Source organism: Streptomyces sp. TP-A0356, assembly GCF_001417775.1.
Lineage (GTDB): Bacteria > Actinomycetota > Actinomycetes > Streptomycetales > Streptomycetaceae > Streptomyces.
Genome location: NZ_BBZJ01000024.1, coordinates 1 through 56,339 on the forward strand (window position 1 = coordinate 1; position 56,339 = coordinate 56,339).

The following is a 56,339-nucleotide window of genomic DNA, read 5'->3' on the forward strand; positions in this document are numbered from 1 at the left end:
CCCCCTGGGGTGCCGGGCCCTTCGCGTGACGGGGACTACAGGTAGCCCTTGGCGTGACGGAACCTACAGGTAGCCCTTGGCGTGACGGGGACTACAGGTAGCCCTTGGCGTGACGGGGACTACAGGTAGCCCTTGGCATGGCGGGGACTACAGGTACCGGTGACCGGGTTACAGGTACGGGCCGCCCGAGCGGCCGCCCGGATGGCGGTCCTCCTCGCCGTCGGGGGAGCCGACGCCCGGCGGGAGCGCGCGGCGCATCTGCTCCAGCTGGGCCCGCGCCGCCATCTGCTGGGCGAACAGGGTGGTCTGGATCCCGTGGAAGAGGCCCTCCAGCCAGCCCACCAACTGGGCCTGCGCGATGCGCAGTTCCGCGTCGCTCGGGATCGCCTCGTCCGTGAAGGGCAGGGAGAGCCGCTCCAGCTCCTCGACGAGTTCGGGGGCGAGACCGTCCTCCAGCTCCTTGACCGAGCTGGCGTGGATCTCCTTCAGGCGCTGCCGACTCGCCTCGTCCAAGGGAGCGGCGCGCACCTCCTCCAGCAACTGCTTGATCATGCTACCGATGCGCATGACCTTCGCCGGCTGCTCCACCTGTTCCGTCACCGGGATCTCGCGGGAGTCATCGTCTCCGGTGCCGCCGAGAGCCATTCCGTCCTGGCCCACGACCAGGATCTTCTGGGCATTCTCCGACGACCTGTCGTTCCTCGGCATCTCCATGCCGCCATTCTCTCGCACCTGCACGCCTCATCTCCCACGTGCCCCCGATGGAGTGTGATCCACCCTGCCGCGTCCGTCACAGCGGCGCGGTGGGCGGTTCCGTGGTAGCAGGGGGTTCCGTCCCCCTCGGCGGATCCGTGGCGACCGGAGGTTCCGTGGCCACCGCCGCGGCGAGGCGCTGGAGTCTGGCCTCGCAGTGGTCGAGCCAGAGGAGTTCGGCCTCGGTGTGCAGCACCAGCTGTTCCAGACCGAGCAGACGGGTGACCTCGTCCCGGTGGGAGGGCGGCTCGCCAAGGGCCTCGCAACGCTGCCGGGTGTACTCCCGCAGCGCCTCCCTCAGGTGTCGGCGCTGCGCCTCGACGACGGCCCGTACGTCGACGCCGGGCGCGCCGACCGCCATGGCCAGCTTGAGCGACAGCTCGTCGTGCGACGGACTCGTGCGCTCGACCGGGCGGGTGTACCAGTCGTGCAGTTCGGCGCGGCCCGTGGCGGTGAGCGCGTACAGCGGGCGCCCCCTCGTGTCCCGGCCCTCCTGCGCGACCAGCCCGTCCCGCTCCAGCCGCGCCAGGGTCGTGTGCACCTGCCCGGCATTCAGCACCCAAACGGCCCCGGTCCGCGCCTCCAGCTCCGCGCGCAGCCGGGCGCCGTACCGGGGGCCACGCTCCAGCAGCGCCAGCAGGCCGTGGCGTATCGACATGGCCGTATCTGTAACTCGCGGGGTGGGGGAGTGCCACCCGGGGATGCCTCCTCCACTTGGGCGCACGCGCCCCGCGGTCGAGATGCCGCGCGCCGGGGTCCGTGTGACGCTGATGCTGTTGATCTTGCCGCCCGAGCCCGGGAGGGGGTCACGCGTGTGACTCCATGTCTGCGTACGCCGTCCAGATTCCGCACGCTCCGTGCGGCCGTCCTACCGCCGGTCCTCACGACGACGGCCGTCCTCGGGTACGGCATATCGCCCGCGTACGGCATCACCCCCGGGCAGGTGGTCCGGCCCGCCCACGGCATCCGCGCCGCCTCGTATGCCGGTCGCTCCATATCGGGACCTCGGCCCGCAGACGTCGTCGGCCTCCCACAGCCGGCCGCCCGGCAGACTTACGTCACCCGGCTCGCGTATCCGGCCCGTCTCTCCATAGCGTCGCCCTCGGCCCCATCGGCTCCTTCGGCCCCATCGGCTCCTTCGGCCCCATCGGTTCCATCGGCTCCTTCGGCCCCCTCGAGGACCCCCGGGCAGCAGACGTCCGCTCCGCCCGCCCCTGCGTCCGCCACCGAACCCGGCGCATCCGCCATACCCACGGGCACCACCGCGACCCGGAACCCGGCGTCCGCCATACCGACGGGCAGCTCCGCCACCGGGCACGCAACCTCCGCCCCCCACACCTCGGCCGCCGCGCACACCGCGTCCGCCACGCCCACGGCCTCCGCCACACCCACGACGAGCGCCCGGCCCACCTCCGCATCCGCCCCCGGGCACACCTCGTCCGCGCTTCCCCCGCACGCACCCGGCTCCGGGCCCGACGCGGAGGGCCCGCCCCTCCACCCGACCGCTCCCGGGCACACCGCGTCCCGTGGCCCCGCGCATCCACCCGTCCACCGGCGCCCCGAGGCCCCCCACTCCACCGCCCGGCCCTCCCCCGACTCCTCCCTTGCCGGCAGTCGGTCCGGCGAAGGCCGAATGCGGCCCGGGCGACCGGAGAACGACGACGAGGACGAGGCGGACGAGCCGACGTACACGGACCGCGACCCCTCGGCATCCTCGTCCTCCTCGGCCTCCTCGACACCGTCGTACCGGAAGCCGAGACCGGCTGACAGCGACACCGAGGACGCGGAGAACGAGGCGTCCGCCCGGGCGACCGACCCCGCGGAGGCCTTCTCCAGCCCGTCGCAGGGCACCGCCTCCCCCACCGCGTCCCGGGGCGCCACTCTGCCCGCCCGGCAGGCCGCCGCCTCGGAGCCCATGGTGGAGATCCTTCCCCTCGGCAGCGGCCTGGTCCTCGTCGGTCTCGGCCTGGCGCTCGCGCTCTTCGCGGTGCGCCTGCGGCGGCAGTGACCGACCCGCCCGCTCACTCCACCACCAGCAGCACCTTTCCGATGTGCCCGCTCTCCTCGACCACCCGGTGGGCCGTGGCCGCCTCGCTCATCGGGATCTCGCGGTCGATGATCGGGCGGACATGACCGGAGGCGACCAGCGGCCAGACGTGCTCGCGCACCGCCGCCACGATCGCCGCCTTCTCACTCAGCGGCCGTGACCGCAGCGAGGTGGCGGTGATGGCCGCCTGCTTCCGCAGCAGCGTGTTGAGGTTGAGCTCGCCCTTCGTTCCGCCCTGCAGACCGATGATCGCGAGGCGCCCGTTCACCGCGAGGGCCTCGACGTTGCGGTCCAGGTACTTCGCGCCCATGTTGTCGAGGATGACGTCCGCGCCGGACCCGGCCGTGTTCTCCCGGATCTCCTCCACGAAGTCCTGCTCGCGGTAGTTGATCAGCACGTCCGCACCCAGTTCGGCGCAGCGTTCCAGCTTCTGCTTGGTGCCCGCCGTCACCGCCACCTTCGCGCCCGCCGCCTTGGCCAGCTGGATCGCCATCGTGCCGATGCCGCTGGAGCCGCCGTGCACGAGCAGCGTCTCGCCCGGACGCAGATGGGCGATCATGAACACGTTGGACCAGACCGTGCAGGTCACCTCGGGCAGCGCGGCCGCGTGGCGCAGGTCGAGCCCCTCGGGCACGGGCAGCAGCTGACCGGCCGGGACGGCGACCTTCTCGGCGTATCCGCCGCCCGCGAGCAGCGCGCACACCTCGTCGCCCACGGCCCAGCCCGAGACACCGGGGCCGAGCGCGGAGATCCGCCCGGAGCACTCGAGCCCGGGATATGGGGGCGCGCCCGGCGGCGGGTTGTAGAAGCCCTGCCGCTGGAGGATGTCGGCGCGGTTGACGGCGCTGGCCACCACGTCGACCAGCACTTCGCCCTCGGCGGGTACGGGATCGGGGACCTCGGTCCACACCAGCGCCTCGGGCCCACCGGGTTCGGGAATCGTGATCGCGTACATGAGGGGGACGCTACTCCTCACCGGGTGCCCCTCAGGACCGGTACCCTCATCGGGACTCTCACCCGATGGGTGAGGAGATGTTCGTCCGGTTGGCGCGCCATCGCGTCCCGGCCCGGAAGTTTCACGTGAAACACTCCCCGTTCCGACTCGTCCTGCCGAGCTCACCCCGCCAACGGCCAGGGGAGATCGAGGAGTTCCAGTTCCTCACCGAGGCGGGCACCACCGGGCGGTACGACCGCGAGGGCATCCGCGGCGGCGATACCGCGCAGCATGGCGGGGCCGTTGTAGTGCAGCGGCACGGCCCGGTCGGCACGTACGGCGACGGGGATGAGCCGGGTGTCGTACGGGTGACCGTGGACGGATTCCCTCAGGGGCAGCCTGTACGGCTCCGGGGCCACACGGCCCGCGAGGGTGCGCAGCAGCGGCTCGGCGAGCGTGAGCAGGCCGGAGACGGCCGCGAGAGGGTTGCCGGGCAGGCCGACGAGGTGCTGGTCCTCCCGGATACGGGCAAGCAGCATGGGATGGCCCGGGCGCACCTTCACCCCGTTGACGAGGAGGTCTGCGCCGACGCGGCGCAGTGTGGGGTGGACATGGTCGACCGGGCCCGCGGCCGTGCCGCCGGTGGTGACGATCAGGTCGGCCGTCGAGGTCGTGACCGCCTGGTGCAGGGCCTCGGCATCGTCGCCGACCCGCCGGACGGCCACCACGTCCGCGCCGAGTGCGCGCAGCCAGGGCGGCAGCATCGGACCGAGCGCGTCCCGGATCAGGCCGTCCCTGGGCAGGCCCTCGGTGAGCAATTCGTCGCCCAGGACCAGGACTTCGGCGCGCGGTCGGGGCAGCGCGGAGAGGGTGTCGTACCCCGCGGCCGCGGCGAGCCCGAGCACGGCCGGGGTGATCACGGTGCCCGAGGGGAGCAACTGGTCGCCGGTGTGGCACTCCTGGCCGCGGGGCCGGATGTCCTGACCGTGCGCGACGATGGGGGTCCCCGCCGCTCCGGCGGATCCCGGACCTTGGGGGAGGGCGGCGTGCAGCCGCCCCTTGTCGTCCACGCGCCCGTGTTCACTGCGCAGGACCGCGGTGGTGTCCGCAGGGATGCGCGCGCCGGTGGCGATCCGCACGGCCTCGCCGTCCTGGAGACGCTCCGGCTCCGCGTGCCCGGCGAGGACCCCGTCCTCCCGTACGTCCCAGGGGCCGGGCCCCGCGACCGCCCAGCCGTCCATGGCCGAGGTGTTGAAGGAGGGCAGGTCGGTGAGGGCCCTGAGGGGCACGGCGAGAACCAGGCCGAGAGCGGCGTCCAGCGGGACGGCGACGGGCGGCGGCCGGCGCACGGAACGGGCGGCGCGCTCGGCGGCGGCACGGGCCTCGGGCCAGGGCGTGGCCCTGTGGTGGGCGTGGTGCGTGGACATCGCCGCCGAGGACGGGCCGGCGCCCGCCGGGTCGTCCTGGACCACGTCCTGGCTGCCGGAGTGGTGCGTGGTGCGGGGCTCGGGTCCGGGCGTACGGGTGCCGGACCGCGCGGGTCGGGGTCCGGGGTCCCGCACGAGGGCGAGAGCCTCTTCGAGCTCCAGGTCGTGCTGTTCCTGGCGCTCCTCGGACGGACGGGCGGAGCGGGTCTCCCGGGAACGGCCGCTTCCGCCGCTGTCGTCGACCACGGCCAGGGCCTCCTCCACGTAGCGCTCTTCGCCGTCCAGGCGTCCCTGGTTGCCCCGCCCGGTCATCCGGCGTCCGGCTTGGCCTCGGCGGCGGCTTCGTCCGCCCAGCGCAGGGCCAGCGCTGCAGCCTTGCGGGCGGCCTCGGCGACCGCCTCGGGGCCGCCGTTCGCCTGCGCGGCCGCGTAGCCGACGAGGAACGTCGTCAAGGGGGCCGCGGGGCGTGCGACGCCGTGCGCGGCGTCCCGGGCGAGGTCGAGGAGGACGGCGGTGTCGACGTCCAGGTCGATGCCCAGTTCGTCCTTGACTGCGGAAATCCATTCATCCAACACGTGCCCATGCTCCCTGATCCGTGAACGGGCGGCGGCGATGTCGTCCCAGGTGTCGCAGTCGAAGGCCGCGACGGGGTCGAAGATACGGGTGAGACCGAGCCGGGCGACCAGGCGCCGCAGGGGAAGGCCCCTGAGGCCACGGCCCGGCGAGCGCCCGGCGCCTGCTTCGTCACGGGTGTGGGTGGTGTGCTCGGCCTGACCGGACAGACCGTTGTGCTCGGCGGCCAGGTGCCGGAGCTCGCGGCGCAGGGGGGCGCTGCGGTAGGCGGCGACGAGGGGCTGATCACGGCCCTCGGGGTCGGTGAGCACCGCCCCTTCGGCACCGCTCTCCCGCAGGGCGCCCAGCAGCCGTCGTACCGTGCCCTCCTCCAGGAACGGCAGATCGGCCGAGAGCACGACGACATACCCGGCCGAGGTCCCCCTCAGCCCCGCGTCCAGCGCGGCGACGGGTCCGGCGCCGGGCGGCTCCTCGCGGGCCCACACCACGGGGCGGGAGGTGGGTCTGGGCTCGGCGACGACCACCGTGGTGGCCGCGCCGGCGCAGGCCGCCAGCACGCGGTCGAGCAGCGCCCGCCCGCCGACCCGCACACCGGGCTTGTCGATCCCGCCGAGCCGTCGGGCCGCACCGCCCGCGAGCACGACGGCGTCGTACACATCGGCGCCGGGGTCGGCCGGGAGCTGGTACGCGGTCATGCCCCCGAGTATGGGCGTCCCACCGATCAATGCCACCCCCGCGCACTGCGGCTGTGCCCGGAGGCCCCGTCACCGGCTGTGCCCGGAGACCCTGTCACCGGCTGTGCCCGGAGGCCCCGTCACCGGCGACGAGCCTCCGGCCGCGGCCGTCGGCTCAGAGCGTGCGCAGCAGCACTGCCGGCTGTTCCACGCAGTCCGCCACATACCGCAGGAAGCCGCCCGCCGTGCCTCCGTCGCACACGCGGTGGTCGAAGGTGAGCGAGAGCTGCACGACCTGCCGCACCGCCAGCTCGCCCTGGTGCACCCAGGGCTTGGGGACGATACGGCCGACGCCGAGCATGGCCGCCTCGGGGTGGTTGATGATCGGCGTGGAGCCGTCGACGCCGAACACTCCGTAGTTGTTCAACGTGAAGGTCCCGCCCGTGAGTTCCGCGGGCGTGAGGGTTCCGGCGCGTGCTGCCTTGGTCAGCCGCCCGAACTCCGCCGTCAGCGACTCGGCGTCCCGTGTGTGCGCGTCCCGTACGACGGGGACGACGAGCCCCCGCTCGGTCTGCGCGGCGAACCCGAGATGCACCCGGTCCAACCGGACAATCTCCCGGGCCTCCATGTCGATGGTGGAGTTGAGCTCGGGGTAACGGGCGAGCGCGGCGGTGCAGATGCGGGCCAGCAGCGCGAGGAGGGAGATCTTGGGTCCTCCGGCCGCGTTCATGGCGGCGCGGGCGCTCATGAGCTCCGTGGCGTCGGCGTCCACCCAGCAGGTCGCGTCGGGAATCTCCCGCCGGCTCCGGGAGAGCTTGTCGGCGACGGCGCCCCGGACGCCCTTGAGGGGCACGCGGGCTCCGGCGGCGGTGTCTTCACGCGCGCTGGTGGACACGCCCGAGGCGGGCGGGACCGCTCCGGCGGCCGACGCGGCCGTCATGGGGGCGGCCTCGCGCGCTCCTGCGGGAGCCACGGCACCCGCGGGAGCCCTCATGACCTCCGTGGTCCCCGTCACCACGGCCCTCAGCGCCTCTTCGACATCCGCCCGCAGGATGAGCCCGTCGGGTCCGGAGCCCGCCAGCTGCCGCAGGTCCACGCCGTTCGCACGGGCGAGCCTGCGGACCAGCGGAGAGATCACCGGGACCGGACCGTCGGCACGCTCCGGTGCGGCGGCGCGGTGCGTCCCGTCCAGGGCCGTGGATTCCGGGACTTCGGCGGTCGCCAGTGGTGTCCGGGAGACGGTCGCGGGACCGGAGTCCGCCCGGGCCGGGGCCTGCGTGGTGTCACGTTCGGCCGTGTGGGCCACTCCGTCCGTGCGCCCTGTGCCGGGCTGGGGCGGCCGCACCCTGCGGCGGCGGGCGGGAGCCGCCGAGGTGCCGTACCCGACCAGCACGTTCCCGGAGGACTCCGCGGCCGGGTCCGCGGCGGCACCCACGGCCACCGTCAACAGCGGCGCCCCCACCGGCAGTTCCGCGCCCTCCTCGCCGAAGCGGGCCGTGACCACGCCCCCGTAGGGGCACGGCACCTCGACCATCGCCTTCGCCGTCTCCACCTCGACGACCGGCTGGTCGACCGCGACGACGTCCCCCACCTGCACCAGCCAGCGGACGATCTCCGCCTCGGTCAGCCCCTCTCCGAGGTCGGGCAGCCTGAACTCCAGCACCTGGGCCATCAGCTCTCCGCCTCCCACTGCAAGCGCCCCACAGCGTCAAGGATCCGGTCGACGCCCGGCAGATGGTGCCGCTCCAGCATCGGTGGCGGATACGGGATGTCGAACCCGGCCACCCGCAGCACCGGTGCCTCCAGATGGTGGAAGCAGCGCTCGGTCACGCGCGCGGCGATCTCCCCGCCCGGCCCGCCGAAGCCGGTCGACTCGTGGACGACCACGGCCCGGCCCGTGCGGCGCACGGACGCGGTGACCGTCTCGTCGTCGAACGGCACCAGAGAGCGCAGGTCGACGACTTCGAGGTCCCAGCCCTCGGCGCGCGCCGCCTCGGCGGCCTCCAGGCAGACGGGCACCGACGGGCCGTACGTGATGAGCGTGGCGCTGCGGCCCGAGCGCCGCACCACCGCACGCCCTATCGGTTCAACGGCCTCGGGCTCCTCGGGGTTCCAGGAGTCCTTCGACCAGTAGAGCCTCTTGGGCTCCAGGAAGACGACCGGGTCGTCGCAGGCGATGGCGGCGCGCAGCAGTCCGTACGCGTCGGCGACCGTCGCGGGCGTGACGACATACAGGCCCGGAGTCGCCATGTAGTAGGCCTCGGAGGAGTCACTGTGGTGCTCGACGCCGCCGATGCCGCCCCCGTAGGGGACACGGATGGTGAGCGGCAGCGGCATCGCGCCGCGCGTGCGGTTGCGCATGCGCGAGACGTGGCTGACCAGTTGCTCGAAGGCGGGGTAGGCGAACGCGTCGAACTGCATCTCCACGACCGGCCTGAGGCCGTACATCGCCATGCCGACGGCCGTGCCGAGGATGCCCGCCTCGGCGAGCGGGGTGTCCGTGCAGCGGTCGTCGCCGAACTCCTTCGCGAGCCCGTCCGTGACCCGGAAGACACCACCGAGGGTGCCCACGTCCTCGCCCATGACGTGCACGGACGGGTCGGCCGCCATGGCGTCGCGCAACGCGCGCGTGAGGGCCTGCGCCATGGTGGCCGGCTTGACGGCGACGGTCGTCATCGCCCGGCTCCTTCCGGTCCTGCGGTCTCCGCGTCCAGCTCCGCCCGCAGCTGGGCCTGCTGCTCCAGGAGTTGGGGAGTGGGCTGGGCGTACACGTGGGCGAAGAGGTCCATCGGGTCGAGCGCCGGGTCCTGGTTCATCCGCGTCCGCAGGTCCGCCGCCAGCGCCTCGGCGTCCTCGCGCGCGGCCCGTACCCCCTCCTCGTCGAGCAGCCCGCGCTCCGTCAACTCCCGCTCCAGCAGCAGGATCGGGTCGTGGTCGCGCCAGGCCTCGATCTCGGCTTCGCCGCGGTAGCGGGTCGCGTCGTCGGCGTTCGTATGGGCGTCGATGCGGTACGTCACCGCCTCGACGAGCGTGGGACCGCCGCCCGCGCGCGCGTGCCGCACGGCGTCGGTGAGGACCTCGTGCACGGCGGCCGCGTCGTTGCCGTCGACCAGACGGCCCGGCATGCCGTAACCGACGGCCTTGTGGGCCAGGGAGGGCGCCGCGGTCTGCTTGGCGAGCGGGACGGAGATCGCGAAGCCGTTGTTCTGGACGAGGAAGACGACCGGTGCCTGCCAGACGGCGGCGAAGTTCAGGGCCTCGTGGAAGTCGCCCTCGCTGGTGCCGCCGTCGCCGACCATGGCGAGCGCGACCACGTCGTCGCCCTTCAGGCGTGCGGCGTGCGCGAGGCCCACGGCGTGCGGGAGCTGGGTGGCGAGCGGGGTGCACAGGGGCGCCACACGGTGCGTGTACGGGTCGTAGCCGGTGTGCCGGTCGCCGCGCAGCAGGGTCAGGGCCTCGACGGGGTCGACGCCGCGGGCGACGGCGGCGAGCGTGTCCCGGTAGCTGGGGAAGAGCCAGTCGCGCTCCTGCAGGACGAGCGCGGCGGCGACCTGGCAGGCCTCCTGACCGGTGCTGGAGGGGTAGACGGCCAGGCGGCCCTGCTTGGTGAGCGCCGTCGCCTGCGCGTTGTACCTGCGGCCGCGCACCAGCTGGGCGTACAGCAGGCGCAGCAGCTCCGGGTCGGCCTTGGCGGCCGTCTCGGTGCCGAGGACGCGGTACGGGAGCGCGTCGGGCAGCAGCGGAGCGGGGTCGGTGCGGGGCTGCCAGGCGGGCGGCGGGGTCGGCCGGTAGGCACCTCGCTGCTCCATGACCGTCATGACGGCACCTCCTCGTGGGAGCGGCTTCGGGCGCGCCACGGGAGTGATGCGCCTCACCTACCGATTGTTCGGTCGTCGGCACAATTTGGCTACAGGCGCCTCCAGGCTGTGGACAAACGGTTCTCCACAACCTGAGATGGATGCAGTACGTCCATGGTAGAGAGGCGGGGGCGCGTGGCATCTGAACAAATGGCCGAGCCCGAGAAGCACGGCCTCACGTTGCCGCCCCCGCGCCCCCTCGACGCCATCGACCGGGACATCCTGCAGATGCTCCAGGCGGACGGCCGTGCCTCCATACGGTCGGTCGCCGAGCGCGTCCACGTCTCGCGCGCCAACGCCTACGCACGGATCAACCGGCTGGTCGAGGACGGCGTGATCCGCGGATTCGGTGCCCGGGTGGATCACGAACGCGCGGGTCAGGGCACCTCGGCGTACATCACGCTGAAGATCGTGCAGAACTCCTGGCGCACGGTCCGCGAGCAGCTGCGCGTGCTCCCCGGCGCCTCCCACATCGCCCTGGTGGGCGGCGACTTCGACGTGCTGCTGCTGGTGCACACACCGGACAACAGGGCGCTGCGCGAGCTGGTCCTCACCCGGCTGCAGGCGATCCCCGAAGTGCTCAGCACACGCACGCTCCTGGTGTTCGAGGAAGAGGACCTGGAGCCGGAGAGCTGACCACGACAGGCGCCCACGCCGCCCCGCCTCAGTGGTTCTCGCGCAGCCCCGAGAAGGCCACCTGCACGACCGCGTCCGCCACTTCCCGCTCGCCCATGCCGCGCCCGTCGGGCCGGTACCACTCCACGATCGAGTTGATCATCCCGAAGACGAGCCGTGTGGCGAGCCGCACCTCCACGTCGCCGCGCACGTCCCCGTCGGCGGCCGCCGCCTTGAGCAGTTCGGCGACCCGGTGGTCGAACTCGCGGCGCCGCTCCAGCGCCCACCGTTCCGTGCCGGTGTTGCCGCGCACCCGCAGCAGCAGCGTCACGTAGGGCAGTTCGGCTATGAGCACCTCGACCATGCGCCGTACGACGTACTCCAGCCGCTCCACGGCACGCCCTTCGCGCGCGTGCTCCTCGTCGAGGATCCCGAAGAGACCCTCCAGCGCTCGGCTGACGGCGCGGCGCAGCAGCTCCTCCTTGCCCGCGACATGGTGGTAGATCGACGACTTGGAGATGCCGGCCGCCCTGGAGAGGTGCTCCATGGAGGTGCCGTCGTAGCCGCGCTCGTTGAAGACCTGCACGGCCACCGACAGCAGGCTCTCGGGGGTGTACGTGTCGCGCTTGGCGGTCGTCATGAGGTGCCCTCCCGCTTCTCGGAGGCGTACGCGTGCCGGTAGAGCGCGAGGGACGGGGCGTACCGGCCGGACGGGTCGCGCATGTGCAGATCGTCCAGGAGGTCATAGGCCCAGCCGCGGCCGAGCCCGCGGCCCCACTCGAAGGGGCCGAGCGGGTAGGTGACACCGAGGCGCATGGCCGTGTCGATGTCCTCCTCCGTGGCCACGCCCTTGGCGACCGCATCGTGCGCGAGGTCGACGATCCGGGCCACCGTACGGGCGACGATCATGCCGGGCACGTCCCCGATGACGCTGACGTCCTTGCCGAGTGCCTGGAAGAGCCCGGTGGCCTCGGCGAGGGTCTGCGGGTTGGTGTCCTGGGAGGCGGACAGGGCGATGCGGGTCGCCCTGCGGTAGTCGAGTGCGAGGTCGAAGTAGACGACGTCACGGAACTCCACGGACGTCTGCCCGTCGGTGAGGACCAGCTGGCCGCCGCTGGGCAGCACCAGACGGGTCCCGTGGTCCTCCTCGTCCTCACGTACGGAGATGCCCGCCTCGCGGATCAGCGCGAGCAGTTCGCAGGCGGGTCCCAGGTCGCCCTCGGCGACGACGTACGCCGGCGCCTGCGCCTTCTCCGCGGTGTGCGGCTCGGGCCGCTCGGCACCGTCCCCGTAGTCGTACCAGCCGTGTCCGCTCTTGCGGCCGAGCCTGCCCGACTCGACCAGCCGCCGCTGGGCGAGCGAGGGGGTGAAGCGCACGTCCCGGAAGAAGGACTCCCACACGGAGCGGGTGACGGATTCGTTGACGTCCTGCCCGATGAGGTCGGTCAGTTCGAAGGCGCCCATCCGGAAGCCGCCCGATTCACGCAGGACCGCGTCGATGGTGGCGGGGTCGGCGGCCTGTGCCTCGTACACCGCGAACGCCTCCGCGTAGAAGGGCCGCGCGATGCGGTTGACGATGAAGCCGGGGGTGTCGGCGCAGGCGACCGGCGTCTTGCCCCAGGCACGCGCCGTCTCGTACGCGCGCGTGGCCGACGTGACGTCGGTGGCGAACCCGGAGACGACCTCCACGAGCGGCATCAGCGGCGCGGGGTTGAAGAAGTGCAGGCCGACGAGGCGACCCGGGCTGCGCAGGGCGCCGCCGATGGCCGTCACGGACAGGGACGAGGTGTTGGTGGCGAGCAAACAGTCGTCGCCGACGATGTCCTCCAGCTCCCGCAGCAGCTGCTGTTTCGCCTCCAGGCGCTCCAGGACCGCCTCGACGACGAGTGAGCAGTCCGCGAGCTCGGCCAGGTGCCCGGCGGGCAGCAGACGGGCGCGGGCGGCGTCCCGCTCGGCCCCGGTGAGCCGATCCTTGTCGACGAGCCGGTCCAGGCGGGCGCCGATCGCGGCGGCCGCCTCCTGGGCGCGGCCGGGGACGGCGTCGTACAGCCGCACGGGGTGGCCCGCGACCAGCGCGACCTGGGCGATGCCCTGACCCATGGTGCCGGTGCCGACGACGGCCACGGGGCTGCTGAGGTCGAGTGCTGTCATGTGCGCGATCCTCCCGCACGACGTTTTCCACAGATGCGGCGGACCCCCTTGTCCCGACCGATCGTTCGGTTACTCTAACTCTGTCCGGCTGTTCCTGCCCAGGTCACGAGCTCGAGGAAGAGCTCACAAGACGAGGAGGTTGGTCCCGCATGGCCGCCGAACTCACCGCGCACCAGCTGATCGCCCAGCACCGGCCCACCCTCGACCAGGCGCTGGAAGCGATCCGCACGCGCGCGTACTGGTCCCCGCACCCCGAGCACCCCAAGGCGTACGGCGAGAACGGGGGCCTGGACGCGGCGGCGGGCAAGGCCGCCTTCGACGCCCTCCTCGGCACCCGTCTCGACCTCGGCCAGCCCGGCACGGACGACTGGACGGGCGAGGAGGTCTCGCCGTACGGAATCGAGCTGGGGATCACCTACCCCCACGTGGACATCGACGTGCTGCTGCCCGCCATGCGCGCGGGCCGGACGGCGTGGCGCGACGCGGGCGCGGAGATGCGCGCGGTGGTGTGCCTGGAGATCCTCAAGCGCATCAACGAGCGGACGCACGAGTTCGCGCACGCGGTCATGCACACCAGCGGCCAGGCCTTCATGATGGCGTTCCAGGCAGGCGGCCCGCACGCCCAGGACCGAGGCCTTGAGGCGGTGGCGTACGCGTACGTGGAGCAGGTCCGCACGCCCGACACCGCGGAGTGGACCAAGCCCCAGGGCAAGCGAGACCCGCTCGCGCTGACCAAGACCTTCAAGGCCGTCCCGCTCGGCATCGCACTGGTCATCGGCTGCAACACCTTCCCGACGTGGAACGGCTACCCGGGCCTGTTCGCGTCCCTGGCCACCGGCAACGCTGTCCTGGTGAAGCCCCACCCGCGCGCGGTGCTGCCGCTCGCGCTCACCGTGCAGGTGGCCCGCGAGGTGCTCACCGAGGCGGGCTTCGACCCGAACCTGGTGGCGCTGGCCGCCGAGCGTCCCGGTGAGGGCATCGCCAGGACACTGGCCGTGCGCCCGGAGATCCGGATCATCGACTACACGGGGTCCACGGCGTTCGGCGACTGGCTGGAGGCCAACGCCCGCCAGGCGCAGGTCCACACGGAGAAGGCCGGCGTCAACACGGTGATCGTGGAGTCGACGGACGACTACAAGGGGATGCTGTCGAACCTGGCGTTCTCCCTGTCGCTGTACAGCGGCCAGATGTGCACCACCCCGCAGAACCTGCTGATCCCGCGGGACGGCATCACCACCGACGAGGGCCCGAAGTCGTACGACGAGGTGGTCGCCGATCTCGCGCGCTCGGTCGCCGGCCTGCTCGGCGACGACGCCCGCGCGAACGCACTGCTCGGAGCGATCGTGAACCCGGACGTCAAGGCCCGTCTGGAGGCAGCGGCCGGCCTCGGCGAAGTCGCCCTGCCCTCCCGGGAGATCACCAACCCGGAGTTCCCTCAGGCGGTCGTGCGCACACCGCTGATCGTGAAGCTCGACGGCGCCAAGCCGGACGCGGAGGCCGCCTATATGAGCGAGTGCTTCGGCCCCGTCTCCTTCGCCGTCGCGGTCGACTCGGCAGCGGACGCGGTGGAGCTGCTGCGGCGCACGATCCGGGACAAGGGTGCGATGACCGTCGGCGCGTACACCACCTCCGCCGAGGTCGAGCAGGCCGTCGAGGATGTCTGTCTGGAGGAGTGCGCCCAGCTGTCGCTCAACCTGACCGGCGGGGTGTACGTCAACCAGACGGCCGCCTTCTCCGACTTCCACGGCTCGGGCGGCAACCCGGCGGCCAACGCGGCCCTGTGCGACGGGGCGTTCGTGGCGAACCGCTTCCGTGTGGTGGAGGTCCGCCGGGAGGCGTAGCTCCGGCTCAGGCGGGTGCGCCCCCGGTGGCGCTCCAGTGGTACAGCGTCATGGCCACGCTGGTCGCGAGGTTGTAGCTGGAGACCTGGGGGCGCATCGGCAGCGACACCAGATGGTCGGTGCGGGCGCGGAGTTCGGCGGACAGGCCGGTGCGCTCCGAGCCGAACGCGAGCACCGCATCGTCCGGAAGCTTCATCGCCCGGATGTCCTCGCCCTCCGGGTCCAGCGCGAAGACCGGGCCCGGAGGCAGCTCGGGCACGGACAGCCGCTCCACGGCGGTCGCGAAGTGGAGCCCGGCCCCGCCGCGGACGACCGTGGGGTGCCAGGGATCGAGGGTGCCCGTCGTGACCACTCCGGTGGCGCCGAACCCGGCCGCGAGCCGGATCACCGCCCCCGCGTTGCCCAGGTTGCGCGGGTTGTCGAGGACGACGACGGGCGCGCTGCGGGGCGTGCGCCGGAGGACCTCCAGATTGGCTTCGCGCGCGGGGCGCACGGCGAGAGCGGCGACCCCGGTGGGGTGCGGACGCGGTACAAGGCCCTGGTAGAGGGCCTCGGGAACCTCCGTCAGGAGGGCGTCCAAGGTCTCTCGCACGTCGGGGGCCAACTCGTCGGCCAGGGCGAGTGCCGCCCGCCGGTCGGTGGTGACGGCGACCGGCACGCGCGCGTGGAAGCGCACCGCGTGCTTGAGCGCATGGAAGCCGTCGAGCAGGACACAGGTGTCGGCGACCCTGCGCCAGATGCTCAGCGGGTCGGTGGTGGAGCGGGCCGGGTCCGTCATGCCGTGCAGCCTACGTGCGACCCGGACTCCTGGCCTGCGACCGCCTCGGGCCGCCGCAGGGGCCCGGGCAGGGCTCAGCCCGTGAGCTCGCGCGCGCTCACGTGTGGCATCCGGAGTGGCTCGGGCGGGCAGCCCGAGGCGCGGCTCACGCCGTCGAGGTCACCTGCGAGTGCTCGGCGGCCTCGGTGGGCGTCCGCTCCCCGCGCGGACCGGGCAGCGTGCGGCGGACGCCACTCGCAGACAGCCGGCCACGCCCGCGTGCCACCCATCCGCCCAGCCGCCGCAGGAAGGACGTCGGCAGGAACACGGCGTCGGCCGCGATCATCGCCAGCGAGAAGAACGGCAGCCCGAGGACCACGGCGATCACCGCGTGCTCGGTCATCATCAGCGCCAGCAGAACGTTCTTCACCCGCCGGTTGACCAGGGTGAACGGGAACGCGACCTGCACGGCGACGGTCCCGTACGTCACCAGCAGCACCATCGTGCCGTGCGAGGACAGCAGGTCGGACAGGGCGGGCCAGGGCGAGAAGTAGTCGAGATGGAGGGGGTAGTAGACCGCGGTGCCGTCCTGCCAGCGCGAGCCCTGGATCTTGTACCAGCCGGCGGTCGCATAGATCAGACACGCCTCGGTCATGATCACGAACAGAGCGGCGTTGTGGACGACGTTGGCGACGACGTCCAGCAGGACCCGGGGCTCCCCGAGACGGACGCGCCGGCCGACGTACCACCACAGGCCCTGCACGGCCCACAACCCCCAGAACACGATCAGCCAGCCGCCGCTGATCCGGCCCGCGCCCGTCGCCAGGGCGAGCGCGAAACCCATGACACCCCACAGGGCGGGGCCGACCCGGTCGGGCCCGGGCAGCCGTCCACGCGCGCGTGCCGCGCAGGCGCGCCGGACGCGGCGCTCGTCCAGCGACCACACCTGCCCGCAGCGCGTGAACACCAGATAGATCGCCATCAGATGGATGACGTTGTCGCCGCCGTCGCCCATGAAGACGCTGCGGTTCTGCAGCGACAGCACGCCCACCATGAACAGCACGGACATCGTGCGGGTGCGCCAGCCGACCAGCAGGAGTGCGCTGGACAGCACGGCGAAGGCGTACACGGCCTCGAACCACACCTGGCTGCCCGACCACATCAGGATCGTGAAGGCGTGGTTGCCGGCGATGAGCTGCCGGGCCAGGTTCCAGCTCCAGGGCCCATCGGGCCCGTACATCTCCTGCCGGTGCGGGAACTCGCGCAGCAGGAACAGCAGCCAGGTGGCGGCGAAGCCGATGCGGATGACAGCGGTCTGATACGGGCCGAGGGCGGCTTCGGTGACGCGGGCGATGCCGCGCGCGACGGACGGCGCGAACCGGTTCATCAGGCGCTCGCCCCCGTCCGCTCGCCGTCGGGCAGTGACCACCAGGGCAGCTGGTGGTAGACGGGCGCGCCGGGAACCTGCTCGCCGCTCCACCTGGGAGGCGGCACGTTGGTGGTGCGGGAGCGGACCTGGACCCGGTCGACGGTTTCGCCGTGGCCGGCCGCGTGCTCGCGGGCCAGGCGCAGGACGACCACCCGGCGCAGATAGCTCTCGGACAGGACTCCGCGCAGGCCCCCGGGGCGGTTCTCGCCGTCGTGCGAGGCGACGTAGAAGTCCCAGGCGCGGCGCAGTTCGTTCTGCTGGGTGTGGCTCGGCAGCACATTGCCGTCGATGGCTGCTCCGTCGAGCGCGGACAGGTCGTACCAGCCGGTCGTCCGCTCGCCGCCGTCACCGGTGCGCACCTCGGCGCGGACCTGGACGTCGATGTTCTGCTGCAGCGGGTTGGGCGCGAACAGCTTCCAGTTCTGCTCGAACTCTGGGTAGACCCAGTCGTCGATCGCCTTGCCGTGCTGCTTGGTGAGGATGTTCATGGGCGCGACGTGCAGGAACACCATTCCGAGGTGCACACAGGCGGCGACGGTGACGACCGCGAGGGCCAGCGCGGCGGTGATCTGGTAGCGGAGGGACAGGGCGGCTATGCCGGTGCGGAGGGGGGCGGGCTCGGGGGCACCTCGGGCACCTGCGGGGGCGGGGGCCGACGCTTCCCGGACGACACCGGGGGCGGGGGCCGACGCTTCCCGGACGACACCGGGGGCGGGGGCCGGCGCTTCCGGGACGGCACCGGGGGCGGGAGCCGGCGCTTCCGGGACGGCACCCGGGTCGCTCGCCTCGCGGGGGCCCGCCGCCGCTACCGGGGCCGGATCCTCGGGTACATCCCCCGTGGCGCCTCCGGGCAGCGGGGACACCGGGTCACCGGAGTCACCCGGCTGCTCCCGCCGGGCGTCCAGTTCCTCGTCGTACGCGTCCATCCCGCCCCGTCTCCCGAGCTCTCCGTACCCCGGTGCCGTCCCGGACGCCGGGCCCGCTCCATCGCATGCCGCCTCGGCCCCCGGCCGCGGGGGCCGCATCACCCGTCCGCAGCACACCGTGGCGTTCGCACCGGAACGCTACTCAGGCCCACCCGCCCCGCACAGCCCAATGGACACAGCGGCCGGGTGGCGGCTCGGAGGTTGTCCACAGCGGTTGACACCCTACGGCGCCTCGCCCCACCATTGAATCGACCGGACCGAACGATCGGTCGGTAGGTGAGTGGTCAAGGGGGACCGCATGGCGACAGCAGCAGCGCACCACACGGCCCGCGCGGACGGCCTGACAGAGGCGGACGCGGCGGCGTACGAGGCCGTCTTCGACGCGGCCGTCGCCGCCGACGAGCGCATCGAGCCGCGCGACTGGATGCCCGACGCCTACCGCGCCACCCTGGTCCGCCAGATCGCCCAGCACGCCCACTCCGAGATCATCGGCATGCAGCCGGAGGCCAACTGGATCACGCGCGCTCCCTCACTGCGCCGCAAGGCGATCCTGATCGCCAAGGTCCAGGACGAGGCGGGCCACGGGCTGTACCTGTACAGCGCGGCCGAAACGCTCGGCACCGGCCGCGAGGAGCTGCTCGACAAGCTCCACACGGGCCGCCAGAAGTACTCGTCGATCTTCAACTACCCGACGCTGACCTGGGCGGACGTCGGCGCCATCGGCTGGCTGGTGGACGGCGCCGCGATCACCAACCAGGTCCCCCTGTGCCGCTGCTCGTACGGGCCATATGCGCGCGCGATGGTCCGCATCTGCAAGGAGGAGTCCTTCCACCAGCGCCAGGGATACGAGCTGCTGCTGACCCTCAGCCGGGGCACGCCGCAACAGCACGCGATGGCGCAGGACGCGGTGGACCGCTGGTGGTGGCCGTCCCTGATGATGTTCGGCCCGCCCGACGACGAGTCGGCGCACTCCGCGCAGTCGATGGCGTGGAAGATCAAGCGCCACTCCAACGACGAGCTGCGCCAGCGCTTCGTGGACATCTGCGTCCCCCAGGCCGAGTCACTGGGCCTGACACTCCCCGACCCGCAACTGCGGTGGAACGAGGAGCGGGGGCACCACGACTTCGGCCCCATCGACTGGACGGAGTTCTGGGAGGTCCTCAAGGGCAACGGCCCTTGCAACGAAGAGCGGATCACCCAACGCAGGCAGGCGCACGACGAGGGCGCATGGGTACGCGAGGCGGCCGCGGCGTACGCGGCCAAGCACAAGGGCGCCGGGCGCGCGGCCGAGGGACACGCGCGCGGGGTCGGCGGACCGTCGGCGGACCAGACCGACGAGAGCGGAGAGGCCTGAGCATGACGACCCAAGAGTGGCCCCTGTGGGAGGTCTTCGTGCGCTCACGGCGCGGGCTCTCGCACACCCACGCCGGCAGCCTGCATGCCCCGGACGCCGAACTGGCCCTGCGCAACGCACGGGATCTGTACACCCGCCGCGGCGAGGGCGTCTCGATCTGGGTCGTCCCATCCGCAGCGATCACCGCCTCGTCACCGGACGAGAAGGACCCGTTCTTCGAACCGGCAGCCGACAAGCCGTACCGGCACCCGACGTTCTACGACATCCCGGAAGGGGTGAAGCACCTGTGACCGTCACCGTGCACACCGCGGCCGCCCTGGCCCTCGGCGACGACGCCCTGGTGCTCTCGCACCGTTTGGGGGAGTGGGCCGGTCACGCGCCGGTGCTCGAGGAGGAGGTCGCCCTCGCCAACATCGCCCTGGATCTGCTGGGCCAGGCCCGGATCCTGCTGTCCATGGTGGGCGACGAGGACCAGCTGGCCTACCTGCGCGAGGAACGCGCCTTCCACAACCTGCAACTGGTGGAACAGCCGAACGCCGACTTCGCGCACACCATCGCCCGCCAGCTGTACTTCTCCACCTACCAGCGGCTGCTGTACAGCGAACTCGCCGGGGGAGACAGCGAGTTCGCGGGCCTCGCGGCCAAGGCGGTCAAGGAGGTCGCCTACCACCAGGACCACGCCGAGCAGTGGACACTGCGGCTCGGTGACGGCACGGAGGTCAGCCACGACCGGATGCGGCGTGCGTGCGAGGCGCTGTGGCGCTTCACCGGGGAGATGTTCCAGCCGGTCGAGGGCCTGGAAGTCGACCGAGCGGGAATGAGGGAGGCCTGGCTGGAGTCGGTGGCCGACGTCCTGCGCCGGGCCACCCTCGACATCCCGGAGGGCCCGCAGTCCGGGGCGTGGACCGCGGGCGCCGGACGACAGGGCCTGCACACCGAACCCTTCGGGCGGATGCTCGCCGAGATGCAGCACCTGCACCGCAGCCACCCGGGGGCGTCATGGTGAGCACCACGACCCTCGAAGAGGAACTGCGCCGGCTCGCCGGCTCCGTCCCCGACCCCGAGCTGCCCGTACTCACCCTGGAGGAGCTGGGTGTCCTGCGAGCCGTCCATGTGCGCGGCACGGACACGGTGGAGATCGAGCTGACCCCCACGTACACGGGATGCCCCGCGATCGAGGCGATGTCCCTGGACATAGAGCGGGTACTGCACGAGCACGGCGTACGGGAGGTCGTCGTGCGCACGGTGCTCAGCCCGGCCTGGTCGACGGACGACATCTCCGACGAAGGCCGGCGCAAACTGCGGGAGTTCGGCATAGCGCCGCCCCGCGTACGGCACCGGCAGGCATCCGCTCCGGTGACACTGCAGCTGGGCCCGACGCGTACGGTCACCGGCTCCGGCGGACCCGAGGCGCCATACCCCCCCGCCGGCTCCCCCGAGCCGGACACCCCGGTGCGCTGCCCGTTCTGCGGATCCGCCGAGACCGAGCTGCTGAGCCGGTTCTCATCCACCGCCTGCAAGGCGCTGCGCCGCTGTCTGGTCTGCCTGGAGCCCTTCGACCACTTCAAGGAGCTGTGATGGCCCGGTTCCACCCGCTCCCGGTGGCCGCGGTCGAGTGGCTCACCGACGACTCCGCGGTCCTGACCTTCGCCGTGCCGCCCGCACTGCGCGAGGAGTACCGCCACGCGCCCGGCCAGCACCTGGCCCTGCGTCGCACCGTCGACGGCACGGAGGTCCGCCGCACATACTCGATCTGCTCCCCCGCACCGGCACCGGACGACGAGGGCCCGAGCACGCTGCGGGTGGGCGTGCGGCTGGTCGAGGGCGGAGCCTTCTCCACGTACGCCCTCAAGGAGATCACCGTCGGCGACGAGCTGGAGGTGATGACACCGGCTGGACGGTTCACGCTGGAGCCCGCACCCGGGCTGTACGCGGGCGTCGTGGGCGGCAGCGGGATCACCCCCGTGCTGTCGATCGTGACGACGCTGCTGGCGCGCGAGCCCCGGGCGGCGTTCTGCCTCATACGCAGCGACCGGACGACCGCCTCGACGATGTTCCTGGAGGAGGTCGCCGACCTCAAGGACCGCTATCCCGACCGGTTCCAACTGGTCACGGTGCTCTCCCGGGAGGAACAGCAGGCGGGGCTGCCGTCCGGGCGGCTCGACCGGGAGCGGCTGTCCGGGCTGCTGCCGACACTGCTGCCGGTGGATCGGGTCGCGGGCTGGTTCCTGTGCGGACCGTTCGGCCTGGTGCAGTCGGCCGAACAGGCGCTGCGCGGGCTGGGAGTGCCGCGGACGCGGATCCACGAGGAGATCTTCCATGTGGACAACGGCGCGGCGGTCACATCGTCCCGGCCGGCCCCCGCGCACAGCACGGTGACCGCGCGGCTGGACGGACGCGGCGGGACCTGGCCGGTCCACGACGGCGAATCCCTGCTGGATGCGGTGCTGCGCAACCGGCCCGACGCGCCCTACGCCTGCAAGGGCGGGGTGTGCGGGACCTGCCGGGCCTTCCTGGTCTCGGGCGAGGTCCGGATGGACCGCAACTTCGCACTGGAGCCGGAGGAGACGGACGCGGGCTATGTCCTGGCGTGCCAGTCGCATCCGGTCACGGAGAAGGTGGAGCTGGACTTCGACCGATGAGCGGAGCCGTCGACCGGCGAATGTCGGCTTGCGGCTGAGATGGCCTACGGCCGAGCGGCTCACGGCTGAGATGGCCTACGGCTGAGCGGCTTACGGGCGACGGTGTCCCCTTCCGGTGGGTCCCCCGGTGGGTCCCGACCGGCCATTCCCTTCTCATAGAACCTGTTCTATCTTGACGCTCCGTCAGATCAGCGGACCCGCCAGGAGGACAGGTCGTGGACTTCACCTTCAGCGAGGAGCAGCAGGCGGCGGTCGAAGCGGCGAAAGCCGTGTTCGCGAGGGTCGCGCCGGACGGCGTGCCCAGCCCCGCACTGACCACCGGCGCCGTCGCCGACGACTTCGACCGAACACTGTGGGCGCGACTCGCGGACGCGGACCTGCTGAGTCTGCTGCTGGACGCGGAGTACTGCGGGGCAGGCCTCGACGCGATCGCTCTCTGCCTCGTGCTGCGGGAGTCGGCGAAGGTACTGGCACGCGTGCCCTTGCTGGAGAACACGGCCGCGGCCACCGCCGTACAGGCCCACGGCAGTCGGGAGTTGAAGGAGGAGCTGCTCCCACGGGCGGGCCGCGGGGAACTGGTACTCACGGTCGCCGCACACGGCCGGACGGGCCACGACCCGGCCGAACTCGCGGTGGTCGCACGACAGGAGGGCGACGACACCTGGGTGCTGGACGGCATCCAGACGGCGGTGCCCTGGGCGTACAACGCCGACACCGTCCTCGTACCGGCGCACACCCACGACTCGGGCCGCGCCATCCTCACGCTGGTGCCGCCCGGGCACCAGGGCGTCACCCTGGCCGAACAGTTCTCCACCACCGGGGAACGGCTCGCGGAGCTGCGACTGGAGTCGGCACGGATCGCCGGGCGGTACGTACTCGACACCGAGGACGCATGGGAGCGGCTACGCCTGTTGCTCGCCACCGGGACGTGCGCCCTCGCGCTCGGCCTCGGCGAGGCCGTACTGCGGATGACGAGCGAGTACACGAGCAAGCGCGAGCAGTTCGGCCACCCGCTCGCCACGTTCCAAGCCGTTGCCGTACAGGCCGCCGACCGCTACATGGACCTGCGCGCCATGGAAGCCACCCTCTGGCAGGCCGCGTGGCGGATCAGCTCCGGGGCAGCGGGTGCGCTGCCGGCGGCCGGAGATGTGGCGGTGGCGAAGATCTGGGCGTCGGAAGGCGTACGGCGGGTGGTGCAGACCGGGCAGCATCTGCACGGAGGGTTCGGCGCCGACACCGACTACCCCCTGCACCGGTACCACGCCTGGGCCAAGCACCTGGAACTGTCGCTCGGCCCGGCGGCGGCACACGAAGAGACCCTGGGCGAGCTGCTGGCGGCACATCCCCTGGCTTGAGCGGCGCGCCCCTGCGGAGCAGGCCCCCCGAGACCCGGCTACAGCACGAAGCCGGGCTCGCCCTTGGCATCCACGACGGGGCGGCCCGCGGCGGCCCAGACCTGCATGCCGCCATCGACGTTCACCGCGTCGACGCCCTGCTGGACCAGGTACATCGCCACCTGGGCCGAACGGCCACCGGAGCGACAGATCACATGGACCCGGCCGTCCTGCGGCGCCGCCTCGGTGAACTCGCCGTACCGCGCGACGAACTCACTGAGGGGGATGTGCAGCGCCCCCTCGGCGTGACCCGCCTGCCACTCGTCGTCCTCGCGGACGTCCAGCAGGAAGTCTCCGTCCTTGAGATTCGCGACCTCGACCGTGGGCACACCAGCTCCGAAATGCATACTCCGACGCTACCGGACGAGAGCACGGACGCGCCCCGACCGGGGTGGATCGCAGTCACGATCACGGGAAGCCGTAGTCACGGCGGCGCACAGAGGTCACGCCCACCACGTAAGTCCCACGAGTCACGGAACCCTCACGAAGGTGGGACGCCAGTCACGGCAATCACAATGGGCACGGCAACAACCATCGTCACGGGCGCCCCCGCAGTCACCATCCCGACGCCCAACACCCTCGGCCGCCTCAGCCGCGCAGTGCCTCCAGCTCCGCTTGCTTCTCGGCGACCTGGGCCAGCAGCTGCTCCGCGATCTCCTCCAGGAGGCCATCGGGGTCGTCGGGGGACAGCCGGAGCATCGAGCCGATCGCGCTCTCCTCCAGCTCGCGTGCCATCAGCGTGAGCAGTTCCTTGCGCTGCGCAAGCCATTCGAGACGGGCGTAGAGCTCCTCACTACGGCTCGGCCTGCGCTCCTCCGGGACAGGGCCCGCGACCCACTCCTCGGAGAGTTCCCGCAGCAGAGCCTCGTCACCGCGGGCATAGGCGGCATTGACCCGGGCGATGAACTCGTCACGCCGCTTGCGCTCTTCTTCGTCCTGGGCGAGGTCGGGGTGGGCCTTGCGGGCGAGCTCGCGGTAGAGCCTGCGGGCCTCCTCGCTGGGGCGGACGCGCTGCGGCGGCCGGACGGGCTGGTCCGTCAGCATGGCCTGGGCCTCCGGGAACAGTCCGTCGGAGTCCATCCAGCCGTGGAACAGCTCCTCGACGCCCGGCATCGGCATGACCCGGGCGCGTGCCTCGTGAGCGCGGCGTATGTCCTCCGGGTCGCCGGTGCGGGCGGCCCGCGCCTCGGCGATCTCCGCCTCCAGCTCGTCGAGGCGCGTGTACATCGGGCCCAGCTTCTGGTGGTGCAGCCGGGAGAAGTTCTCGACCTCGACGCGGAAGGTCTCCACGGCGATCTCGTACTCGATCAACGCCTGCTCGGCGGCCCGCACGGCCCGTTCCAGCCGCTCCTCGGGCCGCGCCCCGGCCGCGGCGCCGTCCACGCCGGCGCCCATGGCTTCACCGGCACCGGCGCCCTCGGCGACCGGCTCCTCGACAGCGGACACGGGCTCGCTCTGCTCGGCTTCGGGCGTCGTCACCGGACCAGACTAAGACACGGCCGCGGGCTCGCACGCCGGTCCACCGAGCGCAAGGGTGCCGGACGGGCCATGGGGGGGCACCACGGGAAGGTCGCTGTACTGCGCAGCGTGGGGGGCTCCCCCTCCCCCCACCCTCCCCTCCCCCTCGGCCCCCACCCCCCTCAGACCCCCAACTCCCCCGCAACCCGTCCACTGCTCACCGCAGCCACCAGCTCCGCGTGATCCGCCTCCGTACGGTCCGCGTAAGCCACGGCGAACATGCCTATCGCCTCGTCCAGTTCCTCGTTCTTGCCGCAGTAGCCCGAGATCAGGCGCGGGTCGGCGCTGTGGCTGTGGGCACGTGCCAGCAGCGCTCCGGTCATGCGGGCGTAGTCGTCGAGCTGGTCGATGGCCAGGGCCGCGGGGTCCACGCTGCCCTTGCGGTTACGGAACTGCCGTACCTGGTACGGGCGCCCGTCGACCGATGTCCAGCCCAGCAGGATGTCGCTGACGACCTGCATGCGCTTCTGGCCGAGGACGACCCGCCGGCCCTCGTGCTCCACCTCCGGCAGCGGGCGGCCGGCCGTCGCAAGATGGGGGAGCAGCGCGGACGGACGGGCCTCCTTGACCTGGAGGATCAGCGGTTCACCTCGGTGGTCGAGGAGCAGTACCACGTACGAGCGCGTGCCCACGCTGCCCGTGCCGACCACGCGGAACGCCACGTCGTGCACCGCGTACCGGGCCAGGAGCGGGAGGCGGTCCTCGGACAGCGTCGTCAGATACTCCTCCAGCGACGCCGCGACCGCCGCGGCCTCGGCATCCGGTATGCGGCGCAGCACCGGCGGTGCGTCCACGAATCGGCGGCCGCCGTCCTCGACCGGTTCCGTCGACTTCGCCGCGAACCGTCCGCTCGTGTTGGCCCGCGCCTTCTGCGAGACCCGCTCCAGGGTGCCGAGCAGATCGTGGGCGTCCGTGTGGGAGACCAGTTCCTCGTCCGCGATCGCATTCCACGCGTCCAGGACCGGGAGCTTGGCGAGCAGGCGCATCGTGCGTCGGTAGGCGCCCACCGCGTCGTGCGCCGCGTCGCGGCACTTGTCCTCGCCGGCCCCCGCCTCGCGGCCGGCGAGCACCAGGGAGGTGGCGAGCCGCTTGAGGTCCCACTCCCAGGGGCCGTGCACCGTCTCGTCGAAGTCGTTGAGGTCGATGACCAGGCCGCCGCGTGCGTCCCCGTAGAGCCCGAAGTTCGCCGCGTGCGCGTCGCCGCAGATCTGGGCGTCTATGCCCGTCATCGGGGTGCGGGCGAGGTCGTATGCCATGAGGCCCGCCGAGCCACGCAGGAACGCGAAGGGCGAGGCCGCCATCCTGCCGACGCGTATGGGTGTGAGCTCGGGGATCCGGCCGCGGTTGGACTCCTCGACCGCGGTGACCGCGTCCGGGCGGTCGACGTCCACCACCAGCTCGGCGTGCGAGCTGCGGCGCACCCGTGCGCGCAGGGCCTTGCCCTCTTCCTTGGGTGAGCCCTGGGCGGGCCACCGTGCGAAGCCCGGCACCGGCGAGATCCTGGCCGCCTGCCGCGGCACCGCCGCCCCGATCTGTGTACCGACCTCGGTCACATCGACCGCCTCCCCCGCTGGCCATGCGGCCGTATGAACATCAACTGCCGATGACCGTACAGCCGGCTGCCGAGACGCGTCAGACCCTGTGGACAACTCCAAGGCTGTGGATAAACCTGGTCGCCTGCCCTGTGGGCTTCACCACGTTCGATCGTTTCCCGTGGAGATGCAGATCATTTCTCACCCCCCAGGCGCAGGGATGTGACTGAGCACGTCGGATGGCGGGTTTGCGTCAAGCACCGCGCCCAGGACGTGGCGCCGTGGAGTCGGCGGCGTCGCCTGCCTGATCGCCTCCCTCGTCGAGCCGCTCGACGAGGAGCATCGCCGCGTCGTCCGCCAGGTAGCCGCCGGTGTGGCGGACCAATCCCTGGTGCAGACATTCCAGGAACTCCGACGGAGTACATGGGTGTACCGCTTCCATGGCCTCGGGCAGGGCGAAGAAATCGTCGTCAGGGCCCCGAGCTTCGATGACACCGTCGGTGCGCAGCAGCAGACGGTCACCGGGCGCGAACGGATAGCTCTCCGCCTCGCCAGGAAGAACGGTGATGAAGTCTTCCATGCCGAGGGGCGGCAGAGGTGAGGTGGGCGTCAAGGCCTCAACCTTGCCCTGGCGCAGCACCAGCGGGGGCGGATGGCCGCGATTGACCACATGGACCGCGAAACCGTCGGACACCTGAACAACGAGCGCGGTGACGAAGTCCTCGGTGGGCTCTCCCTCAGCGTCCTGGTGGACCACACTCGGCACGGCGCACTCCCGGTGCAGCGCAGCCGCGCAGTGGTTCACCACCTCCACCAGATCATCTTCATAGTGGACGGCCTCCCGGAACGCACCCAGCACGGCTGCGGCCAAGCGCACGGCAGCCAGCCCTTTCCCACGGACGTCACCCACGATCATCCGAACCCCGTATCGGGTTTCCGCCGCCTCATACAGGTCGCCGCCGATCTGCGCTCCCCTCTCTGCCGCGAGATACATGCTGGCCATCCGCACCGGCCCCAGCCGGGCCGGCACACGGCGCAGGAGGACTCGTTGGGCTGCCTCGGCGACGCGGCGAACCTGGTCGAGCTCGATCTGCCTGCGCGTACGCATGGCATTGCTCACGGCGACGCTCGCTACTGACACCATGAGCAGAGACAGAAGGTTGCTGTAGACCTGGCCACCCCAACTCTGGTGGAGGGTGGCCGTGATCATGGTGACGGCGAAGGCTCCAGCCGCTGCCGAGAGAATGCCTCTCGGGCCCATCGTCAGCGAAGCCAAGGCCGGTGTCGCGGCGAGGATGGGACCGGTCACCACGGCATGTGCGGGCGAGAGCTCGATCCCCAGCGCCAACAGGACGATCACGAACGGCACACACTGCCCGAGCCTGAAGAGGACCCGGCCATGACCGCCCGCTCCTGATGGTCCAGCTGCACGGAAGAGCGACCGCATGGCTACAGCCTGACTCACTTGAAGTCGACTGTTCCACTCAACGCCCTTATGCCCTTCCAGAACATCCAGCACTCTGCGGCACGGACCCGACCCCATCCCACCCGCAACGGTGCCCGAGGATCGCGCCGTGGGTCCGGCTCCAGAGCTGCCGAATCATGCCGAAGGAAACCGGACACGAACGGCTACCAGCGGATGACGTGCCCCGCCGAAGCAGGCAGGCCCGGTGCCCCGTCAAGCCGGAACCGTGGGCCGCGCGATGCCCGTTTCGTAGGTACCTCCTCGTGGGAATCGACGAAATGCGCTGGTCAGGTGCGGGCCGTATCGGCCGTACGACGAACTCGGTCCCACCCGGGTCGACCGGGATCCGCCCAAGCACTGCCACGCCACCGCGCGACGCACCCGCCGCTCGCGCACCCGCTCCGCGGCCCGGATGGGGCTGGCCTGCTCGATCTGGCACGCCGGCGCATCGCACTGGGGATCCCGGCGAGCGTGGAAAACCGGCTTCGCCCGTCGATCTCCATGTCGCTGCTGAACGGCGGTGTCATTCCCGTACGGCTGCCGACGGAGCAGTCGGTGGGACCTCGGGCGAGAACTGGATTGTCGGGGAAGAGGGCTGGCAGAGACAGTGAGTGCAGCGCGTGTGGAAAGCCCTCTCCGTAGCCCGCGCCGGCGAAAGGATGCAGCCAATGCGGGCTTTCGCGTCGCCTGGCCGCTGAGAACGGGCGGGGATGATTGCCCGTGCACCAAGCATCAGCGAGAGGAAGGCGGTTGACGTTGCGGAGCTTCATGGCGACCACCGCCCGATGGGCGGCACCTACCGTTGTCCTCGCCCAGGTCTGCCTCGTGTGGGGTGGCGTGTTCAGCTTGGACGAAGCGGTGGCGGTCGGACTGCTGCTCGAACTGCTCCTGGCCGGGATCGTGATCACCGAATTCACCCTTGCCAGGCGGGCCTACAAGAGTTCCCGGAGCCGGGGAGCCGACGGCCAGGAGGCCCTCAACCAGGCGTTGTCCACCGTGCTCCCCGCCCCGGTGGCCAAGGCGATGGGGATGGAATTCGGCCTCTTTCGCGCCCTTTGGCGATGGATACTCCGTAAGCCGGACGCACCGGAAGGGCACGTCGTCCTGACCTATGGCTCAGAAATCAAGCCAATCATGTAGGCGCTGGTCTTTCTGGTGCCACTGGAGATCCTCGCTGTCGAGTTCCTTGTGCCCTGGTCCGTAGTACGCATCATCCTGCTGGTGGTCTCCATCTACGGAACTCTCTGGGTGCTCGGCTTCATCGCGGCGCTGTCCATCCGCCCGCATACCGTCGGCGACGGCAAGATGGTGCTGCGCTTCGCGCACTTCGTGCAGATCGCGATTCCGCTCGACCTCGTCGAATCGGTCCGCATGATCCGGCACAGCGGCTATCGAAGGGCTGTACAGATCAACGACGGCGTCCTCGCGATACCGATCGGCGACTCCACCACGCTCAGCGTCAAGCTGCGCGAGCCGTACCCCGTGGCGCCCAAGCCCGGGAAGCCGCTGCAGGAGGTACGCGAGGTCCGCTTCGCCGCGGACAGCGCCCGCGAGGCTGTTCGCGTCCTCATCGCGAGCATCTCCGCCGACTGATCTTCTGCGATCGTCCTCTGCCAGTCATGTCACCGTGAGCCCTCGCTCAGCAAGAAGTACCTCCTCGGGTACGACGCCCACGTCATCGTGACTCGGGATGCAGAACACCGACGCCGTACTCCTCGACGACGGCGCGCCGAACCTCGAGGTCCTCCCCGCCCCCGCTTCTCGATGCCGCCCTCGACAACCCGGTCATCGCCCGGCACAAAAGGCGGACACCCTCGCTCTCGGCGGCAAACGCCCACGGCGCCGTACCCACCTCCGCCGCACGACCGGAGAACCGAAGGCCTGGACGCCGACGGGCCCCTGACACCGGCCGCGTGGACCGACCCGCCCGGCCACTCGCACCGCAGCCTGACGAAGACAGGCCCCGCCCGTGAAATACCTCACCCGTCGGGGCCTGTTGTCTGCCTGACCAGGCTGTGCGATCCCTCACAATCGCAAGCACAACGAGAAACGGGCCCCCGCCGTGACTTCCGTCACTAGCAGAGACCCGTTTCATCGGTTCTTCGTGGTGGGGAACCGACGAAATGGGCTGGCCACGGATTATGTGTGAGCTTCAGGGGACGCCATCCCGCGCTGTCCAAGATCGATTCCCACGCCGCATCGGCACCGGACCTGTCGGCCCACGGCACCGACGGACATCAACGATGCCCGCGGCCTGCAGCGATCGAAGGGCCGCCGTCTGCGGGCACGCCAGGGGGCCGCGAGCGGAAGCGCGTTTCGATCTCCTCCCGCACCGGCTCTGTGGGCCCCCCGTGACTGAGAACACCGGCGGGATCGCGATTCGCTTTCAGGGCCGACCGGCCCCCGTCCCACCCCGGTCAGCCCATGTGATCCCCGGCACGGCGGCCGATGCTCGAAATGTCGAGAGGCCGGAGGAAACCGCGATGACGGACGACCCACTCAGCCGCCCCCGGATCCACGCCCTGCTCGCGGACGGCAGCACCGTCTGCCTTCGGCCCGTGGAGCCGGATGATCACCAGCGGTTGCGGGCCTTCTACGAGGAGATGTCCCCGGAGAACCTCCGGCTGCGGTTCTTCACGGTGAGCCCGAGTTCGGCCGCCATGGCCGCCGACCATGCGTGCGCCCCGGCCCGCCCCGGCCATCGGGCGCTGCTGGCGGAGGCCAAGGGCCGGGTACTGGGCCTCGCCGAGTACGACACCGGGGGTGACAAGGACGCGGCCGAGGTCTCCGTCGCGGTGGCCGAGGGGCTGCACCACCGCGGTGTCGGCACCCTCCTCATCGAGCATCTGGTCTCGGCAGCCCGGGCGGAGGGCATCACCACGTTCAAGGCCGACGCGTTGAGCGAGAACCTCGACGTGCTGCGGCTCTTCGCCGACCTCGGCCTGTGCACCAGGCGCCACTTCGACGGGCCCGAGGTCCGGTGCACCATCGCGCTCGACGAGGACGACGCCTACCTCTCGGCGGTGGAGGAGCGCGGGCGGGCCGCCGACGTGGCCAGTCTCGAGCCGCTGCTGAGGCCGGAGACCGTCGCGGTCGTCGGCGCGGGGCGCAAGCCCGGATCGGTGGGGCGGGCCGTCCTGCACCACCTGCACGCGGGCGGCTTCACACGGCGCCTCTTCGCGGTGAACCCGAACGTCACCTCGATCCTGGGTGTGCCGTGCCACCCCGCGGTCGGTGCCCTGCCCAGGGTCCCGGACCTGGCGGTCGTCGCCGTGCCCGCGGCCGCTGTCCCGGCCACCGCCGAGGAGTGCGGCAAGGCGGGGGTACGGGCGCTCGTCGTCGTCACCGCCGGCCTCGACCATGCCCAGGCCCAGAGCCTGATGACCGCGTGCCGTACGTACGGGATGCGGCTCGTCGGCCCGAACTGCCTCGGCATCTCCAACACCGACCCCGAGCTGCGCATGGATGCGACGTTCGCCGCCGACCACCCGCTGCCGGGAACCGCGGGCGTCGCCGTGCAGTCCGGCGGGGTGGGGATCGCCCTGCTCGATGGGTTGTCCCGGCTCGGCATCGGCGTCTCGTCCTTCGCCTCCCTGGGCGACAAGTACGACGTCAGCGGCAACGACATGCTCCAGTGGTGGGAGAGCGACGGCCGCACCGACCTCGCCCTGCTGCACCTGGAGTCCTTCGGCAACCCGAGAGCGTTCTCCCGCACCGCTCGGCGCGTCACCCGCCGCATCCCCGTCCTGACCGTGGACGCCGGCCGCACCGAGGCCGGCCGCCGCGCCGCCGCCTCGCACACCGCGGCAGCCGCCACCCCCACCATGACCCGGCAGGCGCTGTTCACCCAGGCCGGCATCACCGCCACCCGCTCGGTCGGCGAACTCCTCGAAACGGCAGCCCTGATGCACTCCCAGCCGCTTCCCGCCGGTAGCCGCGTCGCGATCGTCGCCAACGCGGGCGGCGTCGGTGTGCTGGCGGCCGACGCCTGCGTGGAGGCGAGGCTCACCCTGCCGCCGCTTGCCCCGGAGGTGATCGACGACCTGCTCGCCGTGCTGCCTGGGGGAGCGACGGTCGGCAACCCCGTCGACACCACCGCCGCCGTCTCCGAAGACCAGCTTCGCAACTGCCTGGACCGGCTCCTGGATTCCCCGGACGTCGACGCCGTGCTGGTGGCCCTCGTCCCCACGGCGGTCGCCGCGGCGACCGGTGAGGACCTGACCCGCGCCCTCACCAGCGATCCCGCGCACCGGAAACGGCCTGTCGTCGCGGTACGCATCGAACAGGACCTCCCGGTGAAACTGCTGCCCACCACCGCCGGTGGAACGATTCCTTCATACGCCGATCCCCAGGCGGCGGCGCGGTCCCTGGCCCACGCCGCGCGCCGAGCGGCGTGGCTCTCCCGGTCCGTGGGCACCGTCCCGGCCCTCTCCGGAATCGACACCCCGCAGGCCCACGAGATCGCCGACGCGTACCTCGCCCGGCACCCGGACGGAGGCTGGCTCGGCCCGCGCACTTGCGCCGACCTGCTGGCCTGTTACGGCATCCCGCAGCTGCCGTGGGCCTGGGCCGAGACCGAGGACGACGCCGTGATCGCCGCCGAACGGCTGCGCGGACCCGACGGCCGGATCGTCATGAAGGCCCACTGGCCGGGCCTGCTGCACAAGAGCGAGCAGCACGCCGTCCACCTCGACATCCAGGGCGAGTCGCAGGTACGGGCCGCCTTCCGGGATTTCGAGACGCGGTTCGCCGGACTGATGACCGGCGTGGTCGTCCAGCCACTCGCCGCCCGCGGCACCGAGCTGTTCGCCGGTGTGGTCCAGGACGAGGTGTTCGGCCCTCTCGTCCTCTTCGGTCTGGGCGGCACCGCGACCGAGGTGCTTGCCGACCACGCCGCCCGCCTCGCCCCGCTCAAGGACCAGGACGTCCACGACCTGATCACGGCGCCGCGCTGCGCCCCGCTCCTGTTCGGCGCGCACGGTACCGGGCCTGTCGACGTCGAGGCCCTGAAACAGCTGCTCCTGCGGGTGTCCCGCATGGCGAGCGATCTACCGCAGCTCGCCGAGGCCGACTTCAACCCCGTCCTTGCCGCACCGGGCGGAGTAACGGTGCTCGACGCGCGCGTGCGCCTGCTGCCCCGCAGGCCCCAGAACCCGTATCTGCGCCGGCTCCGCTGAGGAGGCAACGACGTGAAGCACAACAAGGTCGGCTCCGTGATGACCACGGATGTCGTCCGCGCCGGATATCGCACTCCGTTCAAGGAAGTCGCGCGGCTCCTCGCGGACCGCCGGATCAGCGGACTGCCCGTCGTGGACGACGACGAGAAGGTCATCGGCGTCATCTCCGAAACGGACCTGGTGACCAGGCAGTCGGAAGCTTTCGACAGGGACGAGACCAGGCCTCGCTTCCGGTTCGCCCCACTCAGAGCGCACCGGCAGGCCGCCAGGTCCAGCGCCTTCACCGCCGGTCAGCTCATGACCGCTCCACCCGTCACCGTTCATGCCGAGGAGACCATCGCGGAAGCCGCGCGGACCATGGTGCAGCGACGTGTGGAGCGGCTGCCCGTACTGGACGAGGAGGACCGGCTCGTCGGCATCGTCACCCGCCGCGACCTGCTCCAGGTCTTCCTGCGGCCCGACGCGGAGATCCGCGACGAAGTGATCGAGGAGGTCATGGTCCGCACACTGCGGCTGCCCCCCATGGCCGTCGACGTCTTCGTGGTCGAAGGCGTGGTCACCCTCACCGGCCAATTGGAACGCAAGAGCGAGACGGAGATCGCCGTCTCCATGACCCGGCAGATCGACGGCGTGGTCGCGGTGATCGACCAGCTCACCCACCGGTTCGACGACTCCCGCCTGTCGTCCGGCGAGCGGCCACTGCACGGCTCGCCCACGATCGGCCGCGCGACCTCCGAGAGGAGGTGACGGGCTGTGGCCGCACAAGCATCGTCGAACGCGGGGGGAGGCCACCCGACCGGTGACCTTGGGCGCCGAATCGCCCTGCGGCGCGAGGAACTCGGCTTGACCCGGGAGGAAACGGCCGATCGGGCCGGTATGGCTGCCAGCTACCTCCGGTATCTGGAGGAGCAGTCCACCGCCACGCCGAGCGCGGCCTCCCTCCTGCGGTTGGCCGGAGCACTCGAGACCACCGTCCGGGACCTCTCCGGTGGCGACGTCGATCTGCCACCCGGCCTCGGACAGGCGGGCCGGCACCCGAAGTTCACGGAACTGACCACGCAGGAGTGCCAGGAGCTGCTCTCGACGCACGGCGTGGGAAGACTCGCCGTATCCACCGCCGCGGGACCATTGGTCGTCCCTGTGAACTACAGCGTCGTGGAAGGGACGGTCGTCTTCAGGACACACCCCCACGCGGTACCTTCGCAGGCGTCGGGCTCTGAAGTGGCCTTCGAGATCGACCACGTCGACGGAGCCTTGAGCCAGGGCTGGAGCGTCCTGGTGAGGGGACGTGCCCGAGCTGTGACGGATCCCGAGTCCGTACGGCGGCTGGAGGAACAGGCGTACAGCGCACCCTGGGCGGGCGGGCAACGTGAGCTGTGGATCCGCATCGAACCTCTCAGCATCACCGGGCGCCGGATCACCGTGTGACGACACCCACCGCCCGGCAGCCCGGTATCCGTCGGCCGGTAGGACACATGAGCCGGGCGATGCCGCCGGGAATCTGACCTGCGTGGGCGTGCTGCTGCGCTACGCCGACCCCGCATCCCCGGACGACACCCTGCGGCGTGGGTGTCCGAGTGGTGGCCGAGGCACGGGCGGCGGCCGGTGCGCACCGGTTGCTCGTCGTCGACCCGCACACCGCAGCACGAGATGCGGTCGGGCCCGTACCGCGCGGCCCGCTGTCGCGTGTTCCCTCCTCAGTCCGGCTCCATGTAGGGGCGGCGGAAGACCTGGGCCTGACCAGGGCCCCACGGGCGCACGGCTGCCAGCGCCTGGACGACCGCGGACTCCAGGGGGCCGCTCGTGTCGATCGTGACGGCCTCCGTCCACGGTGGCTCCGTGGCCGCCATGGCAGCGGCCACCTCGAGGTCGGCGTCCGATGCTCCGGGGGCTCGGGTGGTCAGACGGGCCGCCGACACGTCGCTGGGGACCTGGCAGTGCAGGGCCACCAGGTCGGCGCTGGTGCGTTCGGCCATGCGCACGGCCGCTTCGCGCTGTGCCGCGTCGGACCAGGTGGCGTCCAGGACGACGGCCTCGCCGCAGGACAGCAGGGCGGCTGCCCGGTCGAGCAGGGCCTCGTAGGTCCTGGCGGTCCACTCGGCCGTGTAGAGGCCCTCCCCGTAGCCGGCCTCCGCGGACTGCTCCGCCGGGATGCCTGCCAGTTCCTTGCGGAGACGGTCGCTGCTGAGCAGCGTGACACCCAGGCGGTCGGCCAGTGCCCCGGAGAGGGTCGACTTCCCGCTGCCGGGAAGCCCGCCCACGAGTGTCACGCAGACGGCGGAGGCGCGTAGGTGGCGCAGTGCCGTCGTGACCAGCCGACGTGATGCCGCCTCCGCGCCGGGCGCGCCCTGTCGTCCTTGGATCAGGGAGACCTTGGCGCGGACGAACGCGCGGTAGGCGACGTAGTGGTGGCACAGGGAGGGCGGCGCCGGATCGCCGGAGTACTCGCCGTACTGGGTGAGGAAGAACGCCCCGGCCTCCGGTGCTCCGAGCTGTTCCAGGTCCATGGCGAGGAACGCCGCGTCGTCGAGGCCGTCGACGTAGCGAAGGTGGTCGTCGAACTCCAGGCAGTCCAGGATGCGGGGCCCGTCGTCCAGGCAGAAGACATCCTCGGCGAGCAGGTCACCGTGGCCGTCCACCATCCGCCCCTGCTCGATGCGGGTGCCGAACAACTGCTTGCGTCCGGCCAGATAGCGGCGCACCAGCCGCTCGATCTCCTCCATCCCCTCGGGCACCGATCCGTCGTCGGCCAATGCGCGGACCTGCGTGAAGCTGGCCTCCCACCGCGAGGACAGCGCGTCCCGCGAGCCCTGTTCGTTGACCTCTTGGCTGCGGTGAGCGCCTGCGTGGCACGCGGCGAGCTGCCGGGCCACGGCCCGCAGGACGTCGTCGATCGCAGCGCCTTCCCGTACCAGCAGGGACAGGCGCCGGTCGGCCGGCATGCGGCGCATCACCACGAGCGGTTCGGGCACCTTCGTCTCCGGGCTGCGGATCTCGCCGAGGCCCAAATAGACGTCGGGAGAGAAGCGGCGGTTGAGAGCGATCTCGCGTTCGCACGCGGTCCGGCGCGCCGCCACGGTGGAGTAATCCAGGAAGCCCAGATCGACCGGTTTCTTGACCTTGTAGGCGCGGTCACCGACGAAGAACACCAGGGCGGTGTGGGTCTCGCGCACTTCTGCGCGAGGGAGCGCCGTAGCGTCGTGAGCCGTAGTCGGCGCGTTGACTCCCGTGGCTGACCGCGGCACCGACGCGTCGGAGTGATGCCCCGGCATGTTCGGCTCCCTGTGGTGGCCCGGCTCAGTCATGGGGTACGACGGCGACAGGGCAGCGCGCGTGATGGATGGCGGCCTGGGCCACGGGACCCAGGCGTGGTGCGAGCGCAGCATGATGCCTGCGTCTGCCGACCACCAGCATTCCGGCGCCCTCGGCCGCCCGCACGACGGCCTTGGCAGGGCTGTCGAGAGCGATGGTGTCGGCGACGTCGACGTGCGGAAACTTCTCGCGCCAGGGGCGGAGCGCCTGGCTCAGTCGTTTCTGCGCGTCCTGCCTGATCTCTTCGGTGATGTCGTGGTCGATGCCCCAGGGCACCTGCGCGTGGATGGGCACGCTGCGGCCGTGGACGGTCCGCAGGTCCACGTTCCTCGCCGCGGCGGTACCGAAGGCGAATGCGAGCAGGTCGTCGCACGATCCGTGCAGTTTCAGCGCCACCACCACGCCGCCGTGGGATGTGGGCGTAGGCACATCTTCGCCTGTTTCGGTTGCCGCTCGGAGCAGTGCGTGCTCGGCGTCGTCGGCGATCAGGCTGCCGACGACGGTGAGGCCGGGGTGGCGTGCCTGGAGCTTCGCCCGTGCGTCGTGCACGAGCCGCTTCGCCCAGTAGTTCTGATCGACTTCGCAGGGAAGGCGGGTCGGTTCCGGCACCAGGAGCGGCCACGCGTGCAGCAGGCGCAGGGTGAGCTTGCGCCGTTCGGCTTCGTCAGCGGCCCAGCGAGCAGCGGCGAGACTCTCGGGCGAGCCGTCGAGGCCCACCGTGACGACCGGGTCCATGGCGACTGCCTCCGTCTCGTGGGAAGCCGAAATGACGGTGAGCGAGCCTGCCTGCCCCAGGCGGCACCGGCACGCCGAGCTCGGCTTCTTCTCATTCGAGGACTACCGCATACCTTCGTGCGGCGCATGCCGGCCAGGCACCGGTTTCCCGCCGGTGCCCCGCTCACGGGCGGGGCACCGGCTCTGTCTCCGGCACCTGCGTCGCAGCGGTGCACCACCGGCCGCAGGCCCGGTCCGCCGCCTCCTAGCGATGATGACCGCGTGCCTTCCGTACGGAAGCGGCAACGCGGTCGATCAGTTCAGGAAGGGCCCAACGCACCGGTTCGCTAAGGCCGGTACCCAGGTCGATGTCGGACGCCTCCACGGCATGCACCACGAGCTCGCGCGGGAGCCGGTCGAGAGTTCTCCCCAGGGCCAAGCACTCTCCCAGGCCGAGGGCGTGGGTGCTCGCCGGACCGGTTGCCTGCGCGGCTGCTTCCGCCGCTGACAGGGTGTGCAGCCGGCCGGGCCGGGCAGGATGCGTGCGGACGGCTTCCACCACGACCACGGTGTCAGCGCCGTGCCACAGGTCGAGCATCCGGCTGGGTTCGCCGTCGCTGACCGCGAGCACGGTGCCGTCGGGAACCTGGTCCCGCAGTGCCTCCACCACCAGCGGGCCGACGCCGTCGTCACGGCGGAAGGGATTGCCCACACCGATCACCACGACCCGGCCGGTCATGTGCGCTCCACCGTCAGGTCGAGGAAGTGGGTGGAGCAGGAGATGCAGGGGTCGTGGTTACGGATGGCGCGCTCGCACACGGCGGTGAGCTGCTCGTCATCGGCGGCGGGGCCGGGCCTGTCCAGTTGCGCCTGGACGGCCCGTCGCAGGTCCTCCTCGATGGCCGACTGGTTCTGGGCGGTGGGCGGAATGATGCGGACCGCGGTGAGCGTGCCGTCCTCCGCCATGGCGTAGCGGTGGTAGAGCAGTCCGCGGGGTGCCTCGGTGGCGCCGGTACCGACCGCCTCGCGTGGCGGGACGTCGACGGCCGGGCGGGGAGGCGGTTCGTAGGCGTCGATGATGCGCAGGGCTTCCTCCACGGCGTGCACCACTTCCACCGCGCGTACGACGATGCTGCGGAAGGGGTTGCGGCAGACCGCGCCCGCGGCCGGGTCGCCGAGCCCGGCGTCTCGCGCGGCCTCGGCCGCCACGGGGTGCAGCCACCGGCCGTTGATGGCGTAGCGGGCCAGTGAGCCGGTCAGGTAGCGGCGGCCGTCGAGGGTGGCGGTCAGGGCGGTGGAGTGCGGTACCTGCTCTTCGTGCACGTGCTGCTCGAAGTCGGCGACCGGGAACTCGCGCAGGGCCGGGCTCCGCTCGGTGTCACCGTGGTCGAGGGCGGCCATGACCGCGGGTGTTCCGGAGTCGATGGCGTATCGGCCCGGATCGCGCAGTGCGAGGAGGTCGTAGTCGCACACGGCGTCGGGGAAGTCGAAGGCGGCCACCCAGCGCACGGTCTCCAGCGCGTCCTCGCGGGCCTGCCGCAGCCGGTCCGCCAGTGGGCGGAGTTCCTGGACCGTCGGCGTGCGGTAGAAGCCGCCGACGCGGACGTTGACCGGGTGGATGGAGCGGCCTCCCAGCTGTTCGAGGATCGCGTTGCCCGTCTGCTTGGTCCTTAGGCCGCGTTCGACCGCGGCGCGGTGGTCACGGGCGAGTTCGATCGCACTGGGGTAGCCGAGGAAGTCGGGCGCGTGCAGCAGATGGATGTGCAGAGTCTGGCTCTCGATCCATTCCCCGCAGTACAGCAGGCGGCGCAGCTCGGCGAGGGGGCCGTCCACGGTGACGCCGCAGGCGTTCTCGATCGCCTGGCAGGCGCTCATCTGGTAGGCGACCGGGCAGATGCCGCAGATGCGGGAGGTGATGTCCGGTGGTTCGGTGTGTCCCCGGCCGATCAGGAAGGCCTCGAAGAAGCGTGGCGGTTCGTAGATGCGCAGACGTGCCTCGGCGATCGTTCCGTCGTGGACGCGCAGGTGGAGGGCGCCTTCGCCTTCCACGCGGGCCAGTGCGTCCAGCCGCAGGACGCGGGATCCGCGATGGCTCATACCGGCCCTTCCGGGGTGGTGTCTGTCCTGGCCTGAGAGTCGTCCTGCTCCTCGGCTGCCTCAGCCGCGAGATCGGGTACGGGGGCATATTCCGGCGACGCGGCGTTGAAGGTGCGGAAGACACGCAGGATGTCGCGCTCGCTCATCCCGTCGTGGCGCAGTTGCCGGACCATGTTGCGCAGGTTGGGGCTGTTGCTCGGCCCGAAGCAGCCGTAGCAGCCGCGTCCGTAGGCGGGGCAGATCGCGCCGCAGCCGGAGTGGGTGACCGGGCCCAGACAGGGGGTGCCGTGGGCCACGGTGATGCAGGTGGTGCCGCGCCTCTTGCACTCGAAGCAGACGCTGTGATCAGGGATGCCCGGTTTGCGTCCGGCCAGGTGGGCGGTGATGACCTCCAGGAGCTGGCGGCGGTCGATGGGACAGCCGCGCAGTTCGAAGTCGACCGGTACGTGGGCCGAGATCGGCGTCGAGGTCTCCAGCGTGGCGATGTACTCGGGGCGGGCGTAGACCGCGGCGCGGAACTCGGCGACATCCCCGAAGTTGCGCAGCGCCTGGATGCCGCCCGCGGTGGCGCAGGCTCCGATGGTGACCAGGCGCCGGGAGATGCGTCGGATGTGCCGGATCCGCTCGGCGTCCTCGGCCGTGGTGATCGATCCTTCGACCAGGGAGAGGTCGTACGGTCCGCGCCCGGACAGCTCCGCGCGCTCCCCGTCGGGGCCCTCCGCGGCGGACATCTCCAGGAAGTGCTCGATCCGTATCCGGTCGGTGAGGCCGAGCAGCTCGTCCTCGCAGTCGAGCAGGGTCAGCTGACAGCCGTCGCAGGAGGCGAACTTCCACACGGCGAGTGTCGGCCGGGGGTCGGCGTCCGGTCCGTTGCCGGTGTCCGGTCGCGTGTTGATCACCATCTCACAACTCCCGTACGGCGAGCAGTGGTTCAGCCCGGTCGTAGCCGACGACCGGGCCGTCCCGGCACAGCAGCAGGGGGCCGAGCTGGCAGTGGCCGCAGTGGCCGGTGGCGCAGCGCATGTTGCGTTCCAGGGACACCTGGACGTGGTGCGGGGGCACGCCCCGGTCCGTCAGGGCGCGTGCGGTGTGGCGGATCATCACCTCGGGGCCGCACACCAGCGCGCACGTGCGGTCGGGCTGGATGTCGAACCGGTCCAGGAGCGTGGTGACCACCCCGACCGCGCCGTGCCAGCCCGGGCCGGGGCGGTCGACGGTCACTGCCACCCGGGCCGGGCCGCGCCAACTTTCGATCTCCTCCCGGTAGACCAGGTCGCCGGGGGTACGGGCGCCCACCAGAATCCCGAGCCGGCCGTAGACCGCGGGCCGCTCCAACACCGTGTGCACCACCGGCCGCAGCGGCGCAAGCCCGATGCCGCCTGCGATCACCAGCACATCGTGGCCGGCCGCCGCATCCAGGTCCCAGCCGACGCCGTAGGGCCCGCGCAGCCCCACGGTGTCTCCCGGGCGAAGTCGGTACAGCGCCGCGGAGACCGCACCCACCGCGCGCACGGTGTGCACCAGCCCTCCGTGCCGACCACGCAGGGAGCTGACCGAGACGGGCACCTCGCCGACGCCGAACGCGTAGATCATGGCGAACTGGCCCGGCGAGATCGGCAGAAGCTCCCGCCCCACCGGCACCAGTTCCACCGAACAGGTGTCGGCGGTCTCCGGGCGGGTGTCGGCGACCCGGTACGGAAGCGGAGGCGTCACGGTGCTCATGCCGGGCCGCTTCCGTATGGCGCGTACAGGTCCAGCAGCCTGGTGCGGGTCGCCTGCAGGCGCTCGGCGACGACCTCGGTGAAGCGGCGCATCAGGGCGTAGCCGAGTTGGGGTTCGGCCGCGCACAGGCTGAGTACTTCGGCGGCGGGGAACTGCGTCGCCTCCACCGCGGTCACCGCCTGGGCCCCCAGGTGCCAGCGGTGCGGCGGGGAGATCCACGACCAGCCCAGCAACTGACCCGGGCCGAGCGTCTCGACCACGGGCGCCGGGTGCCGGCCGGGGACGTACACGTCGAGGGCGACCTCGCCGGAGTGCAGCAGCCAGAAGCGGTCGGCCTTCCCGCCCTCGTCGAAGAGCCGCGTACCGGCCGGGTACGAGACGGCCAGTCCTGTGACCATCAGCCGTTCGCGGTGCGCAGCAGGGAGGAAGTCCAGGGACGACGGCAGGCGGGTCACGGGGCCTCCCCCTCCTGCGATGCCCGGGGCTGCGTCCAGTCGTGCAGAGCGGCAGCCTCCTCGGTGATGTCGATGCCGACCGGGCACCACACGATGCAGCGGCCGCAGCCCACACATCCGGAGGAGCCGAACTGGTCGTACCAGGTGCCCAGTTTGTGGGTCATCCACTGCCGGTAGCGGCTGCGCGCGGACGCGCGGACCGGGCCGCCGTGCAGATGGGAGAAGTCGAGGTCGAAGCAGGAGTCCCACAGCCGCCACCGCTCCGCGTGGTCACCGGTGAGGTCGGTGACGTCCTCGGTGGTGGTGCAGAAGCAGGTGGGACACACCATGGTGCAGTTCCCGCACGTCAGACAGCGTCCCGCGACGTCGTCCCAGCGGGGGGCGTCCAGCGTGCCCGCCATCAGTTCCCTCAGGTCGGCTTCGGGCATGGTCCGTCCCATGCGGTCCGCGGCGGAGGCGACGCCCGCGCGGGCCGCCTCGCGGGTCGCGGCGTCCGCCGGGCGGGCCGGCAGTCCGGCGAGGATCTCGGCGCCTTCCTCGCTGCCGCCGCGGATCCAGAAGCGGTGACCGTCGTCATCGACCACCTCGGTCATCACCAGGTCGTAACCGGGTCCGGCCGCCGGTCCCGTGCCCATCGAGACACAGAAACAGGTGCCCCCGGGCTCCGTGCACTCCACCGCCACCAGGAACGCTCCGGTGCGCCGCCCCTGGTAGACGGGGTCGCGGTGCGGCCCCCCGGTGAGCACCCGGTCCTGGATGGCGATGGCCCGCAGGTCGCAGGAACGCACCCCGAGGAACGCGTACCGGACCGGCGGGGGCTCGTCAGAGGTGAACACCGTCTCGTCCCCCACCCGGTCGGCACTCCACTGCCGTACCCGCGCCGGGTGCAGGAACGTCTTCCACGACTGCGGACCCGCCGCGTTCGCGAACGCGGCACCGTCCGGTCGCTCGCGCAGCCGGTACTGCCCGGCCTCCAGCTCCACGCCCCATCCGTAGGGCAACTGGTCGGCCGACTCCAGCTCCGCAAGCACGATCGCGCCGTCCCGCACAGTGGGGCCGACCACGGTGAAACCGCGCCCGATCAGGACATCGACCAGCGCGGCCATCCCGTCCTTGCCGATCACCATCCCGTCGGAGACGGGTGGCGACGAGGTGTTCACGTCGGTGTACGTGTTCATGGCCTTGCTCCCTCAGCACCGCGGAAAGCAGGTGCGGCGACCGTCGGTCCCCATGGAGCCCATGGGCGCAGGACTTCCGGCACAAGCATACAAATACGGAGATACCGGAAGCATGTGCATGTGCCTTCCCGTCCCCGCCCTACCGGCCTCACACAGTGGTGAGGTGGTTGTTCACCTCGACCACGTCGTCGATGTACTCGACCTCTGTCACCAGCCTGGACATCGCGGCCTTCGGCGGGGCGATCGCGGCCGAGGCCGACCGGACCCACGCCGTCGACGCTCTCGCACAGCCGCACGACCAGGCGGAAGCCCGTTGTACGACGTGCGCTGGGACGCGGGACGGGTGACGCTGTATTTCTCCGGACCCGGCGCGTACGTCGAGCACCTGGGTGTACGCACCGCATCACCTGAACGCGGCTCATGACGGAGATCACGATGGCACGACCGGATACCCATCTGCCGATCGTGGTCGGTGTGGATCCCGACCCCGCGAAGCGCATGGCGCTGGCCTGGGCGGCAGACGAGGCGGCGCGGCGCGGACTGCCGCTGCGCCTGGTGCACGCCGAGAGCATGCCGACCGTCGGGTTCGGTCGGTGGGAGGTACCGCCCTCCTGGGAGGCGTGGAACGAGGTGCTGCACCGGGCCGGCGAGCGTGTGCTGAAGGAGGCGGTGTCCTTCGTGGAGGCCCGGCAGCCCCAGGTGCGGGTGTCCGGGCTGCTGGCTGAAGGGAACCCGGCGTGGGTCCTGCGGGAGCAGAGCCGTCAGGCCACGGCTGTCGTGCTGGGCTCGTGGCACCTCAGCCGAGCGCGGGAGGTGTTCGGCTCCTCGTCCATCGCCGTGCCCGTCATGGCGCATGCCCGCTGCCCGGTGGTCGTGGTCCCCGAGCCGGAGCACGTCACTCAGCAGCCCGCGCACTTCGTCGTCGGCGTGGACGGCAGCGCGCATTGCGCCGCCGCCGTCGACTTCGCCTTTCAGGAGGCCGCCTTGCGGGGCGCCGCGCTGCGCGCCGTGTATGCGTGGCAGTCCGGGCCGTTGCATTGGATGTTCGACGAGCACGCGGAGCAACAGGAGTACCGGCGGGTGCTTTCCGAAACCGTCGCGGGGCGCGGCGCGGCGTACCCGGACGTGCAGGTGCATCACGAACTCGTCAGCGGTCATCCGGTGGAGGTGCTGACCGGGGCATCCGCCCACGCTCTCGGCCTGGTGGTGGGGACCCGGGGTCGCGGCGGCTTCGCCGGCATGCTGCTCGGCTCGGTGAGTGTGGGCGTGCTGCACCACGCCCGCTGTCCCGTCATCGCCGTCCCGCACGCCTCGGCGTGAGCCATGAAGACCAAGGCCGGTGGCCGTGGCGGGCGGCAGGAGACGAACCTCGGGGCGGTATCGGCTCGGCAGGGCCAGCGCCTGCCGGAGTCCGGACTGCTGGCGGCGACCGCGGGCGCTCTGCTCGCCGGCGGCATCGCGTGGCTGCTGGGGCGTCACGATGTCGCGGCTGCCTGCTGGGCGGCCGGCACCGCGCTGGCCCTCGTTCCCGCGGTCGCCTGGGTGGTGGGCGATCTGCGCAGGGGACGGGCCGGCGTCGATGTGATCGCGGTGCTCGCGCTGGCCGGAACCCTCGCGGTGGGCGAGTACCTGGCGGGCGCGCTGATCGGGCTGATGCTGGCGACCGGGCGGTCCCTGGAGAGAGCGGCGGAACGGCGCGCCTCACGGGACCTGCGTTCCCTGCTGGAGCACGCCCCGCGTTCGGCCCGTCGCCGCGACGGCGGGGGCGTGAGGGTCGTGCCGCTGGACGTGGTCGCTCCCGGTGATGTGCTGGTGGTCGGCCCGGGCGAGGTGGTGCCGGTGGACGGTGAGATCACCGTCGGCCCGGCGGTGCTCGACGAGTCCGTGCTGACCGGGGAGTCCGCCCAGATCGAACGCGGGGTCGGCGAGACGGTGCGCAGCGGAGTCGTGGGCGGCGGGGGCGTCTTCGAGCTGAGGGCGAAGGCCACCGCCGCCGACAGCACCTACGCCGAGATCGTGCGCCTGGCCCGACAGGCGGCGGCGGAACGGGCTCCCATGGTGCGGCTGGCGGAGCGCTACGCCGCCTGGTTCCTGCCCCTGTCGCTGGGGTTGGCCGCCGTCGCCTGGGTGGTGAGCGGTTCCGCTGTTCGGGCGGTGGCCGTCCTTGTCGTCGCGACCCCCTGCCCGTTGCTGCTCGCCACCCCGGCCGCCATCGTCTCCGGCCTGTCGCAGTGCGCCCGGCGGGGCGTCGTGGTCCGGGACGGCGGCGCACTGGAGCGACTGGGCCGGGCCCACACCCTGGTGATCGACAAGACGGGCACGCTGACCGTGGGACGGCCGCGGGTGCTGGAGGTGGCGGGTGCTCCGGGCGGCCCGGCTCCGGCGGAGGTGCTGCGGCTGACCGCCTCGCTCGACCAGGTGTCGACCCACCTCCTGGCCGAAGCCATCGCCCACGAGGCCAGATCCCGCAACCTGCCCCTGACCGTTCCGCAGCACGTCATCGAGGAACCCGGACGAGGGGTCACGGGGACCGTGGACGGCCTGCGCATCGCCGTGGGAAGGACGGAACTGTCCCCGGCCGACCTGCCAGGCTGGGCGCGTGCGGTGGACAACCGGGCACTGCTGGACGGCGCCGCGACCGTCTGGCTGACCGTGAACGGCACGCTGTCCGGTGCCCTGCTGCTGCGGGACCCGCTGCGCCCCGACACGCCCCGCACCATCCGCCGTCTCAGGGCGGCCGGGCTGGAGCGGCTACTGATGCTGACCGGAGACCGTCCCGAACCGGCCCATGAGGTGGGAGCGGTCCTGGGCCTGGACGACGTACGCGCCGGGCAACTGCCCACCGACAAGATCGCCGCAGTGCGCGAGGAGAGCGAGCGGGCCGTCACGGTCATGGTCGGCGACGGTGTCAACGACGCCCCCGCCCTCGCCGCAGCCGACGTCGGTGTCGCCATGGGGGCCCGTGGGTCCACTTCGGCCTCGGAGGCCGCCGACATCGTCCTGACCACGGACCGCGTGGGGCGCCTGGCCGACGCGATGGAGATTGCCGCACGCGCCCGCCGGATCGCGGTGCAGAGCGCCGCGGGCGGCATGGCGATGTCCCTGGCCGCCATGACGGCCGCGCTCCTCGGCCTGCTCCCGCCCGCACCCGGCGCCCTCCTCCAGGAGGCCATCGACGTGACCGTCATCCTCAACGCGCTGCGGGCCCTGCTCCCGCCACCCGGCGTGCGCCCCACCCTGGAACCGGAAGCGGAGAGCCTCATCCACCGGTTCGCCACCGAGCACGACGACCTCAGGGACGCCCTCGACGCCATCCGGGAAGCCGCCGGCCTCCTCGCCACGGACCACGGCCCCCGCGCCCTGGCCGCCGTACGCGAGATCGACCACATGCTCAGAAACCGCCTGCTCCCCCACGAACACGCGGAGGAACAGGAGCTCTACCCGGCGCTGGACCGGCGTCTGGGCCCGGAGGCCACCGACACCATGAGCCGCGCCCACGCCGAGATCGAACGCCTGGCGGAGCGCATCGCCACCCACGTACGCCTCGCCGACGAGGAAGGCGGGCTCCGGCCGGAGCAACTCGACGACCTGCGCGCCTCGCTGTACGGCCTCCACACGATCCTGCGCCTTCATTTCGCGCAGGAGGAGGAGAGCTACTTCTCGCTGGCGCAGTGACCGATGGCTTTGTCCACGGGATTCCACGGGATTCTCTCGTGAACAGAACCAGACCGCTCACGCTCACGGCAGCTCCGGTACGACGGCCACCGGGCACTGGGCGTGGTGCAGGAGCGTGTGTCCCACCCTCCCCAGGCGGAGTCCATAGGGGTCGTGGCCGCGGCGGGCTCCGATGACCACGAGGTCCGCGGCGGCCGAGCGGTGCAGCAGCACCTTGTGGGCGGGCCCCTCGACCGTGGTCCTCTTCATCCGGACGTCCGGGTGATCCGCCGCTGGGTCCTGCAGCAGGGCGTCGATCAGCGTGGAGGCCCGCTCCTGGTGGTAGAGCGCCGGATCCCCGGTCAGCAGGGGGTGCTGCGTGGGTTCGTGCGCCGGACGGCGCCAGGCGCGGACGACATCGAGGACGCGGGGGCGCACCCCGGCCTCCCGAAGGGCGAACCGCGCCGCCGCACCGCTCGTGCCGGGTTCGCCGGCGCCGAGCATGACCCGCTCGTGGGTTCCCCGCAGCCCCGCCTCGTCTCCCCGTACGACGATCACCGGCCCGGAGGCGCGGCCCGCCACGGCCAGGCTGACCGTGCCGAGGAGCAACCCCTGCAACTCGCCACGGCCACGGCATCCCGTCACCACGGCCGTGGCGTTGCCACTCTCGCGCAGGAGGGCGTCCACCGGGTCCTCGGGCAGGACCTCAGCCGTGACCGTCACGTCCGGATTGCGGCGCCGGGCGCGTTCCGTCGCCGTGGCGACGATGGTGTCCGCCATCACCTGGTGCGCCGGCCTCTGCAGACCAGCCGAGGGCACGACCCCTTCGTACCGCTCCCACAGGGACGCGGGCATGTCGCCCTCATCGGTGCGGCATTCGGCCCAAGCCGCTCGATGCGCCGGCCGCACATCCTCGTCCGGAAGACGCGGTCCGCACGGTCCTTCAAGAGGTCCGAACGGCCCTACCCCGGCGTACCGCGCGCCCCCAGTCTGGAAGGTGATCAACCGTCCGGATCGACTCCGGAGGGGGTTCAGTGACCGCACCGCCCTTGGACGTGTCCGTCGTCGCCGCATTCGTCGAAGACGCCACGGCAGCTCCGTCCCAGCACAACGCACAGCCCTGGAGATTCCGGTTCCTCAGTGACAGCGGCGTCCTGCAGCTGTACGCCGACCCGGAACGCACCCTCCCGAAGACCGACCCCGACGGGCGCGGCATGCACCTCGGCTGTGGTGCCGCACTGTTCAACCTGCGGGTGGCCGCGGTGGCGGCAGGCCGGGAGCCCGCCACCCGGCTCCTGCCCGACTCGTCGGTCCCCGAGCTGCTGGCGGAGGTGGACCTCACGGGTGACGCGAGCCCCGGCGACGATCTCGCCCTTCTCCACCCGGCGACCCGGCGACGCCACACCAGCCGGCGTCCCTTCCGCGAGGACGACATCCCGGATGCCCTGAAGGACGGCCTGTGCGCGGCGGCCCGCCTCGAAGGCGCCCGGCTCGTCTTCCCCGATGCCTGGCATGTGCAGTCGGTCCTGGATCTGGTGCGCGACGCCGAAGGCCGGGAGGCACGGAACCCCGATGTGCGGGGCGAGACGGCCCACTGGGCCCGGACCGAGCCCGCCGAGGGGACCCCGGCTTCGGACGGGATCCCCGCCGAGGCGTTCGGCCCCCGCCAGTGGGGAGCCGGCTCCCCCGTACGGGACTTCGCCGTCGGCCGCGAGGTACCCGGGCGCGGTTGGGCCCCGTTCGAGAAACGGCCTCAGATCGCTCTGCTGGGTACGGCACAGGACCGGCCGCTGGACTGGCTGCGGGCCGGCCAGGCGCTGGAGCGGGTCTGGCTCCAGGCCACTTTGGACGGCCTGGTCGCGTCCCTGACCTCCCAGCCCCTCGAGTGGCCCGAACTCCGGTGGGTGGTGCGGGACCCGACGACGGCCATGGGGCACGTACAGATCGTGATCCGTCTGGGATACGGACCCGAGGGCGCCCCGGCTCCTCGACGACCTGTGGCCGATGTGCTCGACATCGTCTGACGGCTCGCCCTCGCCGCGAGCCCCCATTCCGCAGCCGTGAGGGCTGTGACCACGGATGGAAGGAGTGGAAACATGCAGCATCGAACAGTCGCCGAAGTCATGACACACAGTGTCGTCACGGCACATCCCCGCTCGTCCTTCAAACAGATCGCCCAGCTGTTGCGCGACAACGACGTCACGGCCGTCCCCGTCGTCGACGACGAGGGGCGCCCCGTCGGTGTCGTGTCCGAGGCGGACCTGCTCCGCAAGGCGGCGAGCCTGCCGGACCCGGAGGGACGGCCGCTAGGACACCGGCTGGGTCCGGAGGAGCTGGCACGCGCCGGTGCCGAAACCGCGGAAGCGATGATGACCACACCCGCGGTGATGGCACGTCCGGGCTGGAACGTCGTCGAGACGGCAAGGACCATGTACCGCCACAAGGTGAAGCGGCTGCCCGTGGTCGACGAGACCGGCAGACTCGTCGGGATCGTCAGCCGGTCGGATCTGCTGCGGCCGTTCCTGCGCAGCGACACGGCGATCAGCGACGAGATCCACCGGGACGTGCTGCGCGCGACTCTGGGTCTTCCCTCGGACGCCGTGCAGGTCGACGTGCGGGACGGCGTGGTGACGCTGAAGGGCCGGGTCGAGCAGAGAACGCTGATTCCGGTCATCGAGCGTCTGTGCCGTTCCGTGGACGGCGTGGTCGCCGTGCATCAGTCGATCGGCTACGCCTACGACGACCTCGGATCCGACCTCGACCCACCGCGGCTACCCGGCAGGGGAGACAGCAGGCACGAAGCATCTGCTCACCGTGGGTGAGTGATGACGCCGCCCAGCCTGGGGAGGCATTCCCGGCATTAGACGTCGTTTCCTTTGGCGTGATCGTTCGTTGAGCCGTGCATGACGGATCTGATTGAGCGGTTGGTGCCGGATGAGTTATGGACGCTGTTCCGGCGGGTGGTTCCGCCGACGGAGGTCATACGTCCGCAGGGCGGCGGCCGACGGCGGGCGGGTGACCGCGAATGCCTAGCGGCGATCATCTTCGTGGCCACCTCGGGGTGCACCTGGCGGCAGTTGCCCCCGGTGTTCGGGCCGGCCTGGCCGACGGTCTACCGGCGTTTCGCCCAGTGGAGCCAGGACCGGGTCTGGGCCCGGCTGCACCGAACCGTCCTGGACGAGCTCGGCGCCCGAGGCGAGCTGGACTGGTCGCGGTGCGCCATCGACTCCGTCAGTCTCAGGGCCGCAAAAGGGGGCCACTGACCGGACCGAATCCGACCGACCGCGGCAAGAACGGATCGAAGATCCACTTGATCACGGACCGGAACGGTCTGCCTCTGTCACTGGGCATCTCCGGCGCCAACATGCACGACAGCCTCGGCCTGAAACCGCTGGTCCGGGGAATCCCACCGATCCGCTCCCGGCGCGGCCCACGCCGCCGGCGACCGGCCAAGCTCCACGCCGACGAGGGCTACGACTACGACCACCTGCGCCGATGGCTCCGCAAGCGCGGCATCCGCCACCGCATCGCCCGCAAAGGCATCGAGTCCTCGCAGCGGCTGGGCCGGCACCGCTGGGTCGTCGAGAGGACGGTGTCCTGGCTCGCCGGCTGCCGCCGCCTCCACCGCCGCTACGAGCGCAAGGCCGAACACTTCCTCGCCTTCGTCGGCATCGCCGCAGCCCTCATCAGCTACCGCCGACTCACCAACTGAAACGACGTCTTAGGGTGATTCCCCATGGCTACGGGTGTCGTGCGCCCTACCGACGCGAAAGTCCCCACACCTTGAAGACCGACCGTCGTGCAACACCGCACAGGCCGACCAGGCCGGCAATCGCCGTGGCCCGCGACGTGTGCCGGATGCCCGGAGGGCTCCATGGACATGCCGTACATCAACGACCGCGCGGTGAAGGCGTGCTCCTACAACGCGGCAGCGCATGCCACGCACTGGCCATCACCATCGGCGATCCGCCGCACGCCCGGTGCGACACGTACTTCATCCCCTTCAAGGGCGGTCACCCGGCCGGAACCGGGCAAATGGATGCATGCAAGGTGGCCGGCTGCCGGCACAACTCACGGCTCGAATGCCAGGCGCCGGCCATCGCCGTCGGCCCCGGGCGGCAAGGCGCCGACTGCCTGACCTACAGCCCGCGTTGAGGAAGCTCCGCGTCTCATCAGGGCAGGAGCCGAAGTCATGGAAGCCGCCGTCACGCACGAGCCCCACGCCGTCGGGACCCGGTCATGGCCGGCCGGACCGCCTCATCGCGATTCCGGGCGCACGATGACAACCGGGCACCTCGCGTGGTGAGCTACGTGCTGACTGACGGACCCCAGCAGGGCTCGCGCGAACCCGCCCCGCCCCCTGCTCCCCACCACCAACGCCTCAGCGCCCTCGGCGGCGATCAGAAGCACCTCGACGGTGTTCCCGCGGGCCACGAGCGCCCTGACCGAGGCGGCTCCCTCGGCACCCAGCACATCGCTCAACTCCTGGCTGAGCCGTTGCCGGGCGACGGCCTCGTCGAAGTCGGCGTCCACGGCCAGAGCCGACCAGCCGTACGCGCCGGGCATGTCCCAGGCCACCACCGCGTCCACGGTTCCGCCGATCAGGCCGGCGTACCGCACGGCCCAGCGCAGCGCCGCGTGTGACGACGGCGAACCGTCGACACCGACGACGACACGAGGCCTGGAAGTGTCCGTGCCCATGTGTCTCACCTCTTCCGCGGCCTTCTCGCCGGCCACGCCGGATGCCGTCCTTCACCTCCACGCTGCGCGACTTCGGGTTGGCACGCCAGGGAAGGGCAGCCGAGTGAGCCCTGTGCGCCGCTCAGTCGGCCGATCGGCCCTTGGCGCGCTGCGGCGAACAGGAGGACTGGAGAAGGGAGGCGTCAAAACGAGCCGAACGACGGCCCGGCTCAAGCATCTCGTCGAGCGGGCCCGGAGGGGACGACCGCGCGGCACCGAGGTCATCGGAAGCACCCTCACCGTCACCAGCCTCGGCGGCCAGGGCGTCGACTTGGGGCACTGAACGGCGACCGCTACCCGGTCGCCCAAGTTCCCTTCACCGAGCGCGACGCCCCGTCCAGCGTGGTTCCACGAGCTCCCACTCCTGGTCCCACTGCTCGAAGCGGCGACGATCGAGGCAGACGCGAACACCCTTCCACGCCCCGCCACGATCAGGGCAGCACCTGCCGCGGCAGCGAAGCCCATTTCGACACCGACGAGCGCTGCCGAGTCCGACGTGGGAGGCTGCGTGGTCACGTTGCCATGAGCATCCAGCCACACGGTCGCCGTGTCCCCTTCACGCTGCCATGCCCCCACCGGTACCAGAGCGGCGTGGGTCCCGCGGGCATCGCTCCAGTGGACCGACGCATGAGAGCTGAGCGTGCCGTCGATGCGATCGCCACCGTCCTGGGCATCGGACAGCAGCCGTGCCGTGAACGTGTGTCGTTCAGCCATCCGCACTTGACGCAATCGGCTGTCATGGTTGTAGGCCGCGCTTCCGGCGATCCACGCAGCCATCGCCACGGCCACGGCGAGCACAGCCATCCGCAGACCCGGGGCCTACCCTCGAAGCGGTCCGACGGTCGTTCGAGGGGATTTCCCCGGCCGTCCAGTGCCCTGGCATGCCGCCTTCGCCCCGACTGGTACGGAGGCCGGTGTCCACGAAGACGCGGTGTCCGCAAGGCACGACCTCCTCGCAACAGTGGTTTGCGCCCCGTGCCCACCGTGGCGTGCTACGGCCGGTACCGGTAAGGGCCCTGCAGCCCGTTTAGGTGCCAGATCGGCCCAATTTTCTCTCTCAGGAACTGTGAGGAACGACGGCGACGGGGCAGTCCGCGTGGTGCAGCAAGGCGTGGGCGACCCGGCCGAGCTGAAGACCCCGGTGGCCGGGGTGCCGCTGCGCGCCGACGACCAGAAGGTCCGCGTCCGCCGCGGCGTCCAGCAACACCTTGTGCGCAGGTCCCTGCACCGTGCGGCGGTGCACCTCCACACGGGGATGCTCTCGTTCGGCCTCACGCAGCGCCTCGGTGAGGGCGATGGCGGCCCTTTCCTCGTGCACGGCGCCTGCGTCGTCGACGATGAGGGGGCTGTCCCGGTGTTCATGGGCCGGACGCCGCCAGGCGCGCACGGCATGAAGGGCGCAGCCGCGTGCTTGGGCTTCCCGGAAGGCGAAGCCGACGGCGGCCTCGGTGTCGGGGGAGTCCCCGACACCGACCACCACCCGCCCGAGCCGGCCGTCCCGGTTCCGCTCGGGGCCACGGACCACGACGACCGGACTCACGGCGCGCGCCGCCACCGCCAGGCTCACCGAGCCCAGCAGCATCCCGGCGATCTCACCCCGGCCCCGGCATCCGACCACCACGGCAAACGCCTCCTGGCTCGCCTGGACCAGCGCGTGCGCGGCCTCGTCGGGCAGCACCTCGGCCGACACCTTGACCTCCGGATCGCGGCGCTCGGCACGCTCGGCGCAGGACGCGGCGATGTGTTCCGCCATGACCTCCTCGGAGGGACGCTCGGTGCTGAAGGACGGCCGGCTGCCCTCGTAGCGCTCCCAGAGGGAGGCATACAGCAGCCGCAGCGGCAGTCCGTGGCGCGCCGCCTCGTCCACCGCCCAGTCCACCGCCTGAAGACTGGAGTCAGAACCGTCGGCGCCGACAACCAGGGGCAGCTCCATCGTCCCCACCGCCTTCCATCGCAGCTCACTGTGAGGACCCCCTGTCACCACCGTCGCACCGTCCCGCGAGGCCCGCGACGGGCGCAATGGCCCTGCGACGGGGACCTTCGGCCGGATGCCGCCCGGTCGATACCTTGGGACTCTGGAGACAGGGCCGAGGCTGTGACGCGCCGACGTCTTCAGACGAAGCGCTGTGCCCTTCCTGCCGCGGCCGGCCAGGTCGTAGCGCGAGGAGGTCTTCATGGCCGGGACACCGCACATCGTGAGCGATGTGATGACCATGGCGGTGGTGGCCGCCGGACGTGACGCGCCGTTCAGGGAGATCGTCAGGACCATGGAGCAGTGGAAGGTAAGCGCCTTGCCGGTCCTGGAGGGCGACGGCCGCGTCATCGGGGTGGTGTCCGAAGCCGACCTCCTGGCCAAGGAGGAGTTCCGCGCCGGTATTCAGGGCCTGTCCGAGCAGCGAGAGCGCCTGTCCGCCACGGCCAAGGCCGGAGGTCTGACCGCCGGAGACCTCATGAGCACCCCTGCGATCACCGTGCATGCCGACGTCACCTTGGCACAGGCGGCCCGGATCATGGCCGTGAAGCGCGTCAAACGACTCCCCGTCGTGGACGACGAAGGCATGCTGCGCGGGATCGTCAGCCGCGCCGACCTGCTGAAGGTCTTCCTTCGGCCGGACCAAGACTTGGCGGAAGAGGTCCACCGCACGGTCGTCGCCCCGCTCTTCCCTGCCCTCGCCCACACCATCCACGTGGACGTGAAAGACGGAGTCGTCACCCTCCGGGGTCAGATCGGGGACACCTCGCTCATCTCCGTCGCCGCACGTCTCGCTCGCGCGGTGGAAGGCGTTGTGGACGTGGAGTGCCACCTCACTGGGGCCCACAGCGCCGACATGGGGCCGAACGGCCTCTAGAGCTAGCGCACAGGTCGCAGGCTCAGGACGTCGATGGAGCCAGAAGCGCAAACGGCAGGAAGGCGAGTTTCCGCGCCGGATCAACAGCAAGAGTGCTGCCTTCGTGTCCCGCCAGACCAGATATCCGAGCAGCTGGTCAAAGGTGTCGGTGATGGTCTTGGGGCCTGAGACCAGCGGCATAGCCCGAGCCAGCCGACCCCCCGGCACCGCAACAAAGACAGGCCCCGACGCGTGAGATAGCTCACGCGTCGAGGCCCCGCCGTATGTCTTGACCAAGTTGTGCGATGCCTCACACCGCCGACACAACGAGAAACGGGCCCCCGCCGTGACTTCCGTCACTAGCAGAGACCCGTTTCGTCGGTACCTCGTGGTGCGCGAGGGGGGAGTTGAACCCCCACGCCCTTGCGGGCACTGGAACCTGAATCCAGCGCGTCTGCCTATTCCGCCACCCGCGCATTGGGTGTGTCCTCCGGCTCCCGCCCTTTCGGTGCTGGCGCCTTCCGACATCCAGAACATTAGCATGCTGCAGAGGGTGGGTTCACATCCCTTTCCCGCAGCTGACCCCGACCCGTCTCCGGCAACACCCCGTCCGACCAGCCACGACACCGGGACGACCAGCGATGACGCGGGCGGACCGGCCACTCCCCGACCTCGGTGCCCGGCCCGGCCCCCGTCCCCAGGCACCCCACGAGCGGGCCCCATCCCCCGCCCGGACCGCCCCGGACCGCCCCGGACCGACCCAGGCACGCCCGCCCCCGCCCCCGGCCGGGCCCCATCTCCTCACACGCCACCCAGCGCCCGCCCGGCCCCAGCCGTGCCCCGGCCCCGCCCAGCACACCCCCCTCGACCCGCCCCCTCACCCGCCCCCACAAGGTCTCGACGTGTGCTGGTTCACGTATCAACCTCGTACCGGTCCCGCACATCTCTCCAGTAGGCGGACAGGGTCCACAGTCAGGTGCGGGACACTGGTCTGCGGCCACCTCTACGATCCATGCCAGGAGTACGTCCGAGGACCACGTCCAAGGAGTACGTCCGGGAGGTGTTCGAAGAGGTCGTCCGCAGGGAACTCCGCAGGCGTCGACACCCGTCGACGGGGCCGACAGGGGGAACCAGCCGATTTTCCGGCGCGTGGATACGATCAGTAAGCAGTACCAGGTAAGCAGTACGCAGGACGGCAACGAAGGAGGAGGTGCCCCGTGGGAGTCCTGAAGAAGTTCGAGCAGCGTCTCGAAGGTCTGGTCAACGGCACCTTCGCCAAGGTGTTCAAGTCCGAGGTCCAGCCCGTGGAGATCGCCGGTGCGCTCCAGCGGGAGTGCGACAACAACGCGACCATCTGGAACCGTGACCGGACCGTCGTCCCCAATGACTTCATCGTGGAGCTGAGCGCGCCGGACCACGAGCGCCTCAGCCCCTACTCCGGCCAGCTCGGCGACGAGCTCGCCGGCATGGTGCGCGACTACGCCAAGCAGCAGCGCTACATGTTCATGGGCCCGATCAAGGTCCATCTGGAGAAGGCGGACGACCTCGACACCGGTCTGTACCGGGTGCGCAGCCGTACGCTCGCCTCCTCCACGAACCAGCAGGTTCCGGCGCCCGACCCGGCAGGGCGGCAGGCCCCCGGCGGTTACGGCTATCCGCCGGCGTCAGGGCCTGCGGGCGCTCCTCCCATGCCGTCCACGCCACCGCCCGGTGGGCGCCCCGGCGCCGCGCCCTACGGCGAGCGGCCGGCCGCCGCGCCCATGGCAGGGGGGCGCACCCGCTACTGGATCGAGATCAACGGCAACCGCCATCAGATCTCCCGCCCGACGCTGGTGCTGGGCCGCAGCACCGACGCCGACGTGCGGATCGACGACCCCGGCGTCTCGCGCCGGCACTGTGAGATCCGGACCGGAACGCCCTCGACGATCCAGGATCTCGGGTCCACCAACGGCATCGTGGTGGACGGGCAGCACACCACCCGCGCTACGCTCCGCGACGGCTCGCGGATCGTCGTGGGCAGCACCACCATCATTTACCGGCAAGCCGAAGGGTGAAGCGGGGGCAATGTCAGAGCTGACCCTCACGGTCATGCGGCTGGGTTTCCTGGCCGTACTGTGGCTGTTCGTGATCGTGGCCGTGCAGGTCATCCGCAGCGACCTGTTCGGTACGCGGGTCACCCAGCGCGGTTCGCGCCGGGAGGCCGCGCGGCCGCAGCAGGCCGCCCGCCAGGCGGCGCCCCCGCCGCAGCGCCAGCAGTCGGGCGGCGGCCGTCAGCGCCGCGGCGCCCCCACGAAGCTGGTCGTCTCCGAGGGCTCCCTGACGGGCACGACGGTCGCGCTGCAGGGCCAGACCATCACGCTGGGCCGCGCCCACGACAGCACGATCGTGCTGGACGACGACTACGCCTCCAGCCGGCACGCGAGGATCTACCCCGACCGGGACGGCCAGTGGATCGTCGAGGACCTCGGGTCCACCAACGGCACGTACCTCGACCGGACCCGGCTGACGACCCCCACACCGATTCCGATGGGTGCGCCGATCCGCATCGGCAAGACGGTCATCGAGCTGCGGAA

The 56,339-nt window shown here is 71.5% G+C and carries 52 protein-coding genes and 1 tRNA gene (1 of these 53 running past the window's edge); 24 read left to right on the plus strand and 29 right to left on the minus strand.

The features are described from left to right. Positions 1 to 168 precede the first annotated feature (168 nt). A complete protein-coding gene (locus ASC56_RS25465) occupies positions 169 to 714 on the minus strand; it encodes a bacterial proteasome activator family protein (protein ID WP_055493883.1) in 546 nt (181 codons plus the stop codon). A 76-nt stretch (positions 715 to 790) separates the two neighbouring features. Beyond that, positions 791 to 1,411 carry a PadR family transcriptional regulator gene (locus tag ASC56_RS25470; protein ID WP_055493884.1) on the minus strand — a complete coding sequence of 207 codons (621 nt, stop codon included), beginning with the start codon at positions 1,409 to 1,411 and terminating at the stop codon, positions 791 to 793. Between the two features lie 975 nt (positions 1,412 to 2,386). On the opposite strand from ASC56_RS25470, the gene ASC56_RS38390 reads away from it, so the two are divergent. Beyond that, positions 2,387 to 2,761: a hypothetical protein gene (locus ASC56_RS38390; protein ID WP_079102697.1), complete on the plus strand. Its 375-nt coding sequence runs from the start codon at positions 2,387 to 2,389 to the stop codon at positions 2,759 to 2,761. Between the two features lie 13 nt (positions 2,762 to 2,774). Here the strand turns inward: ASC56_RS38390 and ASC56_RS25485 are convergent, their stop codons facing one another. From ASC56_RS25485 to pdhA, 6 genes are all read right to left on the minus strand, one after another. After that, a complete protein-coding gene (locus ASC56_RS25485; protein ID WP_055493886.1) occupies positions 2,775 to 3,755 on the minus strand; it encodes an NAD(P)H-quinone oxidoreductase in 981 nt (326 codons plus the stop codon). A 161-nt stretch (positions 3,756 to 3,916) separates the two neighbouring features. Beyond that, positions 3,917 to 5,473: a molybdopterin molybdotransferase MoeA gene (locus tag ASC56_RS25490; protein ID WP_079102698.1), complete on the minus strand. Its 1,557-nt coding sequence runs from the start codon at positions 5,471 to 5,473 to the stop codon at positions 3,917 to 3,919. Next, positions 5,470 to 6,429 (minus strand): NTP transferase domain-containing protein, encoded by a 960-nt coding sequence (locus ASC56_RS25495; protein ID WP_055493887.1) that lies wholly within the window; start codon positions 6,427 to 6,429, stop codon positions 5,470 to 5,472. The genes ASC56_RS25490 and ASC56_RS25495 overlap by 4 nt, the downstream gene beginning before the upstream one ends. Positions 6,430 to 6,583: 154 nt before the next feature. Continuing rightward, a complete protein-coding gene (locus ASC56_RS25500; protein WP_055493888.1) occupies positions 6,584 to 8,080 on the minus strand; it encodes a dihydrolipoamide acetyltransferase family protein in 1,497 nt (498 codons plus the stop codon). Next, complete coding sequence (locus ASC56_RS25505; RefSeq protein WP_055493889.1) at positions 8,080 to 9,084, minus strand: alpha-ketoacid dehydrogenase subunit beta; 1,005 nt, start codon at positions 9,082 to 9,084, stop codon at positions 8,080 to 8,082. The genes ASC56_RS25500 and ASC56_RS25505 overlap by 1 nt, the downstream gene beginning before the upstream one ends. Next, positions 9,081 to 10,226 carry a pyruvate dehydrogenase (acetyl-transferring) E1 component subunit alpha gene (gene pdhA, locus ASC56_RS25510; protein WP_055493890.1) on the minus strand — a complete coding sequence of 382 codons (1,146 nt, stop codon included), beginning with the start codon at positions 10,224 to 10,226 and terminating at the stop codon, positions 9,081 to 9,083. The genes ASC56_RS25505 and pdhA overlap by 4 nt, the downstream gene beginning before the upstream one ends. A 189-nt stretch (positions 10,227 to 10,415) precedes the next feature. Here pdhA and ASC56_RS25515 point away from each other — a divergent pair, with 189 nt between their 5' ends. Beyond that, entirely contained in the window at positions 10,416 to 10,901 is a 486-nt protein-coding gene (locus ASC56_RS25515; RefSeq protein WP_055493891.1) for an Lrp/AsnC family transcriptional regulator, read from the plus strand. Between the two features lie 28 nt (positions 10,902 to 10,929). Here the strand turns inward: ASC56_RS25515 and ASC56_RS25520 are convergent, their stop codons facing one another. Both ASC56_RS25520 and ASC56_RS25525 read right to left on the minus strand, forming a co-directional pair. Further along, positions 10,930 to 11,520 carry a TetR/AcrR family transcriptional regulator gene (locus ASC56_RS25520; protein WP_055493892.1) on the minus strand — a complete coding sequence of 197 codons (591 nt, stop codon included), beginning with the start codon at positions 11,518 to 11,520 and terminating at the stop codon, positions 10,930 to 10,932. Beyond that, positions 11,517 to 13,031, minus strand: a complete 1,515-nt coding sequence (locus ASC56_RS25525; protein WP_055493893.1) for a 3-hydroxyacyl-CoA dehydrogenase — start codon at positions 13,029 to 13,031, stop codon at positions 11,517 to 11,519. The genes ASC56_RS25520 and ASC56_RS25525 overlap by 4 nt, the downstream gene beginning before the upstream one ends. 149 nt (positions 13,032 to 13,180) lie before the next feature. Between ASC56_RS25525 and paaN the strand changes: the two genes are divergently transcribed. Further along, positions 13,181 to 14,872: a phenylacetic acid degradation protein PaaN gene (gene paaN / locus ASC56_RS25530; protein ID WP_055493894.1), complete on the plus strand. Its 1,692-nt coding sequence runs from the start codon at positions 13,181 to 13,183 to the stop codon at positions 14,870 to 14,872. A 7-nt stretch (positions 14,873 to 14,879) separates the two neighbouring features. Here the strand turns inward: paaN and ASC56_RS25535 are convergent, their stop codons facing one another. From ASC56_RS25535 to ASC56_RS25545, 3 genes are all read right to left on the minus strand, one after another. Further along, positions 14,880 to 15,650: an RNA methyltransferase gene (locus ASC56_RS25535; protein ID WP_055493895.1), complete on the minus strand. Its 771-nt coding sequence runs from the start codon at positions 15,648 to 15,650 to the stop codon at positions 14,880 to 14,882. 145 nt (positions 15,651 to 15,795) lie between these two features. Next, the gene (locus ASC56_RS25540; RefSeq protein WP_055494036.1) at positions 15,796 to 17,016 is read right to left on the minus strand and encodes an HTTM domain-containing protein; all 1,221 of its coding nucleotides are present in this window, start codon (positions 17,014 to 17,016) and stop codon (positions 15,796 to 15,798) included. Beyond that, entirely contained in the window at positions 17,016 to 17,984 is a 969-nt protein-coding gene (locus ASC56_RS25545) for a DUF5819 family protein (RefSeq protein WP_055493896.1), read from the minus strand. Before ASC56_RS25545 ends, ASC56_RS25540 begins: the two co-directional genes overlap by 1 nt. Before the next feature lie 298 nt (positions 17,985 to 18,282). On the opposite strand from ASC56_RS25545, the gene paaA reads away from it, so the two are divergent. The 6 genes from paaA to ASC56_RS25575 all read left to right on the plus strand — a co-directional run bounded on the left by paaA (position 18,283) and on the right by ASC56_RS25575 (position 23,335). After that, positions 18,283 to 19,338 (plus strand): 1,2-phenylacetyl-CoA epoxidase subunit PaaA, encoded by a 1,056-nt coding sequence (gene paaA / locus ASC56_RS25550; protein WP_079102710.1) that lies wholly within the window; start codon positions 18,283 to 18,285, stop codon positions 19,336 to 19,338. 2 nt (positions 19,339 to 19,340) lie between these two features. Next, positions 19,341 to 19,628, plus strand: coding sequence for a 1,2-phenylacetyl-CoA epoxidase subunit PaaB (paaB, locus tag ASC56_RS25555; protein ID WP_055493897.1), 288 nt, complete (start codon positions 19,341 to 19,343; stop codon positions 19,626 to 19,628). Further along, on the plus strand, positions 19,625 to 20,344 hold the full coding sequence (gene paaC / locus ASC56_RS25560) for a 1,2-phenylacetyl-CoA epoxidase subunit PaaC (RefSeq protein ID WP_055493898.1): 720 nt from the start codon (positions 19,625 to 19,627) through the stop codon (positions 20,342 to 20,344). Before paaB ends, paaC begins: the two co-directional genes overlap by 4 nt. Beyond that, complete coding sequence (gene paaD, locus ASC56_RS25565) at positions 20,338 to 20,916, plus strand: 1,2-phenylacetyl-CoA epoxidase subunit PaaD (RefSeq protein WP_055493899.1); 579 nt, start codon at positions 20,338 to 20,340, stop codon at positions 20,914 to 20,916. Before paaC ends, paaD begins: the two co-directional genes overlap by 7 nt. After that, complete coding sequence (locus ASC56_RS25570; protein ID WP_055493900.1) at positions 20,916 to 21,980, plus strand: 2Fe-2S iron-sulfur cluster-binding protein; 1,065 nt, start codon at positions 20,916 to 20,918, stop codon at positions 21,978 to 21,980. The genes paaD and ASC56_RS25570 overlap by 1 nt, the downstream gene beginning before the upstream one ends. Positions 21,981 to 22,195: 215 nt before the next feature. Then, entirely contained in the window at positions 22,196 to 23,335 is a 1,140-nt protein-coding gene (locus tag ASC56_RS25575) for an acyl-CoA dehydrogenase family protein (protein ID WP_055493901.1), read from the plus strand. Positions 23,336 to 23,373: 38 nt separating this feature from the next. Here the strand turns inward: ASC56_RS25575 and ASC56_RS25580 are convergent, their stop codons facing one another. The 4 genes from ASC56_RS25580 to ASC56_RS25595 form a co-directional block, all read right to left on the minus strand. Then, positions 23,374 to 23,703, minus strand: a complete 330-nt coding sequence (locus tag ASC56_RS25580; protein ID WP_055493902.1) for a rhodanese-like domain-containing protein — start codon at positions 23,701 to 23,703, stop codon at positions 23,374 to 23,376. Between the two features lie 259 nt (positions 23,704 to 23,962). After that, the gene (locus ASC56_RS25585; RefSeq protein ID WP_055493903.1) at positions 23,963 to 24,853 is read right to left on the minus strand and encodes a J domain-containing protein; all 891 of its coding nucleotides are present in this window, start codon (positions 24,851 to 24,853) and stop codon (positions 23,963 to 23,965) included. Between the two features lie 161 nt (positions 24,854 to 25,014). Beyond that, positions 25,015 to 26,445 carry a DUF2252 domain-containing protein gene (locus ASC56_RS25590; protein ID WP_234377055.1) on the minus strand — a complete coding sequence of 477 codons (1,431 nt, stop codon included), beginning with the start codon at positions 26,443 to 26,445 and terminating at the stop codon, positions 25,015 to 25,017. Positions 26,446 to 26,677: 232 nt separating this feature from the next. After that, positions 26,678 to 27,793 carry a PP2C family protein-serine/threonine phosphatase gene (locus tag ASC56_RS25595; RefSeq protein WP_371330280.1) on the minus strand — a complete coding sequence of 372 codons (1,116 nt, stop codon included), beginning with the start codon at positions 27,791 to 27,793 and terminating at the stop codon, positions 26,678 to 26,680. A gap of 864 nt (positions 27,794 to 28,657) precedes the next feature. Here ASC56_RS25595 and ASC56_RS42140 point away from each other — a divergent pair. The 5 genes from ASC56_RS42140 (at position 28,658) to ASC56_RS25615 (ending at position 34,494) form a co-directional block, all read left to right on the plus strand. Further along, positions 28,658 to 29,029, plus strand: a complete 372-nt coding sequence (locus ASC56_RS42140) for a hypothetical protein (RefSeq protein WP_234377056.1) — start codon at positions 28,658 to 28,660, stop codon at positions 29,027 to 29,029. A 15-nt stretch (positions 29,030 to 29,044) separates the two neighbouring features. Further along, a complete protein-coding gene (locus tag ASC56_RS42145) occupies positions 29,045 to 29,482 on the plus strand; it encodes a hypothetical protein (RefSeq protein ID WP_234377057.1) in 438 nt (145 codons plus the stop codon). An 890-nt stretch (positions 29,483 to 30,372) separates the two neighbouring features. Continuing rightward, positions 30,373 to 33,066: a bifunctional GNAT family N-acetyltransferase/acetate--CoA ligase family protein gene (locus ASC56_RS39950; protein WP_055493905.1), complete on the plus strand. Its 2,694-nt coding sequence runs from the start codon at positions 30,373 to 30,375 to the stop codon at positions 33,064 to 33,066. A 12-nt stretch (positions 33,067 to 33,078) separates the two neighbouring features. Continuing rightward, a complete protein-coding gene (locus ASC56_RS25610) occupies positions 33,079 to 33,813 on the plus strand; it encodes a CBS domain-containing protein (protein WP_055493906.1) in 735 nt (244 codons plus the stop codon). Between the two features lie 6 nt (positions 33,814 to 33,819). Further along, positions 33,820 to 34,494, plus strand: a complete 675-nt coding sequence (locus ASC56_RS25615) for a pyridoxamine 5'-phosphate oxidase family protein (RefSeq protein ID WP_055493907.1) — start codon at positions 33,820 to 33,822, stop codon at positions 34,492 to 34,494. A gap of 269 nt (positions 34,495 to 34,763) precedes the next feature. On the opposite strand, the gene ASC56_RS25620 is transcribed toward ASC56_RS25615, so the two are convergent. The 8 genes from ASC56_RS25620 to ASC56_RS25655 all read right to left on the minus strand — a co-directional run bounded on the left by ASC56_RS25620 (position 34,764) and on the right by ASC56_RS25655 (position 42,544). Next, entirely contained in the window at positions 34,764 to 36,239 is a 1,476-nt protein-coding gene (locus ASC56_RS25620) for a bifunctional aminoglycoside phosphotransferase/ATP-binding protein (protein ID WP_055493908.1), read from the minus strand. 124 nt (positions 36,240 to 36,363) lie between these two features. Beyond that, the gene (locus ASC56_RS25625; RefSeq protein ID WP_055493909.1) at positions 36,364 to 37,113 is read right to left on the minus strand and encodes a universal stress protein; all 750 of its coding nucleotides are present in this window, start codon (positions 37,111 to 37,113) and stop codon (positions 36,364 to 36,366) included. A 244-nt stretch (positions 37,114 to 37,357) separates the two neighbouring features. Next, on the minus strand, positions 37,358 to 37,831 hold the full coding sequence (locus ASC56_RS25630; protein WP_055493910.1) for a hydrogenase maturation protease: 474 nt from the start codon (positions 37,829 to 37,831) through the stop codon (positions 37,358 to 37,360). After that, positions 37,828 to 39,189, minus strand: a complete 1,362-nt coding sequence (locus tag ASC56_RS25635; protein ID WP_055493911.1) for a Ni/Fe hydrogenase subunit alpha — start codon at positions 39,187 to 39,189, stop codon at positions 37,828 to 37,830. Before ASC56_RS25635 ends, ASC56_RS25630 begins: the two co-directional genes overlap by 4 nt. Beyond that, positions 39,186 to 40,091 (minus strand): oxidoreductase, encoded by a 906-nt coding sequence (locus ASC56_RS25640; protein WP_079102700.1) that lies wholly within the window; start codon positions 40,089 to 40,091, stop codon positions 39,186 to 39,188. Before ASC56_RS25640 ends, ASC56_RS25635 begins: the two co-directional genes overlap by 4 nt. 1 nt (position 40,092) lies before the next feature. Beyond that, positions 40,093 to 40,911, minus strand: a complete 819-nt coding sequence (locus ASC56_RS25645; protein WP_055493912.1) for an FAD/NAD(P)-binding protein — start codon at positions 40,909 to 40,911, stop codon at positions 40,093 to 40,095. Further along, a complete protein-coding gene (locus tag ASC56_RS25650; protein ID WP_055493913.1) occupies positions 40,908 to 41,366 on the minus strand; it encodes a cyclic nucleotide-binding domain-containing protein in 459 nt (152 codons plus the stop codon). The genes ASC56_RS25645 and ASC56_RS25650 overlap by 4 nt, the downstream gene beginning before the upstream one ends. Next, complete coding sequence (locus ASC56_RS25655) at positions 41,363 to 42,544, minus strand: 4Fe-4S dicluster domain-containing protein (protein ID WP_055493914.1); 1,182 nt, start codon at positions 42,542 to 42,544, stop codon at positions 41,363 to 41,365. Before ASC56_RS25655 ends, ASC56_RS25650 begins: the two co-directional genes overlap by 4 nt. 191 nt (positions 42,545 to 42,735) lie before the next feature. Between ASC56_RS25655 and ASC56_RS42150 the strand changes: the two genes are divergently transcribed. From ASC56_RS42150 to ASC56_RS25670, 3 genes are all read left to right on the plus strand, one after another. Continuing rightward, on the plus strand, positions 42,736 to 42,891 hold the full coding sequence (locus tag ASC56_RS42150; RefSeq protein ID WP_234377058.1) for a hypothetical protein: 156 nt from the start codon (positions 42,736 to 42,738) through the stop codon (positions 42,889 to 42,891). Between the two features lie 88 nt (positions 42,892 to 42,979). Then, positions 42,980 to 43,864 carry a universal stress protein gene (locus ASC56_RS25665; protein ID WP_055494038.1) on the plus strand — a complete coding sequence of 295 codons (885 nt, stop codon included), beginning with the start codon at positions 42,980 to 42,982 and terminating at the stop codon, positions 43,862 to 43,864. Between the two features lie 3 nt (positions 43,865 to 43,867). Further along, positions 43,868 to 46,219: a heavy metal translocating P-type ATPase gene (locus ASC56_RS25670; protein WP_107309349.1), complete on the plus strand. Its 2,352-nt coding sequence runs from the start codon at positions 43,868 to 43,870 to the stop codon at positions 46,217 to 46,219. Positions 46,220 to 46,282: 63 nt separating this feature from the next. Here ASC56_RS25670 and ASC56_RS25675 read toward each other — a convergent pair whose 3' ends face one another. After that, positions 46,283 to 47,053 (minus strand): universal stress protein, encoded by a 771-nt coding sequence (locus tag ASC56_RS25675; protein ID WP_055493916.1) that lies wholly within the window; start codon positions 47,051 to 47,053, stop codon positions 46,283 to 46,285. Positions 47,054 to 47,232: 179 nt separating this feature from the next. Between ASC56_RS25675 and ASC56_RS25680 the strand changes: the two genes are divergently transcribed. The 4 genes from ASC56_RS25680 (at position 47,233) to ASC56_RS43155 (ending at position 50,353) form a co-directional block, all read left to right on the plus strand. After that, positions 47,233 to 48,222 (plus strand): hypothetical protein, encoded by a 990-nt coding sequence (locus ASC56_RS25680; RefSeq protein WP_055493917.1) that lies wholly within the window; start codon positions 47,233 to 47,235, stop codon positions 48,220 to 48,222. A 72-nt stretch (positions 48,223 to 48,294) separates the two neighbouring features. Further along, on the plus strand, positions 48,295 to 49,020 hold the full coding sequence (locus ASC56_RS25685; protein ID WP_055493918.1) for a CBS domain-containing protein: 726 nt from the start codon (positions 48,295 to 48,297) through the stop codon (positions 49,018 to 49,020). Positions 49,021 to 49,101: 81 nt separating this feature from the next. Further along, positions 49,102 to 49,910 (plus strand): IS5 family transposase gene (locus ASC56_RS25695; protein ID WP_107309350.1). Its coding sequence is split into 2 segments (ribosomal slippage): positions 49,102 to 49,449 and positions 49,452 to 49,910, totalling 807 coding nucleotides; the frame shifts between segments, so codons are not numbered across the junction. A gap of 323 nt (positions 49,911 to 50,233) precedes the next feature. Next, complete coding sequence (locus tag ASC56_RS43155; RefSeq protein ID WP_371330291.1) at positions 50,234 to 50,353, plus strand: DUF1540 domain-containing protein; 120 nt, start codon at positions 50,234 to 50,236, stop codon at positions 50,351 to 50,353. Positions 50,354 to 50,455: 102 nt separating this feature from the next. On the opposite strand, the gene ASC56_RS25705 is transcribed toward ASC56_RS43155, so the two are convergent. Then, positions 50,456 to 50,899 carry a universal stress protein gene (locus ASC56_RS25705; protein ID WP_055494040.1) on the minus strand — a complete coding sequence of 148 codons (444 nt, stop codon included), beginning with the start codon at positions 50,897 to 50,899 and terminating at the stop codon, positions 50,456 to 50,458. Between the two features lie 1,096 nt (positions 50,900 to 51,995). Further along, positions 51,996 to 52,871 carry a universal stress protein gene (locus tag ASC56_RS25710; protein ID WP_055493921.1) on the minus strand — a complete coding sequence of 292 codons (876 nt, stop codon included), beginning with the start codon at positions 52,869 to 52,871 and terminating at the stop codon, positions 51,996 to 51,998. A gap of 241 nt (positions 52,872 to 53,112) precedes the next feature. Here ASC56_RS25710 and ASC56_RS25715 point away from each other — a divergent pair, with 241 nt between their 5' ends. Continuing rightward, positions 53,113 to 53,787, plus strand: a complete 675-nt coding sequence (locus ASC56_RS25715) for a CBS domain-containing protein (protein WP_055493922.1) — start codon at positions 53,113 to 53,115, stop codon at positions 53,785 to 53,787. A gap of 368 nt (positions 53,788 to 54,155) precedes the next feature. Here the strand turns inward: ASC56_RS25715 and ASC56_RS25720 are convergent. Next, a tRNA-Leu gene (locus ASC56_RS25720) sits at positions 54,156 to 54,242 on the minus strand. Positions 54,243 to 54,983: 741 nt separating this feature from the next. On the opposite strand from ASC56_RS25720, the gene ASC56_RS25725 reads away from it, so the two are divergent. Beyond that, positions 54,984 to 55,820: a DUF3662 and FHA domain-containing protein gene (locus tag ASC56_RS25725; protein WP_055493923.1), complete on the plus strand. Its 837-nt coding sequence runs from the start codon at positions 54,984 to 54,986 to the stop codon at positions 55,818 to 55,820. Between the two features lie 10 nt (positions 55,821 to 55,830). After that, on the plus strand, positions 55,831 to 56,339 hold the 5' portion of the coding sequence (locus tag ASC56_RS25730; RefSeq protein ID WP_055493924.1) for an FHA domain-containing protein. It continues 4 nt past the right edge of the window; the window shows 509 of its 513 coding nt (coding positions 1-509); its start codon is at positions 55,831 to 55,833; its stop codon lies beyond the right edge, outside the window.

Coding starts and splice junctions, on each gene's coding strand:
- ASC56_RS25465 (WP_055493883.1), bottom strand. CDS start 714: ATGGAGATGCCGAGGAACGACAGGTCGTCGGAGAATGCCCAGAAGATC.
- ASC56_RS25470 (WP_055493884.1), bottom strand. CDS start 1,411: ATGTCGATACGCCACGGCCTGCTGGCGCTGCTGGAGCGTGGCCCCCGG.
- ASC56_RS38390 (WP_079102697.1), top strand. CDS start 2,387: ATGCGGCCCGGGCGACCGGAGAACGACGACGAGGACGAGGCGGACGAG.
- ASC56_RS25485 (WP_055493886.1), bottom strand. CDS start 3,755: ATGTACGCGATCACGATTCCCGAACCCGGTGGGCCCGAGGCGCTGGTG.
- ASC56_RS25490 (WP_079102698.1), bottom strand. CDS start 5,473: ATGACCGGGCGGGGCAACCAGGGACGCCTGGACGGCGAAGAGCGCTAC.
- ASC56_RS25495 (WP_055493887.1), bottom strand. CDS start 6,429: ATGACCGCGTACCAGCTCCCGGCCGACCCCGGCGCCGATGTGTACGAC.
- ASC56_RS25500 (WP_055493888.1), bottom strand. CDS start 8,080: ATGGCCCAGGTGCTGGAGTTCAGGCTGCCCGACCTCGGAGAGGGGCTG.
- ASC56_RS25505 (WP_055493889.1), bottom strand. CDS start 9,084: ATGACGACCGTCGCCGTCAAGCCGGCCACCATGGCGCAGGCCCTCACG.
- pdhA (WP_055493890.1), bottom strand. CDS start 10,226: ATGACGGTCATGGAGCAGCGAGGTGCCTACCGGCCGACCCCGCCGCCC.
- ASC56_RS25515 (WP_055493891.1), top strand. CDS start 10,416: ATGGCCGAGCCCGAGAAGCACGGCCTCACGTTGCCGCCCCCGCGCCCC.
- ASC56_RS25520 (WP_055493892.1), bottom strand. CDS start 11,520: ATGACGACCGCCAAGCGCGACACGTACACCCCCGAGAGCCTGCTGTCG.
- ASC56_RS25525 (WP_055493893.1), bottom strand. CDS start 13,031: ATGACAGCACTCGACCTCAGCAGCCCCGTGGCCGTCGTCGGCACCGGC.
- paaN (WP_055493894.1), top strand. CDS start 13,181: ATGGCCGCCGAACTCACCGCGCACCAGCTGATCGCCCAGCACCGGCCC.
- ASC56_RS25535 (WP_055493895.1), bottom strand. CDS start 15,650: ATGACGGACCCGGCCCGCTCCACCACCGACCCGCTGAGCATCTGGCGC.
- ASC56_RS25540 (WP_055494036.1), bottom strand. CDS start 17,016: ATGAACCGGTTCGCGCCGTCCGTCGCGCGCGGCATCGCCCGCGTCACC.
- ASC56_RS25545 (WP_055493896.1), bottom strand. CDS start 17,984: ATGGACGCGTACGACGAGGAACTGGACGCCCGGCGGGAGCAGCCGGGT.
- paaA (WP_079102710.1), top strand. CDS start 18,283: ATGGCGACAGCAGCAGCGCACCACACGGCCCGCGCGGACGGCCTGACA.
- paaB (WP_055493897.1), top strand. CDS start 19,341: ATGACGACCCAAGAGTGGCCCCTGTGGGAGGTCTTCGTGCGCTCACGG.
- paaD (WP_055493899.1), top strand. CDS start 20,338: ATGGTGAGCACCACGACCCTCGAAGAGGAACTGCGCCGGCTCGCCGGC.
- ASC56_RS25570 (WP_055493900.1), top strand. CDS start 20,916: ATGGCCCGGTTCCACCCGCTCCCGGTGGCCGCGGTCGAGTGGCTCACC.
- ASC56_RS42140 (WP_234377056.1), top strand. CDS start 28,658: ATGGCGACCACCGCCCGATGGGCGGCACCTACCGTTGTCCTCGCCCAG.
- ASC56_RS39950 (WP_055493905.1), top strand. CDS start 30,373: ATGACGGACGACCCACTCAGCCGCCCCCGGATCCACGCCCTGCTCGCG.
- ASC56_RS25625 (WP_055493909.1), bottom strand. CDS start 37,113: ATGGACCCGGTCGTCACGGTGGGCCTCGACGGCTCGCCCGAGAGTCTC.
- ASC56_RS25630 (WP_055493910.1), bottom strand. CDS start 37,831: ATGACCGGCCGGGTCGTGGTGATCGGTGTGGGCAATCCCTTCCGCCGT.
- ASC56_RS25635 (WP_055493911.1), bottom strand. CDS start 39,189: ATGAGCCATCGCGGATCCCGCGTCCTGCGGCTGGACGCACTGGCCCGC.
- ASC56_RS25640 (WP_079102700.1), bottom strand. CDS start 40,091: ATGGTGATCAACACGCGACCGGACACCGGCAACGGACCGGACGCCGAC.
- ASC56_RS25645 (WP_055493912.1), bottom strand. CDS start 40,911: ATGAGCACCGTGACGCCTCCGCTTCCGTACCGGGTCGCCGACACCCGC.
- ASC56_RS25655 (WP_055493914.1), bottom strand. CDS start 42,544: ATGAACACGTACACCGACGTGAACACCTCGTCGCCACCCGTCTCCGAC.
- ASC56_RS42150 (WP_234377058.1), top strand. CDS start 42,736: ATGTACTCGACCTCTGTCACCAGCCTGGACATCGCGGCCTTCGGCGGG.
- ASC56_RS25665 (WP_055494038.1), top strand. CDS start 42,980: ATGGCACGACCGGATACCCATCTGCCGATCGTGGTCGGTGTGGATCCC.
- ASC56_RS25670 (WP_107309349.1), top strand. CDS start 43,868: ATGAAGACCAAGGCCGGTGGCCGTGGCGGGCGGCAGGAGACGAACCTC.
- ASC56_RS25675 (WP_055493916.1), bottom strand. CDS start 47,053: ATGCCCGCGTCCCTGTGGGAGCGGTACGAAGGGGTCGTGCCCTCGGCT.
- ASC56_RS25685 (WP_055493918.1), top strand. CDS start 48,295: ATGCAGCATCGAACAGTCGCCGAAGTCATGACACACAGTGTCGTCACG.
- ASC56_RS43155 (WP_371330291.1), top strand. CDS start 50,234: ATGGATGCATGCAAGGTGGCCGGCTGCCGGCACAACTCACGGCTCGAA.
- ASC56_RS25705 (WP_055494040.1), bottom strand. CDS start 50,899: ATGGGCACGGACACTTCCAGGCCTCGTGTCGTCGTCGGTGTCGACGGT.
- ASC56_RS25710 (WP_055493921.1), bottom strand. CDS start 52,871: ATGGAGCTGCCCCTGGTTGTCGGCGCCGACGGTTCTGACTCCAGTCTT.
- ASC56_RS25715 (WP_055493922.1), top strand. CDS start 53,113: ATGGCCGGGACACCGCACATCGTGAGCGATGTGATGACCATGGCGGTG.